The 55301-nt window shown below is 73.0% G+C and carries 57 protein-coding genes and 1 pseudogene (2 of these 58 only partly in view); 23 read left to right on the plus strand and 35 right to left on the minus strand.

All coding sequences use genetic code 11. The features are described from left to right. On the plus strand, positions 1-1171 hold the 3' portion of the coding sequence (locus tag DFQ13_RS12160) for a PP2C family protein-serine/threonine phosphatase (RefSeq protein WP_233438373.1). The gene continues 98 nt to the left of window position 1, outside the view; only the last 1171 of its 1269 coding nucleotides appear in the window; its start codon lies beyond the left edge, outside the window; it ends in the stop codon at positions 1169-1171. Positions 1172-1467: 296 nt separating this feature from the next. Here the strand turns inward: DFQ13_RS12160 and DFQ13_RS33785 are convergent, their stop codons facing one another. Further along, positions 1468-1881, minus strand: a complete 414-nt coding sequence (locus DFQ13_RS33785; RefSeq protein ID WP_161784490.1) for a hypothetical protein — start codon at positions 1879-1881, stop codon at positions 1468-1470. Positions 1882-2257: 376 nt separating this feature from the next. On the opposite strand from DFQ13_RS33785, the gene DFQ13_RS12170 reads away from it, so the two are divergent. Both DFQ13_RS12170 and DFQ13_RS12175 read left to right on the plus strand, forming a co-directional pair. Next, positions 2258-3451 carry a PP2C family protein-serine/threonine phosphatase gene (locus DFQ13_RS12170; protein WP_110079863.1) on the plus strand — a complete coding sequence of 398 codons (1194 nt, stop codon included), beginning with the start codon at positions 2258-2260 and terminating at the stop codon, positions 3449-3451. A gap of 102 nt (positions 3452-3553) precedes the next feature. After that, complete coding sequence (locus DFQ13_RS12175; protein WP_110079864.1) at positions 3554-3937, plus strand: ATP-binding protein; 384 nt, start codon at positions 3554-3556, stop codon at positions 3935-3937. A gap of 18 nt (positions 3938-3955) precedes the next feature. Here DFQ13_RS12175 and DFQ13_RS12180 read toward each other — a convergent pair whose 3' ends face one another. After that, a complete protein-coding gene (locus DFQ13_RS12180; protein ID WP_110079865.1) occupies positions 3956-4840 on the minus strand; it encodes an SPFH domain-containing protein in 885 nt (294 codons plus the stop codon). A 260-nt stretch (positions 4841-5100) separates the two neighbouring features. On the opposite strand from DFQ13_RS12180, the gene DFQ13_RS12185 reads away from it, so the two are divergent. Both DFQ13_RS12185 and mmuM read left to right on the plus strand, forming a co-directional pair. Then, positions 5101-6036: an aminoglycoside phosphotransferase/kinase family protein gene (locus DFQ13_RS12185; protein ID WP_110080145.1), complete on the plus strand. Its 936-nt coding sequence runs from the start codon at positions 5101-5103 to the stop codon at positions 6034-6036. Beyond that, positions 6033-6944, plus strand: a complete 912-nt coding sequence (mmuM, locus tag DFQ13_RS12190; RefSeq protein WP_233438374.1) for a homocysteine S-methyltransferase — start codon at positions 6033-6035, stop codon at positions 6942-6944. The genes DFQ13_RS12185 and mmuM overlap by 4 nt, the downstream gene beginning before the upstream one ends. A gap of 79 nt (positions 6945-7023) precedes the next feature. Here the strand turns inward: mmuM and DFQ13_RS33790 are convergent, their stop codons facing one another. Continuing rightward, positions 7024-7176 carry a hypothetical protein gene (locus DFQ13_RS33790; RefSeq protein WP_181399938.1) on the minus strand — a complete coding sequence of 51 codons (153 nt, stop codon included), beginning with the start codon at positions 7174-7176 and terminating at the stop codon, positions 7024-7026. 158 nt (positions 7177-7334) lie between these two features. On the opposite strand from DFQ13_RS33790, the gene DFQ13_RS12195 reads away from it, so the two are divergent. Further along, a complete protein-coding gene (locus DFQ13_RS12195) occupies positions 7335-7778 on the plus strand; it encodes an SRPBCC family protein (protein ID WP_035284808.1) in 444 nt (147 codons plus the stop codon). Between the two features lie 80 nt (positions 7779-7858). Here the strand turns inward: DFQ13_RS12195 and DFQ13_RS12200 are convergent, their stop codons facing one another. The 3 genes from DFQ13_RS12200 to DFQ13_RS12210 are packed head-to-tail and all read right to left on the minus strand — an operon-like array spanning position 7859 to position 10674. Further along, the gene (locus DFQ13_RS12200; protein ID WP_035284807.1) at positions 7859-9439 is read right to left on the minus strand and encodes a phytoene desaturase family protein; all 1581 of its coding nucleotides are present in this window, start codon (positions 9437-9439) and stop codon (positions 7859-7861) included. A gap of 24 nt (positions 9440-9463) precedes the next feature. After that, complete coding sequence (locus DFQ13_RS12205) at positions 9464-9661, minus strand: CDGSH iron-sulfur domain-containing protein (RefSeq protein WP_035284805.1); 198 nt, start codon at positions 9659-9661, stop codon at positions 9464-9466. 23 nt (positions 9662-9684) lie between these two features. Beyond that, positions 9685-10674, minus strand: a complete 990-nt coding sequence (locus DFQ13_RS12210) for an iron-containing redox enzyme family protein (protein WP_110079866.1) — start codon at positions 10672-10674, stop codon at positions 9685-9687. Positions 10675-10906: 232 nt separating this feature from the next. Between DFQ13_RS12210 and ppk2 the strand changes: the two genes are divergently transcribed. After that, complete coding sequence (gene ppk2 / locus DFQ13_RS12215; protein ID WP_181399939.1) at positions 10907-11899, plus strand: polyphosphate kinase 2; 993 nt, start codon at positions 10907-10909, stop codon at positions 11897-11899. A gap of 142 nt (positions 11900-12041) precedes the next feature. Here the strand turns inward: ppk2 and DFQ13_RS35945 are convergent, their stop codons facing one another. Then, positions 12042-12281 (minus strand): RICIN domain-containing protein, encoded by a 240-nt coding sequence (locus DFQ13_RS35945; protein ID WP_407643163.1) that lies wholly within the window; start codon positions 12279-12281, stop codon positions 12042-12044. On the opposite strand from DFQ13_RS35945, the gene DFQ13_RS33800 reads away from it, so the two are divergent. After that, positions 12195-13004 (plus strand): tetratricopeptide repeat protein, encoded by an 810-nt coding sequence (locus DFQ13_RS33800; protein WP_181399941.1) that lies wholly within the window; start codon positions 12195-12197, stop codon positions 13002-13004. The genes DFQ13_RS35945 and DFQ13_RS33800 overlap by 87 nt on opposite strands. 3 nt (positions 13005-13007) lie before the next feature. On the opposite strand, the gene DFQ13_RS12230 is transcribed toward DFQ13_RS33800, so the two are convergent. The 4 genes from DFQ13_RS12230 to DFQ13_RS12245 form a co-directional block, all read right to left on the minus strand. Beyond that, positions 13008-14036, minus strand: coding sequence for a zinc-dependent alcohol dehydrogenase (locus DFQ13_RS12230; RefSeq protein ID WP_110079869.1), 1029 nt, complete (start codon positions 14034-14036; stop codon positions 13008-13010). Between the two features lie 10 nt (positions 14037-14046). Further along, entirely contained in the window at positions 14047-14685 is a 639-nt protein-coding gene (locus DFQ13_RS12235; protein WP_181399942.1) for an SMI1/KNR4 family protein, read from the minus strand. Positions 14686-14716: 31 nt separating this feature from the next. Continuing rightward, on the minus strand, positions 14717-15355 hold the full coding sequence (locus tag DFQ13_RS12240) for a hypothetical protein (RefSeq protein ID WP_110079871.1): 639 nt from the start codon (positions 15353-15355) through the stop codon (positions 14717-14719). A 145-nt stretch (positions 15356-15500) separates the two neighbouring features. Then, positions 15501-16301: an SGNH/GDSL hydrolase family protein gene (locus tag DFQ13_RS12245; protein WP_035288285.1), complete on the minus strand. Its 801-nt coding sequence runs from the start codon at positions 16299-16301 to the stop codon at positions 15501-15503. A gap of 170 nt (positions 16302-16471) precedes the next feature. Here DFQ13_RS12245 and DFQ13_RS12250 point away from each other — a divergent pair, with 170 nt between their 5' ends. After that, complete coding sequence (locus tag DFQ13_RS12250; RefSeq protein ID WP_110079872.1) at positions 16472-18844, plus strand: ATP-binding protein; 2373 nt, start codon at positions 16472-16474, stop codon at positions 18842-18844. 87 nt (positions 18845-18931) lie between these two features. Next, a complete protein-coding gene (locus DFQ13_RS12255; RefSeq protein WP_110079873.1) occupies positions 18932-19420 on the plus strand; it encodes a GNAT family N-acetyltransferase in 489 nt (162 codons plus the stop codon). A gap of 93 nt (positions 19421-19513) precedes the next feature. Here DFQ13_RS12255 and DFQ13_RS12260 read toward each other — a convergent pair whose 3' ends face one another. The 3 genes from DFQ13_RS12260 to DFQ13_RS12270 form a co-directional block, all read right to left on the minus strand. Further along, positions 19514-20056, minus strand: coding sequence for a hypothetical protein (locus tag DFQ13_RS12260; RefSeq protein WP_181399943.1), 543 nt, complete (start codon positions 20054-20056; stop codon positions 19514-19516). A 486-nt stretch (positions 20057-20542) separates the two neighbouring features. Continuing rightward, on the minus strand, positions 20543-20764 hold the full coding sequence (locus DFQ13_RS12265) for a putative signal transducing protein (RefSeq protein WP_035288308.1): 222 nt from the start codon (positions 20762-20764) through the stop codon (positions 20543-20545). 110 nt (positions 20765-20874) lie between these two features. Then, on the minus strand, positions 20875-22500 hold the full coding sequence (locus tag DFQ13_RS12270; protein ID WP_233438375.1) for an acyltransferase family protein: 1626 nt from the start codon (positions 22498-22500) through the stop codon (positions 20875-20877). Between the two features lie 377 nt (positions 22501-22877). On the opposite strand from DFQ13_RS12270, the gene DFQ13_RS35790 reads away from it, so the two are divergent. Next, complete coding sequence (locus DFQ13_RS35790; protein ID WP_110079874.1) at positions 22878-23825, plus strand: cold-shock protein; 948 nt, start codon at positions 22878-22880, stop codon at positions 23823-23825. 5 nt (positions 23826-23830) lie between these two features. On the opposite strand, the pseudogene DFQ13_RS34955 reads toward DFQ13_RS35790, so the two are convergent. From DFQ13_RS34955 to DFQ13_RS12295, 4 genes and pseudogenes are all read right to left on the minus strand, one after another. Further along, a pseudogene (locus DFQ13_RS34955) lies at positions 23831-24074 on the minus strand (transposase); the annotation flags it as partial. A 116-nt stretch (positions 24075-24190) separates the two neighbouring features. Continuing rightward, the gene (locus tag DFQ13_RS12285) at positions 24191-24913 is read right to left on the minus strand and encodes a VOC family protein (protein ID WP_110079875.1); all 723 of its coding nucleotides are present in this window, start codon (positions 24911-24913) and stop codon (positions 24191-24193) included. Between the two features lie 107 nt (positions 24914-25020). Continuing rightward, positions 25021-26151, minus strand: a complete 1131-nt coding sequence (locus DFQ13_RS12290) for a GTP-binding protein (protein ID WP_035288277.1) — start codon at positions 26149-26151, stop codon at positions 25021-25023. 242 nt (positions 26152-26393) lie between these two features. Next, entirely contained in the window at positions 26394-26687 is a 294-nt protein-coding gene (locus tag DFQ13_RS12295; protein WP_407643164.1) for a hypothetical protein, read from the minus strand. Positions 26688-26827: 140 nt separating this feature from the next. Here DFQ13_RS12295 and DFQ13_RS12300 point away from each other — a divergent pair, with 140 nt between their 5' ends. Further along, on the plus strand, positions 26828-27667 hold the full coding sequence (locus tag DFQ13_RS12300; RefSeq protein WP_110079876.1) for an alpha/beta fold hydrolase: 840 nt from the start codon (positions 26828-26830) through the stop codon (positions 27665-27667). 209 nt (positions 27668-27876) lie between these two features. Here the strand turns inward: DFQ13_RS12300 and DFQ13_RS12305 are convergent, their stop codons facing one another. Together DFQ13_RS12305 and DFQ13_RS12310 are read right to left on the minus strand one after the other, a co-directional pair. Continuing rightward, the gene (locus DFQ13_RS12305) at positions 27877-28440 is read right to left on the minus strand and encodes a dihydrofolate reductase family protein (protein ID WP_035288272.1); all 564 of its coding nucleotides are present in this window, start codon (positions 28438-28440) and stop codon (positions 27877-27879) included. A 53-nt stretch (positions 28441-28493) separates the two neighbouring features. Continuing rightward, complete coding sequence (locus DFQ13_RS12310; RefSeq protein WP_110079877.1) at positions 28494-29321, minus strand: class I SAM-dependent methyltransferase; 828 nt, start codon at positions 29319-29321, stop codon at positions 28494-28496. Between the two features lie 71 nt (positions 29322-29392). Between DFQ13_RS12310 and DFQ13_RS12315 the strand changes: the two genes are divergently transcribed. After that, entirely contained in the window at positions 29393-29812 is a 420-nt protein-coding gene (locus tag DFQ13_RS12315; protein ID WP_035288268.1) for a helix-turn-helix domain-containing protein, read from the plus strand. Positions 29813-29821: 9 nt separating this feature from the next. Here DFQ13_RS12315 and DFQ13_RS12320 read toward each other — a convergent pair whose 3' ends face one another. From DFQ13_RS12320 to DFQ13_RS12335, 4 genes are all read right to left on the minus strand, one after another. Continuing rightward, positions 29822-30568, minus strand: a complete 747-nt coding sequence (locus DFQ13_RS12320; RefSeq protein ID WP_035288302.1) for a hypothetical protein — start codon at positions 30566-30568, stop codon at positions 29822-29824. Then, positions 30558-32036, minus strand: a complete 1479-nt coding sequence (locus DFQ13_RS12325) for a vWA domain-containing protein (protein ID WP_110079878.1) — start codon at positions 32034-32036, stop codon at positions 30558-30560. Before DFQ13_RS12325 ends, DFQ13_RS12320 begins: the two co-directional genes overlap by 11 nt. Beyond that, positions 32030-33208, minus strand: a complete 1179-nt coding sequence (locus DFQ13_RS12330) for a hypothetical protein (protein WP_035288264.1) — start codon at positions 33206-33208, stop codon at positions 32030-32032. Before DFQ13_RS12330 ends, DFQ13_RS12325 begins: the two co-directional genes overlap by 7 nt. Before the next feature lie 112 nt (positions 33209-33320). Further along, the gene (locus tag DFQ13_RS12335; RefSeq protein ID WP_181399944.1) at positions 33321-33929 is read right to left on the minus strand and encodes a DUF4232 domain-containing protein; all 609 of its coding nucleotides are present in this window, start codon (positions 33927-33929) and stop codon (positions 33321-33323) included. A 121-nt stretch (positions 33930-34050) separates the two neighbouring features. Between DFQ13_RS12335 and DFQ13_RS12340 the strand changes: the two genes are divergently transcribed. Then, entirely contained in the window at positions 34051-35076 is a 1026-nt protein-coding gene (locus DFQ13_RS12340) for a GTP-binding protein (RefSeq protein ID WP_181399945.1), read from the plus strand. A gap of 221 nt (positions 35077-35297) precedes the next feature. Here the strand turns inward: DFQ13_RS12340 and DFQ13_RS12345 are convergent, their stop codons facing one another. The 3 genes from DFQ13_RS12345 to DFQ13_RS33805 form a co-directional block, all read right to left on the minus strand. After that, positions 35298-36113, minus strand: coding sequence for a pentapeptide repeat-containing protein (locus DFQ13_RS12345; RefSeq protein WP_110079880.1), 816 nt, complete (start codon positions 36111-36113; stop codon positions 35298-35300). Then, positions 36110-36343, minus strand: a complete 234-nt coding sequence (locus tag DFQ13_RS12350; RefSeq protein WP_110079881.1) for a hypothetical protein — start codon at positions 36341-36343, stop codon at positions 36110-36112. The genes DFQ13_RS12345 and DFQ13_RS12350 overlap by 4 nt, the downstream gene beginning before the upstream one ends. Positions 36344-36478: 135 nt before the next feature. Then, positions 36479-36640 carry a hypothetical protein gene (locus DFQ13_RS33805; RefSeq protein WP_181399946.1) on the minus strand — a complete coding sequence of 54 codons (162 nt, stop codon included), beginning with the start codon at positions 36638-36640 and terminating at the stop codon, positions 36479-36481. Between the two features lie 395 nt (positions 36641-37035). Here DFQ13_RS33805 and DFQ13_RS12355 point away from each other — a divergent pair, with 395 nt between their 5' ends. Further along, positions 37036-37689: a TetR/AcrR family transcriptional regulator gene (locus DFQ13_RS12355; RefSeq protein WP_035288257.1), complete on the plus strand. Its 654-nt coding sequence runs from the start codon at positions 37036-37038 to the stop codon at positions 37687-37689. 126 nt (positions 37690-37815) lie between these two features. Here DFQ13_RS12355 and DFQ13_RS12360 read toward each other — a convergent pair whose 3' ends face one another. The 3 genes from DFQ13_RS12360 to DFQ13_RS12370 all read right to left on the minus strand — a co-directional run bounded on the left by DFQ13_RS12360 (position 37816) and on the right by DFQ13_RS12370 (position 40471). Further along, positions 37816-38286: an SRPBCC domain-containing protein gene (locus DFQ13_RS12360; protein WP_110079882.1), complete on the minus strand. Its 471-nt coding sequence runs from the start codon at positions 38284-38286 to the stop codon at positions 37816-37818. After that, entirely contained in the window at positions 38283-38624 is a 342-nt protein-coding gene (locus tag DFQ13_RS12365) for an ArsR/SmtB family transcription factor (RefSeq protein WP_110079883.1), read from the minus strand. The genes DFQ13_RS12360 and DFQ13_RS12365 overlap by 4 nt, the downstream gene beginning before the upstream one ends. A gap of 140 nt (positions 38625-38764) precedes the next feature. Next, complete coding sequence (locus DFQ13_RS12370; protein ID WP_233438376.1) at positions 38765-40471, minus strand: hypothetical protein; 1707 nt, start codon at positions 40469-40471, stop codon at positions 38765-38767. A 390-nt stretch (positions 40472-40861) separates the two neighbouring features. Here DFQ13_RS12370 and DFQ13_RS12375 point away from each other — a divergent pair, with 390 nt between their 5' ends. From DFQ13_RS12375 to DFQ13_RS12385, 3 genes are all read left to right on the plus strand, one after another. Beyond that, entirely contained in the window at positions 40862-42241 is a 1380-nt protein-coding gene (locus tag DFQ13_RS12375; RefSeq protein WP_146241200.1) for a fibronectin type III domain-containing protein, read from the plus strand. A 218-nt stretch (positions 42242-42459) separates the two neighbouring features. After that, positions 42460-42816, plus strand: a complete 357-nt coding sequence (locus DFQ13_RS12380; protein WP_110079885.1) for a hypothetical protein — start codon at positions 42460-42462, stop codon at positions 42814-42816. Positions 42817-42934: 118 nt separating this feature from the next. After that, positions 42935-43357, plus strand: coding sequence for a hypothetical protein (locus tag DFQ13_RS12385; RefSeq protein ID WP_110079886.1), 423 nt, complete (start codon positions 42935-42937; stop codon positions 43355-43357). Between the two features lie 134 nt (positions 43358-43491). Here the strand turns inward: DFQ13_RS12385 and DFQ13_RS12390 are convergent, their stop codons facing one another. After that, entirely contained in the window at positions 43492-43905 is a 414-nt protein-coding gene (locus DFQ13_RS12390) for a nuclear transport factor 2 family protein (protein ID WP_063936027.1), read from the minus strand. Positions 43906-44351: 446 nt separating this feature from the next. On the opposite strand from DFQ13_RS12390, the gene DFQ13_RS12395 reads away from it, so the two are divergent. After that, the gene (locus tag DFQ13_RS12395; RefSeq protein ID WP_110079887.1) at positions 44352-46919 is read left to right on the plus strand and encodes an ABC transporter substrate-binding protein; all 2568 of its coding nucleotides are present in this window, start codon (positions 44352-44354) and stop codon (positions 46917-46919) included. A gap of 110 nt (positions 46920-47029) precedes the next feature. Then, the gene (locus DFQ13_RS12400) at positions 47030-49336 is read left to right on the plus strand and encodes a hypothetical protein (RefSeq protein WP_146241201.1); all 2307 of its coding nucleotides are present in this window, start codon (positions 47030-47032) and stop codon (positions 49334-49336) included. A 121-nt stretch (positions 49337-49457) separates the two neighbouring features. On the opposite strand, the gene DFQ13_RS12405 is transcribed toward DFQ13_RS12400, so the two are convergent. Together DFQ13_RS12405 and DFQ13_RS12410 are read right to left on the minus strand one after the other, a co-directional pair. Further along, complete coding sequence (locus DFQ13_RS12405) at positions 49458-50651, minus strand: fatty acid desaturase family protein (RefSeq protein ID WP_110079889.1); 1194 nt, start codon at positions 50649-50651, stop codon at positions 49458-49460. Positions 50652-50679: 28 nt separating this feature from the next. Continuing rightward, positions 50680-51768 carry a ferredoxin reductase gene (locus DFQ13_RS12410; protein ID WP_110079890.1) on the minus strand — a complete coding sequence of 363 codons (1089 nt, stop codon included), beginning with the start codon at positions 51766-51768 and terminating at the stop codon, positions 50680-50682. A gap of 66 nt (positions 51769-51834) precedes the next feature. Here DFQ13_RS12410 and DFQ13_RS12415 point away from each other — a divergent pair, with 66 nt between their 5' ends. From DFQ13_RS12415 to surE, 3 genes are all read left to right on the plus strand, one after another. Further along, positions 51835-53034, plus strand: coding sequence for a PucR family transcriptional regulator (locus DFQ13_RS12415; protein WP_219994395.1), 1200 nt, complete (start codon positions 51835-51837; stop codon positions 53032-53034). Positions 53035-53111: 77 nt separating this feature from the next. Beyond that, positions 53112-54041, plus strand: a complete 930-nt coding sequence (locus tag DFQ13_RS12420) for a PfkB family carbohydrate kinase (protein ID WP_181399947.1) — start codon at positions 53112-53114, stop codon at positions 54039-54041. Positions 54042-54051: 10 nt separating this feature from the next. Further along, positions 54052-54819: a 5'/3'-nucleotidase SurE gene (gene surE, locus DFQ13_RS12425; RefSeq protein WP_035288237.1), complete on the plus strand. Its 768-nt coding sequence runs from the start codon at positions 54052-54054 to the stop codon at positions 54817-54819. 66 nt (positions 54820-54885) lie between these two features. Here surE and DFQ13_RS12430 read toward each other — a convergent pair whose 3' ends face one another. Continuing rightward, on the minus strand, positions 54886-55107 hold the full coding sequence (locus DFQ13_RS12430) for a three-helix bundle dimerization domain-containing protein (RefSeq protein WP_035288235.1): 222 nt from the start codon (positions 55105-55107) through the stop codon (positions 54886-54888). A 91-nt stretch (positions 55108-55198) separates the two neighbouring features. Further along, a protein-coding gene (locus DFQ13_RS12435; protein WP_035288233.1) for a FadR/GntR family transcriptional regulator crosses the window boundary here: on the minus strand, positions 55199-55301 show its end. Its footprint extends 587 nt past the window's final position; the window shows 103 of its 690 coding nt (coding positions 588-690); its start codon lies off the right edge, out of view; its stop codon occupies positions 55199-55201.

Below are 55301 nucleotides of genomic sequence, written 5' to 3' on the forward strand. Positions count from 1 at the left end.
GCTGTTCGAGGTGATGGTGTGGCGGGTGCGCGAGCTGTTCGCCGTCGACACCGCGACCATCCTCCTGCTCGACGTCCGCGGTGAGCAGTTGGTGGCCAGGGCGACCTCGGGCCTGGAGGAGGAGGTCTTCCAGGGCGTCCGCATCCCGGTGGGGACGGGGTTCGCCGGGCGGGTCGCCCGGGAGCGCGAGCCGGTGGCGCTCGACCACGTCGACGAGTCCACGGTGGTCAACCCGCTGCTGTGGGAGCGGGGCCTGCGGGCGCTGCTGGGCGTGCCCATGGTGACCCAGGGCGAGGTGGTCGGGGTGCTGCACGTCGGCAGCACCACACCCCGCCGGTTCACCGACGAGGAGGTCGACCTGCTGCAACTCGTCGCGGACCGGCTGGCGATGGCCGCGCACACGCACCGGTCGCGGTCGGAGCGGGCCGCGGCGGCCATGTTGCAGGACAGCCTGCTGCCCGGCCTCCTGCCGACCTCCCCGGACTGGGACCTGGCCGCCCGCTACGTCACCGGGGCCGAGAGCGGCGTCGGCGGCGACTGGTACGACGTGTTCGACCTCCCCGGCGGGCGCATCGGCCTGGTCGTCGGTGACGTGGCGGGCAACGGGCTGGCCGCGGCCATCGTCATGGGGCGCCTGCGCAGCGCCCTGCGCGCCTACGCCCTGGAGTTCACCGACCCCGCGGAGGTGCTGGGCAAGCTCGACCGCAAGGCCACCCACTTCGCGGGCCACGGCATGGCCACGGTCGCCTACGCGGTCGTCGAGACGGCGACCGGCCGCATGGACCTGGCCCTGGCGGGCCACCTCCCGCCCCTGATCGCCGTGCCGGGGCGGGAGACCGCGTTCGTCGACGCCCCCCTCGGCCCGCCGGTCGGCTACGGCTTGGCCATCACCGGGCGCCGCAGCGCCCGCGCCGACATCCCGTTCGGCGCCCTGATCGCCTTCTACACCGACGGCCTGGTCGAGCGCCGCGAGCTGGACCTGGACAGCCGCCTGGAAACCCTCCGGCGGGTGGTGACCCCGGTGTCGCCGGAGCGGGCCTGCGTCCGCATCATGGCCGCCCTCGTCGGCGACCGGCCCGCCACCGACGACATCACGCTGCTCGCGATCCGGCACAAGCACGCGTCCGAGCCCGACCGGGCCGCCGCGCCCTGGATCACGTCCACGCCCTGAGCCCCGTCGGCGGCGTGGGCACCGGCCGCCGTGGGCGGTTCCCGCACCGCGAGGTGGGGCCGGAATGACCTCGGCTCCCTTTCCCCGGAGATCTGGGCGTGCCCCTCGCTCCCGGCTTTCCGCGCCTCCGCCGACGGCGGGGCGGAGAAGTGTCGGAAGAATCAGGAGGTGCGAATGGTATCCCTGTGGGTGACGACGAAAAATAACTCCGGGCGAGCCGTTCGGCTCGCCCGGAGTTCTAACGCTTTTCGCGATCCCGCTCAGTGCGGATCACGGCGACACAGACCCGGTGTGGGTCAGTTGTCCCAGTCGCCCGCGCTGGAGGCGATCTCCGCCGACGAGGCGCCGTTGGGGCCCGCCACGTTCGAGGACCACAGGAAGGCGGCGCCCTGGTCGTCGCCGTCGTAGTCCTCGTCGTCGTCGTTGTTGTAGTTGCCGTGGTGGTTGTGGTGGTGGGGGTGGTCGTCGCCCGCGTAGGCCGCGACCGTGTTGCTGCTGGCGCCACCCGGACCGGTGGCGACCTGCTGGCGCAGGTAGAAGGCGTTGCCCTCGTCGTCGACGGCGCTGACGACGCGGTCGGCGTACGTGCCGTTGGGGCCCGCCGTGGCCGAGCTGGCGCTGTAGTCATCCGCGAGGGCCATTCCGGCCGCACCGACCGTCAGCGGGATCGCGATGAGGCTGCCGACGACCATCCGCGTGATGCTTCGCATTGTTGTCTCCCGATGTTGTAGGTATTCGGTATTAAGTGCCGCCGTTCTCGGCCTGCGCTATTGAAACTACCTGCGCGACTCGGCGGCGCAAGTCCTCTTTCCTGGTCTTCATCCGGACGTGTGAGAATCGGGTGAGGTCCTTGATCGACGTTTAACCCGCGAAAATGCGTTGTCTTCCGGATTCCCGGCACCCCGCCGGAATGGCGCGGGCGCGGCGGTGCGGCCCGGCCCCGGTGGCGCCGCGGTGCCCGGCGCCGCCGTCGCCCCGACGCGACCGGGCGCGGGCCTGTTACCGTGCGTCCACAGCCGACCGGGTGGCTCCCCGACACCCGCGAGCCGGTGTCCCGGCCCCCGGGACGATCTGTGAGGTTGTGCGGTGGACGTCCCGGAGCCGGTCCTGCCGCCGGAGGACGACGCCGAGGACATCTACGAGCACGCCCCCGTCGGCCACCTGTCCACCCGGCCGGACGGCCTCATCGTCAAGGTCAACGCGACACTGCTGCGCTGGCTGGGTCGCACCCGCGCGGACCTGGTCGGCAGCCGCCGCTTCGCTGACCTGCTCCCGGTCGGCGACCGGATCTACCACGAGACGCACCTGTCCCCGCTGCTGCTGGTGCACGGCGAGGTCAACGGCATCGCCGTGCAGGTCAGGACCGCCGACGGCGCCCGGTTGCCGGTGCTGCTGACCGCCACCGTCAAGGCAGGCGCCGACGGGAAGCCGCTGCTCATCCGCATCACCCTGTTCGACGCGCGCGAGCGGCGGGCCTACGAGGAGGAGTTGCTGCGCGCCCGCAAGGCCGCCGACTCCGAGCGCGACCGCGTCCAGTGGCTGGCCACGACCCTGCAGAGCACGCTGCTGCCCCCGGTGCTCGCCGCACCGCCGGGCACCGAGGTCGCCGCGCACTACCACCACGCCAGCGCCGACGAGGTCGGCGGCGACTTCTACGACCTGTTCCCGCTCACCGAGCACCGGTGGGGGCTGTTCCTCGGCGACGTGTGCGGCAAGGGCGCGGAGGCGGCGGCGATCACCTCGCTGACCCGCTACACCCTGCGCGCGGCGGCGGTCTACAACACCGACTGCGCCGCCGTGCTGACCAACCTCAACACCGTGCTCAACCAGGAGAGCGGCAGCCTGGCCCGGTTCTGCACGGTCATCTTCGGCCTGCTCACCCCCGACGGCGACGGCTACGCGGTGACCCTGGCCAGCGGTGGGCACCCGCCCGCGCTGCTGCTGCGCGCCGACGGCACCGTCGACTACCTGCCCACCCCGGGCGGGCAGCTCATCGGCGTCCTGCCGGAGGCCACCATCACCACCGTCACCGTGCACCTGGGCCCCGGCGACACCCTGCTGCTCTACACCGACGGGCTCACCGAGGCCCACACCGGCCGGGACCGGGAGCGCTACGAGGAGGCCGCCCTGCTGACCTTCGCGGCGGGACTGGCCCCCAGCACGGCGCCCGCCGTCGTCCACGCGGCGCGCCGCCTGCTGGCCGGCTTCGGCGCGGGCCTGGAGGACGACGCCGCGGTCCTCGCGATCAGCGTCCCGGCCGCCCCCGCGCCGCCGGGGTGAGGCCGCGCGGGCGATAAGTGTGCACCCGGGCCGCCTGGGTACCCGATCGAGGTCACCGTCCTCCTCGCGTCGCGTCGAGTGGCGATCACAGAGAGGAGAACCATGTCGACCCCGACATACGAAATGCAGCTCGACTCGCCCGACCCGCCCTCGCTGGGCACTGTCCGCGACTGGTCCCGCCGGGTGCTGGAAGGTCTGGACCCGACAACCCTCAGTGACGTCGAACTGGTCATCACCGAACTCGCCACGAACGCCCGCGAGCACGCCACCGGCCCGCGCAGCGTCCGCTTGGCCCGCGAGGACCACACGATCCGCGTCGAGGTGGACGACGCCACCCCGGGTTCCGTGCCGGTCGAGCGCGCCCTCTCCACCTCCGCCCACCGCGGCCGGGGCCTGCTGCTCGTGTCGAAGCTCTGCGACTGCTGGGGCATCCACCGCCACCTCGCGAGCAAGACGGTCTGGGCGCGGCTGAACTTCGCAGGCTGAGCGCGGCCCGGCCCCCGGCTACTTCGTGGGGGACACGATCACCGGTGAGCCCTGGGGGACCGGGAGCACCTGCACCTTGCCGTCCTTGATGGCCTGGTTCACCGCCTGCTGCTGCTGGTACTGCTGGTAGGCGACGATCCCGCCCGGGAACGAGGCCGCGGCCTGCTTGTCGACCTCCACCGCCTGCCCGCGCAGCTCGGCGGCCTGCTTCTCGGTGAGCCCCTGCACCAGCGCGGCCTGGATGCCCGGCTTCTGCAGCAGCACGCTGTTGATGGTGATCAGGTCCACGCCCTGGGTCAGCGACCGCAGGATGTCCGGCAACTGCTCCAGGACGTCCTTCTCCCACTGCGCCTTCGCGGCGGTGTCGGTGTAGAGCTTCTGCCACGGGTACTTGAGGGCCTCGTTGTCGGTGGCCCGGTCGAGGGCGGCACCGACGTAGTTGCGCAGCAGTTCCGACCAGCCCTCCTCCATCTGCTCGCCGCCGTCGGTGGGGGCGGCCTCGTACTTGTAGGCGATCAGCTCGTGGAACATCTGCAGCTTCCCGCCCGGCCACACCTTGCCGGTGGGGTCGGTGAACTGGGCGCAGTCGGTGTTGAGGGTGAACTTCACCGTGCCCGTCACCTTGATCTCCTGGGAGTCCTGGGTGGTGGACGTGAGCGCCGCGGCGTCGAGCCCCTCGCCGTCGCCGAAGGTGAAGTCCCGCTGGCCGGAGGGGTAGTAGTAGTGGTCGTCGTTGACGTCGGAGACGTCGCGGGCGGTCTCGCACTCGACGAACTTGCGGGAGTCGAACGGGCCCGCGCCGTATTGCAGGGACACCTCGCTGGAGGTCGGGTTGGCGATGGAGCAGCCCGCCAGCAGGAGGGCCGGGATCAGCAGCGACGGGGCTAAGGCGCGGGTTCTCACTTGGCGGGTTCCGTTCGTCCGGCGTTCGGGTCGCGAGGGTGGCCCGCACACCGGCGGAGGACGGGGACGACCACGATCACCCCGATGGCGGCCTGCGCGGCGGCTTTCGGGTCCACCTGTAACCCCGGGTGCGGACGCGGGCCAGTGTGGCACAGGGCGTGTCCGGCCCGGGGTGGATTCCGCGCACCGCCGCCCACTCGGACCACCGGCCGCCGGTCGCGTTCGGGACGACCCCGGACGGGCCCGGCTACGGTGGTGGGGTGTTCACCGAAGGGGACCGCGCCGCCCGATCCGGCCGGGCCCGCGACGCCGCCGTGGCCGCCGCGCGCGGGCTGGGCCTCACGGTGCGCGACGCGCGGGTGCTGCACGACGTGTTCTCCGTGGTCGTGCGGCTCGACCCGGCGCCGGTGGTGGCCAGGGTGCCGGTGGTCGTCCCGAGGGCGGTCACCCCCGCGGTGCGGGCGGGTTGCCAGCGGGCGGAACTCGCGGTGACGGCGTGGCTGGCCGGGCGCGGCGCGCCCACCGTCGTCCCGAGCCCGCTCGTGCCCGCCGAACCGGTTCGCCACGGCGGGTTCGCGATGACGTTCTGGGAACGGGTCGACGGCGTCACCGAGTCCACACTGGACCTGCCCGAGCAGGTCGCGCTGACCGCCCGGCTGCACTCGGTGCTGCGCGACTACCCGGGTGAGCCGCGCCTGTTCGCGGCGCTGGAGCACGGCGTGGAGGACGGGTTCCACCAGTTGGCCGACCGCCCGGACCTGCTGGCCCCCGAGGACGTCGACCGCGCCCGGCGGGAGTGGGCGGTCCTGGGCCCGCTCACCACCTCCGCGGACGCGTTCCGGGCCGAGTTCCCCGACGCCACCCTCCAACCGGTCCACGGCGACGCGCCCTACCACAACCTGATCGAGACCCCGGACCGCGTGTACCACTGCGACTTCGAGCACGTGATGCTCGGCCCGGTCGAGTGGGACCTGACCCACGTCGGCGCGCGGGCGCTGGCCGCCTACGACGCCGCCGCTGCCCCGCTCGGCCTGCGGCCTGCCGACCCCCGACTGCTGCGGGCCATGGTGGCGCTGCGCGACCTGCAGATGCTCAGCTTCCTGGCCCTGGCGCCGGAAATGCCGCTCCTGGTCGAGGGCTTGCAGCCGATGGTCGCCGAGTGGCGCGGGAGCGAGTTCGCGGGGGGCCTCGGTTGATCCCCCGAACCCACCCCGTGCTGTCGGGCCCGGGGATCGTCGTCGCGGACGGTGGGCTGGCCACCGAGTTGGAGCGGCGGGGCAACGACCTGTCCGACCCGCTGTGGTCGGCCCGGCTGCTGGTCGACTCCCCGGCGGAGGTCGTGGCCGCCCACGCGGCGTACTTCCGGGCGGGCGCGCGGATCGCCACCACCGCCAGCTACCAGGCGAGCTTCACCGGTTTCGCCGCCCGGGGTCTGGGCTTCGACGACACCGCGGCCCTGCTCCGCCGCGGCGTCGAACTCGCCGACGCGGCCCGGCAGGAGGTCGCGGGCGACGGGGGGCAGCGCTGGATCGCGGCATCGGTCGGGCCGTACGGCGCTGTGCTCGCCGACGGTTCGGAGTACCGGGGCCGCTACGGCAAGACGGTCGCGGAGTTGCGGGCCTGGCACCGCCCGCGGCTGGAAGTCCTGGCCGGATCGGGCGCGGACCTGCTGGCGGTGGAGACCGTGCCGGACGTCGACGAGGCCGAGGCCCTGGTCGATCTGGTGCGGGAACTCGGCGTGCCCGCCTGGGTGAGCTACACCGTCGACGGCGACCGCACCCGCGCCGGGCAACCGCTCGACGAGGCGTTCGCGGTGGTCGACGGCGTGGACGAGGTGATCGCGGTCGGCGTCAACTGCTGCCGCCCGCAGGACGTGCCCGGCGCGATCCGCACCGCCCGGCGGGTCGTGGACAAGCCGGTCGTGGTCTACCCCAACAGCGGCGAGGACTGGACCGGCACCTGGACCGGTGCGGCGCGCTTCGACGCGGCGGCGGCGCGGGGGTGGGCGGCCGATGGGGCGTCGGTGATCGGCGGGTGCTGCCGGGTGGGCCCGGAACTCATCGCCGGGGTGGCCGACCTGCTCCGAGCCGAGCGGCCCGGCTGAACGCGCGATCCCCCGACGCGGGGCGTCGGGGGATCGGCTCGCGCGAGGTCCGCGAGGTCGCCGGGAACCACGCGCGCGGTCAGAAGATGAGTACCGCCAACAGGATCAGCCCGAGGACCACGGCGATGACCGTGGGGATCAAGGCGGGCGAGCGGCGGTAGTGGCTCTGCACCGTGGTGGTGCGGAACCAGCTCCCCGGCAGGCGGCGGCGGTGCTGTTGAACCCGAGGCATGTCTGCTCCAACCCTGGTGCGTCCGGTACGCGATCACAGTTCACGTACCCCCTGTCGGTGGCGATGACACGTGTGGGTGACCCGTGGGTGCGATCAACGGCACCGGGCGGTGCTCCTCCGGCAGGGTTGACCTGCCCACGGCGGGGTATTTCTGTGGCATGGCCGAAGTGACGAGAGACGTCGATGCCCCGGTGTCCCAGGTGTGGGGCGTCATCGCCGACGGGTGGAGCTACGCCGGGTGGGTGGTCGGCGCCTCGCACATCCGCAAGGTCGACGCGGGCTGGCCCGCCCTGGGTACGCGCATCCACCACAGCGTGGGCGCGTGGCCGGTGACCATCGACGACACCACCGAGGTGGTGCGGGTCGACCCGGGCCGCATGATCGAGCTGACCGCCCGCGCCTGGCCGACCGGTGAGGCCCTGGTCCGATTGGAACTGGAGCCCCAGGGCCCGGCGCGCACGCGGATGCGGATGGTCGAGCAGGCCCGCAGCGGCCCCGCGCGGCTGCTGCCCAAGCCGGTGCAGGACGCGCTGCTGAAACCGCGCAACGTCGAGGCGCTGAGCAGGCTCTCCGACCTCGCCCTGCGCCGCAGCGGGGACTGACCGCAACACCGTCCACAGCGAACTCGGCGCTCGTCCCGATCCACCGGGACGAGCGCCGAATCGCGTTGCGGGCAGGAGGATCAGGCGTGCAGCGCGCGTTGGACCCCGCGCATCCCCGCCCGGTACAGCGGGCCGTACCAGGAGCGGGACGCGAGGGCGGCGCGGGCGGCGTTCGCCCCGGCGGAACCGTGCACCCCACCGCCCGGGTGAGCGGAGGCGCCCGCGAGGAACAGGTTCTCCACCACGGTGTCCGGCCGGGACAGCCCCGGGGTCGGGCGGAAGATCAACTGCTGGTGGATGCCCGAGGTGCCCTGGTTGATGGCGCCCTCGACCAGGCTGGGGTTGGCCCGCTCCAGGTCCGCCGGGCCCGCCACCGACCGGCCGATAATCAGGTCGCGGAACCCGGGGGCGTGCCGCTCGATGAGCGCCTCGAACTCCTCCGCCTTCGCCGCCAAGCGCTGCGCGGACCACTGGTCGTCGCGCGGCACGTGGGTGTAGGCCCAGGCCGTCTCGGTGCCCGCGGGGGAGCGGGTGGGGTCGGCGGTCGTCATCTGCCCGAGCAGCAGGAACGGGTGCTCCGGAACCCGGCCGCGGTCCAGGTCGTTGTTCGCCGCGGCCAAGCCGTCCAGGTCGACCCCCAGGTGCACGGTGCCCGCCCCGGCCGCGTCCCGGGAGCGCCAGGGGATCGGCTCCGACAGCGCCCAGTCGACCTTGATCGTGGCGTCGTCCCAGTCGAACCGGCGCAGGTCGCGCACCAGGCTGGCGGGCAGCAGGTCCGCGCCCACCAGGTCCAGCAGCAGCGCCGGGGCGGGCACGTCGGCCACGACCGCCCGGGTGGCCCGGACGTCCTCGCCGTCAGCGGTGCGCACGCCGAGCGCGCGACCGCCCGCCACGTGCACCTTCGTCACCGGTCGACCGCACTCGACCCGCCCGCCCTTGGCCCGCAACCGGGCCACCAAGGCGTCGATCAACCCGCCCGCCCCACCCCGGGGAACGGGGAAGCCGACGTCCTGGGCCAACATGCTCAGCAACCAGCCGAACACCGCGCTGCCCGCCTGGTCCGGCCCGAGGTCGGTGTGCTGGGCGTTGCCCGCCAGCAGCACCCGGGCGCCCTCACCGCCGAACACCTCCTGCCCGAACCGCCGCGACGGCATGGTCAGCACCCGCGCGTCGCGCAGCGCGCCACCCAGGCCGAGGGTGCGCAGCAGACCCAGACCCGCCCGCACCGGGGGGAACGGGCGCAGCACGGCTGCCAGCAGGTCCTCGCGGATGTCGAGGTAGTGCCGGAACAACCCGCGCCACGCCTTGCCGTCACCCGCGCTGAACGCGTCGACCGAGGCCGCCGTCCGCTCCACGTCGCGCGACAGCACCGCCACCCGGTCGTCCGGGAAGAGGTGGGCGAGCACGTCGGGCGCGTGCTCCCAGCGCAGGCCGTGGGCCTCCAGGTCCAGCTCGCGCAGCACCGGGGACGCCGCGCCCAGCGGGTAGAACGCGCTGAACAGGTCGTGCCGGAAACCGGGCACGGTGAGTTCGGCCGTCTTGACGGCGCCGCCCGGCTCGGCCGCCGCCTCCAGTACCAGCACGTCCCAACCCGCGTCCGCGAGCAGGTTCGCGGCGACCAGCCCGTTGGGGCCCGCACCGATCACGACCGCGTCGACCACGGTTCTCCCTTCACAGGTGTCCGCTCACTGGTCGTCGCGGACCTTCCGCCGGTGGCTGGTGTCGCAGAGCGGGAAGGTCTTGCTGCGCTTGCAGGTGCAGACGGCGACCATGAAGCGGTCGGAGTGCACGACCTTACCGTCCGGGGTGCGCAGGTCGACCGGTCCTTCCACCAGCACCGGACCGTCGAGCTCCAGGGACACCTGTCGCGTCGGCTTCGCCATGGGCTTCCTCTCCCGGGAGCGGGTCACAGGGGCAGCAGGAGCGAGGTCCCGCCGGAGTTCCAGGCGCCGAGGACGTGATCGGCGAAGTCCTGTTCCAGCAGGTCGGTCGCCTGGATGCCGAAGACGACGTCGGCGGCGAGTTCCGGTTCGGCCTCGACCAGGCCGCCGACCACGTCGTGGCGGAGCACCTGCTCGTGCACGGCGTCGGCCTCGACGTGCTCGGTGTAGAAGAAGCGGCACGCGGCGGGGGCGTCGAAGCGGGCGAGGGCCTTGTCCATCCGCTGCGCGCTGGGGCCGGTGGTGATCTCGGCGGCGGCGAAGTGCCCGACGAGCGCCCCCCGCAGGCGCCGGTGCAGGCCGAACATCGACATCATGTTGACCGTGGCCAGCGTGGCGGCGGGCACGTGGTCGACGTAGTGCAGGTAGCCCGCGTCCAGACCGGCGGCGGTGAGCAGGTCGGCGTACAGCCGCGAGTGCATCCGGTCGGCCCGACCGCCGCCGAACTCGTCGAACTCCACCGCCACCAGCGCGGCCTTGGCGACCCCGGAGAGCCGGGGGATGACCCAGGCGTGCGGGTCGGCTTCCTTGAGGTGGTAGATCGAACGGTGCGCGAACAACTCCCGCATCTGCTCCCAGGTGCCGTCGGCGACCAGGTGGTGGCTCAGACCGCTGCCCGGCAGGTGCTCGACCAGCAGGTCGTCGAACTCGCCCGCGATGTCCGCGCCACCGCTCACCCGGTCGCGCAGCGCACCCTCGAACTGGGCTTCCAGCCGCGCCCGGAAGCCCAGCAGCTCCGGGTCCCACTCCCACCGGGGGTCGACACCGGGGAAGCCCTGGTAGTGCAATTCGTAGCAGAGGGCCAAGGCGAGTTGCAGGTCCGCGCCCAGCGGGTCGGCGTCCCCCGGCGTCGGGAGCGCGGTGCCTGCGGGCTCCCGCAACACCTCGGCGACGGCCTCGGACAGGGGTCCGCGCGCCGCGGGCAGTCCCGAGGTGCGCACGTCAAGGATTGTCACGGTCTCTCCAGCCCCGTCGGTGTACTCCGTCCGCAGTGGATACCCCGCGCCCGCGGGCGGCAATCGCCGAACGCGTCATGGTTTGCCCCGGGGGCATCACGGGAACAGGTGGCGCCGCGACACCCGTCGGTGGGCGATCGGTGCCTGCCTGTGCTCGGGGTGTCGGTGTGGGGAACCGGGCGGTCCGATCGGGGTGTGGGTTCCGGCGCGGTCGGGTATGTCTGGTTTCGTGATGAACGACGGGGTCGACGCGGCCGAGGTGTTCCCGGAGCTGCGCACGAAGCTGCGCGTGGAGTTCTCCGACGACGACGATCCGGTGCTCATCCGCGAGGACGGGAGCGCCGTCGAGACCTGGCGGGAGAACTACCCGCTCGACGAGCGCATGACGCGGGCGGAGTACAACCACACCAAGCGCCTGCTGCAAATCGAACTGCTGAAGTTGCAGTACTGGGTCAAGGACACCGGCGGGCGCATGGTCATCGTGTTCGAGGGGCGCGACGCGGCGGGCAAGGGCGGGACCATCAAGCGGTTCACCGAGCACCTCAACCCCCGTGGCGCCCGGGTCGTGGCGCTGGGCAAGCCGACCGACCGCGAGCAGGGGGAGTGGTACTTCCAGCGCTACGTCACCCACCTGCCCACCGCCGGTGAGATCGTCATGTTCGACCGGTCCTGGTACAACCGCGCGGGCGTGGAGCGGGTGATGGGCTACTGCGACCAGGAGCAGTACGACCGGTTCATCCGCCAGGCGCCCGCCTTCGAGCGGATGCTCGTCGACGACGGGGTGCTGCTGGTCAAGCTGTGGTTCTCGGTGTCGCGGGCGGAGCAGCGCACCCGGTTCATCATCCGCCAGGTCGACCCGGTCCGGCAGTGGAAGCTCAGCGCCAACGACATCGAGTCCCTGGACCGGTGGGACGCCTACACCAAGGCGAAGGTGGAGATGTTCCGCGCCACCGACACCGAGCAGGCGCCGTGGACCGTGGTCAAGAGCAACGACAAGAAGCGCGCCCGCGTCGAGGCGATGCGCAGCGTCCTGGCCCGCTTCGACTACAGCGACCGGAACCCGGAGACCATCGGCAGCCCGGACCCGCGCATCGTCGGCCCGGCCGCCACCCTGCTGGAGGCGGGGGAGGACGACACCGACCTGACCCCGACCCCGCTGGCGGCGGGCCTGGCGGCCGACCACGGTCCCGGCGAGCACCCCGGACGGCGGGTCCACGCGGGTTGATCGGCGGTGCGGATCGCCGTCCCGGCGATTGTCCACATGGTTTTCACCCGGTCAGCGAATCGCACACGACGAAGGCCCGACGCCGGGGCGTCGGGCCTTCGTCGGAGTTCGCTCAGGGTGGAGCCGGACCTCCGGGGGCCGGTCAGTACCAGAGCTGGTTGCCGTCGATGTAGCAGTCCCATATGCCCACCGGGGCACCGTTGTTGTTGTAGTAGTTCAGGATTTCCAGGCACCGGCTGTTGTACAGCGACCGGATGTCCGCACCCAGGGAGTACCACTTCTGGTTGGGGCCGCCGTGGCAGTCCCACACGCCCGCGGGAGCACCGTCGGCGCCTGGTACCTGGCCTGGTACCTCAGCACCTACCACCGCCAGCGCGGCCACCTGCTCGAGGACGTCGCCGTCTGGCGGCTCGGCCTCGGCGCCGCCACCCGCCTCGGCGACCCGGCCCGGGAACTCGTCGCCCACCGCGGCCTCGGCTCCGCGTGCGCCAGGGTCGGCGCGCACGCCGAGGCTCTGGAACACCTCAACCGCGCCCTCGCCCTGGCCAGGGACACCGGCGACACCACCCAGCAGGCCCACACCGACCGGGCCCTGGCCCAGGTGTGGCACCAGCGCGGCGAGAACGAACGGGCTCTCGACCACAGCACCCGGGCACTGCGCCGGTACACGGCGGAGGGCAACCCGGCCCGCGAGGCCGAGGCGCTCAGCGACACCGGCTGGTACCTCGCCCTGCTCGGCCGCTACTCCGAGGGGAGGGTGGCCCGCGAGGCGGCCCTGTCCTGGTTCCGCCGCCACGGCCACCGCAGCCGCGAAGCCGCCGTCCGCGACACCCTGGGCGTCATCGCCCGGTGCACCGGCAGGCACGGCGAAGCCCTCGACCACCACCGCCACGCCCTCGACCACCACCGCCACGCCCTCGACCTGCACCGCCTGCTGGGCGACAGCCACGCCGAGGCCGACACCCTCGACCACCTCGGCCACGCCCACGCCGCCCTGGGCGGGCGGGCGCAGGCGGGGGAGAGCTGGCAGCGGGCACTGGAGCTGCACCGCTCCCAACACCGCGAACGGGAAGCCGAGCGCGTCGCGGACCAACTCGGCGCGTGACCCTCAGACCGCCGACGGGCCGCGGTGGGGATCGACGTGGACCTTCGGCCCGGGACCGGCCCCCACCGGGCGCCACCCGGACAACACCCGACCCACCTGGTCGAGCCCGACCGTGGCCGCGACGAGGTCACGCGGGTCCACCGCCCCGGAGGCGTAGGCGTCGATCGTGGCCGCCAGCGCGGGGGATGCGCCCAGGACGCCCACCGCGGTCACGTCCTTGAGCGCCAACACCCGGGTGTCGACCGCGCTGGGCGAACCCGCGAGGCCGATGTAGACCACCCGCTTGCCCGGCTCCACCAACTCCACCGCCAGAGCGGGCAGCGCCGGGGAGTTCGAGGCGTCGACCACGGCGTCGAACGGCACCGGGGGCAGCGCGTCGGCGGTCCACACCCCGGCCAACCCCATGCCGCGCGCGAAGGTCTGATCGCCGCCCGCCGGACCCACCAGGTGCACCTCGACCCCGCGCGCCCGCGCGAACCGGGCGACGAGCAGCCCGATCGTCCCGGGGCCGAGCACCAGGAGCCGGTCACCCGGCCGCAGGTCGGCGGCCAGCACGGCGCGCAGCGCGTTGCCCCCCGGCTCCACCAGGGCGCCGAGGGCGGCGTCGACGGAGTCCGGCAGCCGGTGCAGCGCGGTCACCGGGACGGCGAGCCGCTCGGCGAGGGCACCGGGGAACCCACCCCGCACCCCGATCTCGAAGCGGTCCGCGCACACGTGGTGGCGCCCGTCGAGGCACCGGTGGCAGCGCCCGCACCCGAGCATGGTGTCCCCGGTGACCCGGCGCCCCAGCCACACCGGGTCCACCCCGCCGCCGACGGCCGTGACGGCGCCGCACCACTCGTGGCCCAACCGCATCGGGTAGGCGGCGTCCCCGGTGTGCAGGTAGCTCATCTCCCCGGTGAAGAACTCCACATCGGTCCCGCAGACCCCCACCCGCTCGACGTCCACGACCACCTGCCCCACCCCGGCGACGGGATCGGGCACGTCCAGCACCTCGGCGCGTCGCGGACCGGTGACGACCAACGCCCTCATCGCGCGCCGCTCACCCGTCGCCCGCCGGGATGGTGGACATGCTCCACCAGTCGTCCTCGGATACCGGCTGGAAGAGGTGTCGAGCCGCCATCGGAGGAGCGACCAGGTTTTCCGGATCTCCGGCCAACACCTTGCTGACAATGGTTCCGCGGACCAGGCCCGCGAGGAATTCCACCGCCCCGCAGTCGAACTCCTCGACGACCGGGAAGAGCTCATCGCACCGCCAGATGCCTCCGTTGGACACGGCGACGGTCCACTTATCGGGGGACTGGCCGGGTTTGCGGACCCACAACAGGACCTCGCGGGCTGTCCGAGCCCAAGGAATCATCCCCCCGGGTTCAGGGTGGATCGGGTGCGGGACGTCCTCGGGGTGCTCGTCCCGCCAGTCGCGCAACTCACGCATCTCGGTGCTGAACTGGTACAGGTAATCCAGTTTGCCCGCAACGGTGTGCGGTGGCATCACGATGGCCTCGCCGAGGTGCAGGTTGGCGGCGTTGAAGGTGCCGGGTGCGAAGGTGGCGAGCAGTTCCTTGTAGTCGGCGGGCAGCTCCACCCCCAGGTCCGCCTCGACCGCGTCCCAGGCCACCGGCCCGTAGGCCGACCCCCGCCACCCGGTGAGGTCCACCAGTTCCCGCACGAATTCATCCACTGCGCCACTCCGTGTCCTCATCGCGCGCCGCTCACCCGTCGTCCGCCGGGATGGTGGACATGCTCCACCAGTCGTCCTCGGATACCGGCCGGAAGGGGAACCGGGCTGCCAGTGGCGGCGAGGTCAGGTTCTCCGGATCGCCCGTCAGCACCGTGCTGACAATGCTCCCGCGAACCAGGCCCGCGAGGAATTCCACCGCCCCGCAGTCGAACTCCTCGACGACCGGGACGATTTCGTCGCACCGCCAGATGCCCCCGTTGGACACGGCGACGGTCCACTCGTCGGGGGACTGGCCGGGTTCGCGGACCCACAGCAGGACCTCGCGCGCCGCCCGCGCCCAGGGGATCATGCCCCCGGGCTCGGGGTGGATCGGGTGCGGAACGTCCTCGGGATGTTCCTCCTGCCACTCGCGCAGCTCGCGCATCTCGGTCCTGAATTGGTGGAGGTGATCCGGCTTCCCCGCAGCGGTGTAAGGCGGCATCACGATGGCTTTGCCCAGGTTCAGGTTGGCGGCGTTGAAGGTGCCGGGTGCGAAGGTGGCGAGCAGTTCTTTGTAGTCGGCGGGCAGTTCCACCCCCAGGCCCGCCTCGACCGCGTCCCAGGCCACCGGCCCGTAGGCCGACCCCCGCCACCCGGTGAGGTCCACCAGTTCCCGCACGAACTCGTCCACCGCGCCACTCCCGGTCCGCCTGCCTGCCGACGGCACCGGGAGTCGGCCGTGCCCGGCGGACACCACCGCGCCGGGCACGGCCGCACCGGAGCCGTGTCGGGGTCATGCCAGCCGACCGCGTTCCCGTTGTCAAGACCGGCGGGGCCTACCCGATCGCGTTGGTGAGGGCGGCGTGGTAGCCGTTCTTCTGGCCCGCCAGGGTGGGGTGGTAGGACTCGGCGACCGCCAGCGGGCGGATGCCGTGAATCCACGGGTTGGACGTGCACACGCCGTGCCCGGCGAACTCGTCGCGCACGTCCTCGTAGGTGAACCCGGCGCTGCGGGCGCGGTCGGCGATGATCTCGGCGAGGCTGTCGGCGGCCTTGTTGAGCGCGGTGCGCTTGGTCTGGCTGATCGCGCAGAACGCGGGCCCCGAGGCGAACAGGCGCGGGTAGCCCAGGACGACGACCTGGGCCCGGGGCGAGCGGGTCTTGATCTCGGCGTAGGTCGTGTCCAGCTTGCCGGGCAGCGCGGTGGTGGCGGTGGCCGTCGACTTGGCGATCCGGTCGGTGCACGCGGCGTCGGAGCCGAAGGTGCAGGTGGTGACCACCGAGGCGAAGCCGACGTCGTTGCCGCCGATCGAGATGGTGACCAGGCCGGTGTCGGCGGTCAGCGCCTGCACCTGCTTGCCGAGCACGTCCTCCACCTTCGCGCCCGCGCACGCGACGAACGACAGCGCCGTCCCCGGGTGCGCCTTGGCGTACAGCTCCGGGTAGGCGTTGGCGCTGCGCAGGCACGCCCCGCTGGACCCGTACGAGCCCGCGCCGTCGCCGGAGGAGTAGGAGTCGCCCAGTGCGACGTACTTCTGCGTCGCGGCGTTGGCGGGCGAGAGGCTGCCCGCGGCGACGACAGCGCCTGCCGCGACGGTGAGCGCCAGGGCCGCGGCGCTGCGGCGGATCTTGGTCATCTGCTGTTCTCCTCGGCGGTAGGCCACGCCCGTCCGGTGTGATCCGGTGCACAGGATAGGCACGGGTGTCGGCGGCCCGGCATCGGCAGAACTACGTAAAGCGCTCGGTCCCGGGTTGACGGTGACGTGGTCCACTGCGACTATGCCTAACGACTGTTAGGGAGTGTGCGATGGTTCCGGACAGCCCCACCCCGGCCACCGGTGCCCCGGACGGGGAGCTGCGCGGGACGGGTCGGACGCGGCTCGGCGTCGAGCTGACGAGGTGTGTCGGCAGGCGCCGGGAGGTGGCCGAGGCCCGGCGACTGCTGGGCTCCGGGCGGCTGGTGACGCTGGCGGGCCCCGGCGGGGTCGGCAAGACCCGGCTCGCGGCCCTCGTGGCCCAGGAGGCGGCGCCCGACCACCGCGACGGGGTCCTGCTCGTGGAGCTGGCGGAGTTGCGCGACGGCGCGTCGCAGGCCGACCTGGTGGCGCAACTGCTGGGGCTGCGCGCCCAGTCGGGGCGCTCGGCCACCGGGAGGGTGCTCGACCACCTGCGGGAGCGCGCGGTGCTGCTGGTGCTGGACAACTGCGAGCACCTGGTGGACGACTGCGCCACCTTCGTCCACCGGGTCCTGACCGCGTGCCCCCGGGTGGCGGTGCTGGCCACCAGCAGGCAATCCCTCGGTGTGCCGGGCGAACAGGTGCTGCGAGTGCCGCCGCTGTCGGTCCCGGGTCCCGGGGACACCCCGCCGCTGGAGCTGTTGGCCCGGTACGACGGCGTGCGGCTCTTCGTGGACCGGGCCACCGCCGTGCACCCGGGGTTCCGGATCACCGAGGGCAACCGCGCGGACGTGGCGCGGCTGTGCGGGCGGCTCGACGGCCTGCCGCTGGCGATCGAGCTGGCCGCGGCGCGCATCCAGGGCCTGTCGCCGCGGCAGATCTCGGAGCGGCTTGGCAACAGCCTGGCGCTGCTGACCAACGGCAGCCGCACCGCGCCGGAGCGGCAGCAGACCCTGCGGACGACCGTCGACTGGAGCCACGGGCTGTGCTCGGAGGTCGAGCGGCTGGTGTGGGCGCGGCTGTCGGTCTTCGCGGGCTCGTTCGACCTGGCGGCGGCCGAGCACGTGTGCGCGGGTTCCGGGGTGGACGCGGCCGCCGTGTGCGGTGTCGTCGACGCCCTGGTGGACAAGTCCGTGCTCCAGCGCGTGGAGGTCGACGACGGCGACGCCCGGTACCGGATGCTGCAAGCCCTGCGGGAGTACGGCCACGAGCGGCTGGAGCGCTCCGGCGCCCTCGGCGGGGTGCTGCGCGGGCACCGGGACTGGTTCGACCGGCTCACCCACCTGGCCGACGCGCGGTGGGCGGGCCCGGAGCAGTCGCGGTGGGCGCGGCGGCTGCGGTGGGAGCAGGCGAACCTGCGGGCCGCGCTGGGCTGGTCGGTCGCCGAACCCGGGCAGGCGGGGGTGGCGCTGCGCATGGCGGCCCGGGTCGACGAGCACTGGACGCTGCTGGGCCTCGACGCCGAAGCCCAGCGGTGGCTCGACCGCGCGCTGGCCGCCGCCCCCGCCGACCACCCCGATCGCCCGTTCGCGCTGGCCACCGCCGCGTTGCACGCCCTGTGGTGCTGCGACCTGGAAGCCGCGTCCGCGTCGCTGACCGAGGCGGAACGGCTCGCCGCCGCGATCGGCGACGACCTGCTCACCGCGCAGATCACCAGCGTCCGCGTCCTGGAGGTGATGCTGCGCCGCGACCCCCGGGCGGCGGACCTGGCCGAGGAGTGCGTGCCCGTGCTGCGCGCCCACGGCGACCTGCGCCGCGAACTGCGGACCCTGGCGCTGCACGGCATCATCGCCGCCTACAACGGCGACCTGGGCACCGGCCGGGAGAAGCTGCGCCGCGTGATCGCACTCGGCGAAGCGGGCGGCGGGAGCCACTACCGCGACATGGCCCTGTTCGGCCTCGCCCTCATCGAGGTGAAGTTCGGCGACGTGGGCGCCGCGGCCGCCGCGGCCCGCACCGCCCTCGCGTCCAGCACGCTGGACAGCCCGTTCGGCGACGCCTTCCACCTCGAAACCCTCGCCTGGGCCGCCTGCAAGCGCGATCAGCACGAGCGGGCCGCGACCCTGTTCGGCGCCGCGGCCACCGCCTGGGAACTCCTCGCGTCCCCCATCGCGCACCTCGTGGCCCGCCCGCACCGGGAGTTCACCGAGATCACCAGGCAAGCACTGGGCGACCGGCGGTTCGACAGCGCCCACAGCCGGGGACGGGCACTGCCGCCGGAACGGGCGCGGCGCCACGCACTCGACGACACCCCGGCTCCCGGCCCGGAGCGCAACCCCCTGTCCAAGCGGGAACGGGAGGTCGCCGGCCTGGTGGCCCGGGGACTGTCCAACCGCGACATCGCCGCCCGGCTCCTCATCTCACCGCGCACGGCCGAGACCCACGTCCAGCACATCCTCGTCAAGCTCGACTTCACCAAGCGCTCCCAGATCGCGGTGTGGGTCACCCTCCGACAGGACGAGACCGCGGGAACCACCGGGGGTGACGCTCCCCCCGCGGCGTGAGCCCCCGGTCACCGACACCCCGGCGCGGGCAATTCCGTTGCCGGGGTCCGCGGTCGCCGACATCCTGATCGGCAGGAGGTGGTACGGATGCCCGGTGTCCTGGTGGACCTGTCGGTGCGCGACCTGCGCCCGAGCGATCTGGAGTGGTGTTCGTGGTCCGGCACGGCGCTGCACCTGACCCGGGTCGCGCACGAGGTGGAGCGCGCTCGGACCGGCGCGGTGGATTACCTGGCGGTGTGCCCGCCGTCCGACCTGCCCGTGGCGATCGGCGGGGTCGACTACGAGGTGTGCCCGGGGGCGGGAACCCTGTGGCAACTGACCGTGCACCCGGCGCTGCGGTCCTGCGGGATCGGCAGCCTCCTGATTCGCGCGGCCGAACAGCGCATCATCGCCCGGGGCCTGGATCGCGCGGAGTTGAAGGTGGAGGAGAACAACCCCCGCGCCCGGGCGCTGTACGAGCGGCTCGGTTACACCGCCTACGGCCGCGAGCCCGACGCCTGGGATGAGGAAACCCCCGACGGCGTGATCCAGCGGTACGAGACGGTGTGCGCGGTGATGCGGAAACCGCTGCCGTGATCGGCCCGTTCATCGCGCCGGGCGGGATGCCACTGCCCACCGCACGCGGACACGCCCCGGCCCACGCGGTGGCGGGCCGGGGCGTGCGGCGGGTCAGGGCTTGAAGAGCAGGTACTCGTAGGTGAAGCCGGAGCCGCAGTTGGAACCCTGGCGGGTGGCGGTGTAGGACCAGCCGGTGGGCGGGTAGCAGGCCCAGACCCCGTTCACCGGGATGACGATCTTGTACTCGTAGGTCAGGCCCGAGCCGCAGTTGGTGCCCTGGCGGACGCCGTAGTAGGTGTGGCCGGACAGGACCGTGCACATCCAGGTGCCGGTGCTGGGGGTGGAGAGGTTGTACTCCCACGACAGGCTGGAGGTGTTGCAGTTGCTGCCCTGGCGGGCGCCGGTGTAGGACCAGCCGGACGGGACGGTGCAGGCCCAGAGGCCGTTCGAGGGTGCGGTGACGTTGTACTCGTAGGAGAAGCCACCGCAGTTGCTGCTCAGGCGCACGCCGGTGTGGGTGCTGCCCGCCGGGACCGAGCACGCCCACACCCCGCTGATCCCGGCGGGTGCCGCCGACGCCGTCGCGGGCGCCAGGCCCAGCGCCAGCAGCACGACACCGAACGCGAACCCGAGCAACCGCCTGCAACTCGACACGAGGAATCCTTCCGTCAGCGGAACGCTTGCCGGTCGAGCAAACCAGGCGCCGCACCGGTGATCATCCGCCACCGGGGTGGTACGGGCAGCCATTGGGGTGATCACACCGGAACCCCTGTGGCAGAACAGGTTGCGCCGATCTGGCCGCTGTCGGACACCCCGGCGGGTCACGTCGCGCCGGGGGACACCCCGCGCGTTCAGCGCCCGGTGAGCGGCGGTTGTCCGGAGGGTCAGCGGGGTGCGGCAGGCGAGCACGCACAGCCAGCGCCCACCCGCGGGTGCTGCCCCGGTCCGGTGGCCGTTGGGCAGGGGTGGCGGGTGCGCAGCAGCGCGGTGCCCCTGCCGGTGCGCCAAGGGCCGCGGGCCACCCGGCGGGTCTGGGCGCCCCGCCCTGCCGTCGGCGTCGCGCGGACCGGTCCTGTGCTCGCGTCCGCCCACGGCAGGCACCAGGTCGGGCGTGTGCCCGCCGCGGGGGTCGTGCCGGGCCTACGCGGGCGGCGCGTCGAGCGCCTCCGCGTCCACGAGCAGTCGGTGGGCCTCGTCGTAGCGGTCCGGTGCCACCAGCAGCCGCTGCTCCACCACGCCGATCGAACCCTCGAGCGACGCGTCGTGCGCGTGGGCGAGGTGGTGGTGGATGCCCGCCTCGGCCAGCACCGAGGCCGCGAACGACAGCAGCACGGGGTTGTTGGACCTGATGATCTCTCGCACGTCCACCTCACTGGTCACCGGTCGTGCCCGGGAGCGCCGGGCACGCGTCGACCCCAGGGTAGCCGGACCTCGGCCGGTGGCGGCGCCAGCCGGGTGGGCATCCGCCCTGATCAGGGCACGCGGCTCCCGGCGGGGACCTGGCCCGCGCCGGTCGGTTCGGGCGCGAACGCGGGCACCGGCGGCACCGTGACCGTCTCGGGCTCCGCGCCGCCGGTGGTGTCCGAACGGGCGCGCAACCAGCCGATGACCCGCCTGCCGCAGTCGATCATCGGCAGCTCGACCCACCGGTAGAGCACCTCGGCCATGGCCAGCGACACGAACAGGATCGCCACCGCCGTCCTGGTGCGCCCGTCCTGCAGCGTCGGCACCGAGGACAGCACCACGATGGCGGCGATGTGCTGCACCAGGTAGAGCGAGTACGACCGCTGCCCCAGCCACACCATCGGCCGCAGCGACAGCAACCACGCCGCCAGCCCGCGACCGGGGGCGATGGCGGCGATCAGCGCGACGACCGGCAGGGCGTAGATCGCGATCGCCGTGACCTCGCCCACCTGCCGGATGCCCCACGGCAGGGCCAGGTGCGCGCAGACGAACACCAGCGCCGCCGCCGTGGCGGCCACCGGGTGGGTCACCCAGCGCAGCGCGGCCCAACCGCGCGGGTCGTGCAGCACGATCGCCAGCACGCAGCCCGCCAGGATGACCTCGTAGTGCACCGTCAACCCGCCCATGGTCGACGTCATGCCCAGCGCCAGCGCGATCGCGGCCAGCGCCAAGCCGAGCCTGCGGCTGAAGCGCATGGCGGGCACGGCGAACACCAGCAGCGGCCACACCAGGTAGAACTTCTGCTCCACCCCCAACGTCCACGACTGCCCGTAGAGGTGCACCGGCCCCACCCAGTGCAACGGCCCCGGCGCGACCAGGTCGTTGTTGAACGTCAGGTAGAGCGGCAACTGGTCGGGCAGCAGCGCGAACGCCGGTTCCCGCCGCAACCACAGCAGCACCACGACGAACGCGAGCACGACGAAGTACACCGGCATGATCCGGAACGCCCGCCGCAGGTAGAACTCCCGCAGCGACACCCGACCCGTGCGCGATTCCTCGCGCAGCGCCAGCGTGGTGATCAGGAAACCGGTGAGCACGAAGAACAACTGCACCCCGGCCCAGCCGGACAGCCAACCCCAGGACGGCCCACCGAAGTGCACGAGGATGACCATCGCCGCCGCGACGGCCCGCAGCCCGTCCAGGGCGGGGAACCGTCGCAGTGCCAAGTACTCGGCATGGCTCATCATCCGCACGCGCGCACTCCTCATCCCCCTGTGACGAGAGGGCACCTTATACCACGGGCAGGCCCCGGTTTCGCCTGGCCCACGCGGTGAAGAACCCCCTGATCGCCAGACCACCCCGCCGGCTCGTGGCCACCCGACGAACGTTCTCCGCCGAACGACAACGCTCCGAACACCGGCCAGCCGCCACCCCGAGTCGGCCACCCGCACCAGAACCGCGCCGACGAGCAGCACCGCCGCCCCGACCAGTTGCGCCGGTCCGAGGCCCTGCCCGAGCAGCAGCCAGGCCAGCGCGGCGGCAACCAGCGGCTCCACCAGGGCCAGCACGCTCGCCAGGGCCGGGGACAGGTAACGCAGCGCACACAACCCGGCCAGGTAGGGCAGCACGGTGCCGACCACGGCCAGCACCACCAGCACCGACCACACCGGCACCCACAGACCCACAAGTCCCACCGGAGCGCCCCAGGACGGGCCGCACAGCCGGACGCTCACCGCGAGAACCGCTGCCCGCCCCCCGAACCCACCGGCACAGCCGCATCCACCCCGCAACCGCCAGCCCACCCACCCAGGCACGACATCGGCGCAGCCGCCAACCACCCCGGTCCGGGTGCCAACCGCCCGAACCCGCCAGCGCATCGCCATCCACCCACCCGGGCACCCCCACCAAAACCCCGGCCCTTGGACCTGGTCTCAAAACTCGGCGTGTCGCCAGGTGGACCAACGGCCTGCCGCTGGCTCCGCACCGCCCGCCTGTGGGCCCGGTCCGACGGACCGGAAGCCCGTCAGGGAGAATGGGGGCCAGTGCCCGCCCTCTCGACCTGGAGCATTTGATGCCGCAAGGGACCGTCCGTTGGTTCGACGCCGAACGGGGTTTCGGCTTCCTCGCGCCCGAGGACGGCTCGCCGGACGTGTTCGTGCACGCCTCCGAGATCGTCGAGGACGGCGGCGCGAAAATGCTCCGCGAGGGTCAGGCCGTCGTGTTCGAGGTCGGCGAGAACGACCGCGGGCCCCAGGCGCTGCGCGTTCGCGTCACCGCCGATGCGGCCACCGGCAGCGCCGTGGGCCTGCTCGGCACCGTCAACTGGTACGAGCCGGGCAAGGGGTACGGCTTCGCGTCGCCGGACGGCGGCGGCGCCGACATCTTCGTGCACAGCTCCGCCATCGTGACCGGCGGCGTGGTCACCGAGGGGCAGCGGGTGGCCTTCCTGATCGTCGAAGGCGAGCGCGGCCCGCAGGCCGGGCACGTGATCCCGCTGGGACCAGGGACAGGCTCACCCGCTGCGGCCGGTGTCGCGGACGGTGCCGACGGCACGGTGGCCTGGTACGACGAGGACAAGGGCTTCGGCTTCATCAACCCCGACTCCGGCGCCGGGGACATCTTCGTTCACGCCCGGGCCCTGGCCGAGGGGCTGACGTGGCTCGCGGAGGGCGACCGCGTCGCCTACGAGGTGGCCAGTGGGGACAAGGGCCCGCAGGCCCGCGACGTGCACCTGGTCCGGGGCGCCGAGCCCCAGGCGGCGCCGCAGCGGTCGGCACCTGCCGCGGCCGCAGGGCCTGCCGCGCGGGACGTGCCCGCACGAGGCGGCGAGGGCGTCGTCGCGCGCTACGACGGCGACCGCGGCTTCGGCTTCATCACCCCGGACGCAGGCGGCGACGATCTCTTCGCCCACGTGTCCGTGATCATGGGGTCGGAGCCGCTGCAGAAGGGTGACCGGGTCCGGTACGCGGTGCGTCACAGCGACCGGGGCCCGCAGGCCGACCGCGTCGAACGCCTCTGAAGAGGCAGCTTGTCCGGTCGGCATCGTGGCCTGCCCGCCCGGCCGTGGTGGCCGCGCACGGTCGGGTTCGTGTCCAGCAGCGGCTCGAACAGCATGCTGTCGTGGGTGTTTGCCGCCGACAACACGATGTGCGGCGGTAGCCCGTTCGCGTCGCACAGAACGTGGTACTTCGAGCCGGCTCCACCCCGGTCAGTGGGGCTGCGGCCGGTCAGCTCGCCCCCTTTTCGACCGCACCGACACCGCGTCGATGCAGCCGGTGTCGAGCACGGTAAGCGGAACCGCTCGCATCACCACACCAGAAATCCCGACCTCAACAACACGGCAAGCCGGCCCGGCCGGGCATGCCGCGAGCCAAAGCACGCGAGCTACCGAGAGGGAAGCACGCAGAACTCGTTGCCGTCAGGATCAGCCATGACCACCCACTCGACCCCACCCTGACCGATGTCCAACCGCCGCGCCCCAAGGGAGACCAGCCGGTCGACCTCCGCCTGCTGATCACCACCGGCACCCGGAACGAGGTCGAAGTGCAACCGGTTCTTCCTGGTCTTCGCCGCCACCGGCGGCCCGCCCCAGGTGAGCTTCGGACCGCCCAGGGGTGAGCGGATCGCGGTCTCCCGGTCCTGGTCCCAGACCAGCGGCCACCCCAGCGCCGCGCTCCAGAAGTAGCCGACCTCCTGCGACCCGTCGCAGGCGAGCGCCCCGACGAAACCGCATTCGGCGAGGAAGTCGTTGCCCGGTGCGATGACGCAGAACTCGTTGCCCTCGGGGTCCGCGAGCACGACGTGCCCCTCCTCGGGCCGCTGGCCGACGTCGATGTGCCGGGCGCCGAGGTCGAGCGCCTTGGCCACCGTCCCGCGCTGGTCGTCCGGCGAGGTGCTGGTCAGGTCGAAGTGCGCCTGGTTCTGCCCGGTCTTGCGCTCCTGGCTCGGCAGGAACCGGACCCGGAACCCGGTGTCGTCGCCCGGCAGGAGCGCGACGCCGTCCCGGGGGTCGTCGACGTGTTCCCAGCCCAGGACGCCCGCCCAGAAGCGGGCGAGGCCGCGGGGGTCGTTCGCGTCGAAGCAGAGCGCGTGGAGGTGGCAGGTCATCGGCTCCGCACCTCCGATCTGTAGGCGGACCGGGTGCTGTGCCCGTGGGGGCGCAACGCTAGGCGTTCGGAGATCCCCGCGCACGGCAATAAGCCGACCCGGTGCCGTCAGTGCCGGTGGTGCTCGTGGGCGTCGAGGTCCTCCCACGGTGGCAGCGGGTCGTCGTACTGCCGCCAGGCGGTGGGGCCCTCGGCGAGTTCGGCGTCGGTGAGCAGGGCCGGGTCGAGGCGACGGCGTGGTTCTGCCCGGTCGAGGTCGATGCCGATGAACACCAGTTCCTGGCGGGCGGTGTGGTCGTCGAGGAGTTCGCCGGGTTCGATGGTGAGGGTGGGTCCTGCCTGCGACCAGACCGCGAGGGTGTCGGGGCGGGTGGCGAGGTGGCAGAAGCCCTTGCTGCGCACCACTCCCTCCCAGTCGGCCAGGGCGGCGGCGAGGCGGGCGGGGTGGAAGGGGCGGTCGGCGCGGTAGGTGACCGAGCGGATGCCGTACTCCTCGGTCTCGGGGGTGTGCGAGCCCGCCAGCTCCTCGGCCCAGCCCGCTGAGGTCGCGGCGGTGACCGGGTCGTAGCGGCCGGTGTCGAGGACCTCGGCGAGGTCGATCGTGCCGCGGTGGGAGTGCAGGAGCCTGGCGTTCGGGTTGAGCTTGCGGAGCAGGCCCTCGGTGGTGGCGAGCTGTTCGGCGGTGACGAGGTCGGTCTTGTTGAGGACCAGGACGTCGGCGAACTCGACTTGGTCGACCAGCAGGTCGGAGATGCCGCGTTCGTCGCCGTCGGCGGCGGCGAGGTCGCGTTCGTCGAGCCGGTCGCCGCGCTGGACCTCGGCGAGGAAGCCCGCGGCGTCGACGACGGTGACCATGGTGTCCAGGCGGGCGTGGTCGGACAGGCTGGTGCCGTCGTCGAAGGTCCACTCGAAGGTCGCCGCGACCGGCATCGGCTCGGAGATCCCGGTGGACTCGATCAGGATGGTGTCGAAGCGGCCCTCGCGGGCCAGCGCCCCGACGCTGTCGAGCAGGTCTTCGCGCAGGGTGCAGCAGATGCAGCCGTTGGTCAGCTCGACCAGCCGCTCCCCGCCGCGGCCGGAGACGAGCGCGGCGTCGATGTTGACCTCGCTCATGTCGTTGACCACCACGGCCACCCGGCGGCCCTCCCGGTTGGCCAGGACGTGGTTGAGCAGGGTGGTCTTGCCCGCGCCGAGGAAGCCGGACAGGACGGTGACGGGAACGCGCGCATCTGCGGTCATGTGAACCTGGTGATCCTCGTGGCGGGCACGGGGCCGGGGACGCGGTACGTCAGCCCGGACCTCTACGGAAACGACAATCGTTTCCGTTAGAGTAGCCCATGCGCCCGACTCCGAGGAGCGGCCGTGCCTCGCCGGGGTGCTTGACCAGGTGTCGCGAGCACTGTGTTCGGGGCCGCGGAACAGGCGGTGGAAAGTTCCCCGGCACCGGGCCGAGCCCCCTCGCCGATGCCGGGGAAGAGGTCTCAGTGGTCGTCGTAGTGGTCGCCGTGTTCGGCGTGCCGGTGACCGTCGTGCAGGTAGTCGATGTGGTCGCCGTGGGGGACCGTCTGGTGGCCGCAGTCCGCGCTGTGGTGGTGGTCGTGGCCCTCGTGCACAGTGTGGCCCGCGGGTTCGCACTCGTCCCAATGACCGTCGTGCCTGCGGTGCAGGTGGCCGTCGTGGGCGTACTCGACGTGGTCGCCGTGGTTGACGGCCTGGTGGCCGCAGTCGTCGCCGTGCACGTGGTCGTGGCCGGTGTGCTCCAAGTGGGTGGTCATGATCTGCCTCCTGTTACCCGTGTGTAGCAAGGTTGTTGACGCAGAGTAGCAACGTATTCCAGATCATGCATGTTTGCGCGCCCTCTCGATCCGGTGAACCGGACCGGCCCGACCGCGCGCGCTGGTAATGTGAAGTCGTCATGGGGGATGACTCGGGGACGTTCGCAGCCCACCGCCGCACCGCGGGCGGCATCAGCTTCACCGACGTGGGGGAAGGCCCGGTCACGCTGTTCGTGCACGGGGTCTTCACCAACGGCAGGCTCTGGCGCAATTGCGTGCGGCTGCTGTCGGACCACCGCCGCTGCGTCACCGTCGACCTCCCCGGCCACGGTCACACACCACCGGTGGGGGAGCCGTCGGTGTGGGGCCTGGCCGACGCTGTCGGCGCGGTCATCCGGGAGCTGGACCTGCGCGGGGTCCACCTCGTCGGCAACGACACCGGGGGCGCCGTGGCCCAGGTCGTGCTCACCCGGGAACCGGAGCGGTTCGCGTCGTTCGCCCTCACCAACTGCGACACCGAGGGCAACTTCCCGCCACCGGCGTTCCGCCCGGCCGTCTGGGCGGCCAGGGCGGGCCTGCTGCGCGCGGGCGCCCCGCTGGCCAGGCTGCCCAAGCTCGCCAAGCAGCTCTACCGCACCGGCTACCAGAACGTCTCCGCCGTCCCCGACGACGTGATCACCGACTACCTGACCCCCATCCTGGGCAACCCGGGAGGCGCCCGCTTCATGGCGGCCCTGCTGTCGTCGATGACCCCCGGGCAACTCGCGCCGATCCGCCCCCTCCTCGGCGCGTGCGAGGTGCCCACCGCCATCGTGTGGGGCACCGGCGACATCTTCTTCCACCGCTCCTGGGCCGACTGGCTCGTCGACCTCATCCCCGGCGCCACCGGCGTCGTCGAGGTCCCCGGAGCCCGGCTGTTCTTCCCGGACGAACGCGCGCGGGAACTCGTCGACGCCCTGGAGGACCACTGGAAGCGCTGACCGACGAACCGCCGGAACGCAATCGTTGAGCAGGAAGGCGAACCCGGTGCTGGTGACCCCGCTCCGACCCGCCACCCGCGTGGAGCGCCCCCACCCGGCCCCAGAGGATCGGGAGCAACCCCCGGGCGGATGAGCGGCACTGCGCTCCGGAGTCGCAGCGCAGGCCGGATCACCATCGGCCGCGGTGCCCGCTCACCCGATCCCGTGGGTCAGTGCTTGCTCGCGTAGCGCAGGACCACCACGCCCCCGGCGAAGCGGCGTTCGTCGATCAGGTCGAGGTCGACGTGGACGCCTTCGGGGAAGAAGCGCTTGCCGCCGCCCACCAGCACCGGGCACACGATCTGGTGGTACTCGTCGACGAGGCCCGCGCGGATGGCCTGCGCGGCGAGGTCCGGTCCGTCGACGGTGAGGTCGTGGTCGGTTTCGGCCTTGAGGCGGCGGACGGCGTCGGGGTCGAACTCCCGGACGAGGCGGGTGCGGGCGCTGGACACGTCGGTCAGGGTGCGGGAGTGGACGACCTTGTCCGTCGCCTGCCACTGCCGTGCCCACTCCAGCACCACCGGTGGCTGGTCGGGCACGTCGTACGCCGTTTCCCAGTACAGCATCGTCTCGTACATCCGGCGCCCGTAGAGGAACGTGCCCACCGATGCGGCGAGTTCGTTGATGTGGCCGTGCAGTTCCTCGTCGTCGGGGGCGCCCCACGCGAACTCGCCGTTCGCGTCCTCGACGTACCCGTCCAGCGACGTGATCATCGAGTAGACCAGCTTGCCCATCGCGGCTCCCATCCGAAGGTCGTGGGCAGATCATCCACGACACCGGTCGCCGGTCAGCCCGCGGTGGCGGCGACCGACCAGCAGGCGGCGGTGAAGCGGACCTCCGCGCCGTGCACGAACGGGTCGAAGGCGCCGCGGATCGCCTCCACCACCCGGACCCGGGTCTGCTCGTCCTCCTTCTGCAGGGCCAGGCCGACGGGGCCGAGCAGGCTCAGGTAGCGGTCCAGCTCCGGTTCCGGGAAGGCGCAGACCACGTCGAGCGGCCGGACGTCGACGCCGGTCCACCCGCTCCCGTCGAGGACGCGGCGCACCCGGTCCGCGTCCCCGAAGGCGAACTGGCCGGGCCCGTCCGGGTTCCGGGCGGGCAGGTTCGGCAGGAGCGGCGCCGCGGCCCGCTCCGCCGTCGTCATGAACGGGTTGTCCGCCGCGCCGCGCCACACGACCGCGCGGAGCTGCCCGCCACCGCTCACCGCGCGGCGCAGGTTCTCGAAGGCCCGGACCGGGTCCTGGAAGAACATCACGCCGAACCGGGAGACCACCAGGTCGAAGGACGCGGGCTCGAACGGGTGCACCTGCGCGTCGGCCTGGACGAAGGTCGCCCCCGGCTCGGTCCGCGCCCGGGCCACGGCGATCACCGGTTCGGAGATGTCGACGCCGACGCACGGCTTCCCCAGGGCCCGGGCGATGGCCGCGGTCACCCCGCCCGTCCCGCAGCCCACGTCGAGCACGCGGCCGGGGGAGGCGTCCCGCGCGGCGTCGACCAGCAGGTCCTGCAGCGGCTGGAACATCGACTCCAGCAGTCCCTGCGCCCGCACCCAGGACTGCCCGGCCGACCCGCCCCACAGCGCGGCCTGCTCGCCGTTGGTCTCACGCACGTCCATCCCCACTCCTTGTCCTCGTCCACCCGACAGCCTTACCCTGTCACTTCAAGCTGACTTGAGGTCAAGGTGCGATGGCGGAACTGGACATCACGGCGGTGGCCCGCAGCTCCGGCCTGCCCGCCTCGACGCTGCGGTACTACGAGGAACGGGGGCTGATCGCCTCGACCGGCCGCAACGGCCTCAAGCGCGTCTTCGACGAGGGGGTCCTGGAACGCCTGGCCCTGATCGCGGTCGGCCGGGCCGCGGGCTTCACCCTCGACGACATCGCCCGCATGTTCGGCCCGGACGGCCGACCCGCCCCCGACCGGGCGGTGCTCACCGCCAAGGCCGACGAACTCGACGCGACCATCGCCGACCTCACCGCCGTGCGCGACGGCCTCCGCCACGCCGCGGCGTGCCCGGCCCCCAGCCACCTGGAGTGCCCCACCTTCCGCGGCATCCTCGCCGCCGCGGGCACCCTCCGGGCACCCGGGAAGCGGGTCCGGCGGTAGCCCTGCGGCTCACTGGAACAGGGCGATGGGGCGCACCAGGAGTTCGCCGCGCTCGGCGTTCCACGACTGCACCCGGCCCAGCGCCTGGGCCTTGAACGCGTCGGGCGGGATGTCCTCGCGGCGCAGGCTCTCGGTGCGGCAGTCCAGGCGCACGTGGGCGCCCGCCGTCCCGTACGGGGCGACGAGGGTGGTGCGGCCGTCCTCGGTGCCCACCAGGCGGAAGCGGCCCTTGAGCAGGACGTAGGTGTCGACGTCCTGCAGGCGCACCCGGTGCGGGTGGTCCGGGCCCAGCGCCTGCGCCAGCGCGTCGCTGCGGGTGATCGTGCCCGTGGTGAGGTCCACCCGGACCATCCCGTTGCCGGTGGTGAGGCTGCGCAGCACGACGCCGATCAGCTCGACCGGGTCGGCGGACTTGATGTAGATCTCGGTGCGCTCCCGGCTGCGGGTGTGGCCGCCCGAGGCGCCGAACCTGATCGCCTCCATCGACATCCGGCCCTCCGAGGCGCTGCCGACAATATCCTGAACTTCTTTCTCGACCGCCTCGCTGAAACCGTTGGCGCGCGCGATCTCCAGCACCGACTCGTCGCGCAGGTAGAGCATGATGCCCGGGCTGTTGGACGACTCGGCGTAGCGGTGGCGGGCCCGCCACATCAACCAGGCGGTCACCAGCGCCACCACCAGGGCCAGCGCGGTCACCCCCCACACCAGCACCCGGAACAGCCAGATGGACCACCACAGCGACCAGTCAACAGCCACGGACACCCCTCACCGCGTCGACCAGCGACCCGCCGGTGGCGTCCACCAGCGCGCCACCGGTGGCCTCGGCGACCCGGCGCAGCTCCACCGGGTCCGCCGCGCCGATCCGCACCGCGAACAGCGGCGGCGCCGGTCGGGGCAGCCCGGCCAGCAGGTCGTCGGCGCTGATGCCAGCGTTGTTCTCCCCGTCGGTCACCAGCACCACCGAGGTGGGGTTGCGGGCGTAGGCCTGCCGCACCGCCGACCAGATCGCCGTGTTCCGCCCGAAGTCGTCCGGGGCGACGGCGGCGGCGAGCCGGTCGAGGTCCGGCTGCCCGTGCACGGTCACGGTCCGCTCGTCGAGCGGCTGACCGGCGAAGCGCACCACGGTCAGCGTCTCGCCGGGGTGGAACCGGGCGAAGCCGCCGGTGCCGGTGCCGCTCAGCGCGCCGAACACCGACCGCAGACCGGCCGCGCGCTCGCCCGCCATCGACAGGGAGAAGTCCAGCACGAACACCACGTGCGCGGTGGTGGGCTCGTCCCAGGCCGCCAGCAACCGGTCCAGCACGTCCGCGCTCTCCGGCAGGAACATGCCCGTGCCGATGTCGGTGCTCAACCGCTGCTCGCGCGGCACCGCCGGGTCCACCGGTCTGCGCGCGGTGGTGGCCATGATCCGCTGCTGGTGCGCCGGGTCGAGCAGCCACGCCACCACCCGGTCGTAGGCGGCGCGCTCGCCCGGGTCGAGCAGCAGCAGCGGGAAGTCCGACAGCACCACGCCGTCGCGCGGGTAGACCAGCTCCAGCGGTTCGTCCAGCGAACCCGATGCGTTGAGCGTGAGCAGCGCCGACTCGTGGTCGACCACCCCGTCGAGCCGGTCCGCCCTCGCGGCGAACTCCGCGGCCGGGTCGGGGCCGGTCGGCTCCTGCCCGGACCGCAGACCGGCCAGGCGGTCGCAGGTCACGTCCTCGGCGCGCAGCGCCTGCCCGGTGCCCGCCGCGGCCGTCGCCAGGCCGAGCAGGGCGGTCAACCCGACGTCGGACCGGTGCGGGTCCGGCACCGCCAGCCGCAGCTCCCCCGCCGCGACCCGGTCGGCGACGTCGGCCCAGCTCGGGCGCGCGGACACCGCCCGCAGCCGCCGCGCCGCCGCCGGGCGCAGCCCGACGACCACGGGGGAGACCATCGTGCTGGTGGACAGCGGAACCGGCCCGCCGCGGCCCGCCCGCAGCCTGAACAGCGCCTCCGACCCCACCCAGGCCAGGTCGTGCCCCGACGCGCCGGGAGCCGGGCCGGTGCCGACGTCCCGGCTGTCGCGCAGGTCGAGCACGAGGTCCACCCCGGTGTCGCGGCGCAGGTCGGCCAGCAGCGGACCCAGGTCGCCCAGCTCCCGGTCGGCGAGCACGGTCAGCCGCACCGGGTCACCGGTGTCCGCCGTGCACCCGACCAGGGTCGAGGCCACGAGCAGCGCGCACAGCGCCCACCGGGTCAGCACCGCCCCACCGTCTTGATCATCTTCTCCAGCAGGTCCAGCGGGGGCAGGAAGGTCTCGGTGTCGCCGATCCCGGAGACCGGCATCGGCAGTCGCTTCTCCCGCAGGAACGCGCCGAACTCGCCGCTGGTGCTGACGTCGTCGGTCTCGAACACCCGGAACCCCAGCTCCAGCGCTCGACGGCGCAGCCGAGGGTCGTTGGTGACCAGCTCGCCGACCCGCTCCCCGTTCGGCGTCAGCGCGATCAGCTCCGGCACCGCCTGCACCTGGTCCTCCGGGTAGAGCAGCACCCGGTCGGAGTCCGGCCCACCGTGCAGGTCCTTGGTGCGCACCTGGTGGGCGAGGAACTGGTGCTCGTAGAACACCGACACCGGGGCCAGCCCCCGGCCCTCCGGCGCCAGGTACGCCTGGGCCATGTCGTCGCCGGGGAAGCCCTGCGCGGTCAGCAGCGGCCGGATCTCCTCGGCCAGCGCGACCGCCTCGGCCTCGTCGGCGGGCGGCCTGCGGTCGTTCACGGCGAAGGCCGCCATGCCCATGTAGGTGCCCGCGGAGTTGGAATAGCAGACGTCCGACGTCTGGGCGAGCACCCGGTTGCCGTTGCCCAGGGGCGCGTCCCCGCCCAGGCCCTGCCAGGTCTTGCCCGCCCTGGTCAGGCCGAGGAACCCGGCGAGGTTCACGTTGTAGTACATCGGCGGCTCGACGCCCGGCTGGGGCGTCGCCACCCCGGCCTCGACCAGCGCGTCGGCGTAGGCGCGGTAGGTGCCCAGCACCACGGGGGAGAAGAACGGCTTGTGCGGCTTGACGAACCTGCGCTCGGCCTTGCGCTGCTGCTTGATCAGCAGCGCCGCGGGCTGGCCGGACGGGAAGACGAAGTCGTAGCCGCCGAGGTCACCGGTGGCGACCTCGCGCGAACCCGTCGCGGTCAGGTGCACCTGGATGCCGTTCTCCATCAGCACCCTGCGCACCACGGCGTCGTTGAAGAAGTCCTCCTTGGAAGCCATCTTCGCCTCCACCACGACGACGTCGGGGATCGGCGCGGTGACGCCCCCGTTCGTCGACAGCGTGATCGCCCCGACCACGGCGACCAGCACCGCGGGCACGAGCACCCAGGTGAACCGCTTGCGGCGCAGCACCGATCGCGGGCGCACCACCAGCAGCGTCGGTTCCTCGGCCACGACCTCCCCTTCCCCCTCGGCAGCCGTGCCGTCCCCCGGGGTGACCTTATCGACGGAACCTCGGTTTGTGGAAGTGTCCGCGCCGGTCACCGCGAACCGCCGGGGCGCGCGGTCAGGGGCGGGCGGCCCAGGGGTTCACGGCCAGCCGCCCGGTGTTCCCGAGGTCGATCCCGCCGTTCGGGGCGACGAGTTGGGCGGGTTCCCCGGGGCCCGGGGTGATCTCCAGGTAGTGGCCTTCGGTGGCGGTCACCGTGGAGTCGGTCACCGTGTTGCGCCACAGGACTCGCGCCGTCACCCGCTGACCGGGGCGCACCGTCACCGGCCGGGGTGGGGCGTCGTAGGCGTCCGGTGCGCTGACCGGGGCTGATCCGTTGCCGACGGTGATGTCGAGCGGGGTCCGGTTCTCGTCCAGGACCCGGACCGCCGGGTGGCCGTTCGCGGTGTAGTCGCGGGTGCCGCAGTTGGTCAGGATGATGCCGAGCGCTCGCAGGCCCGAGGCGCTGTCCACCTCGCCCGCCGTGATCGCGACCCCCGATGCCGGGCACGCGGCCGTCGCGCTGGTCGGGGGTGGGGCTGGTGGGAGGGGGATCGGCTCGGGGCCACCGCAGGCGGCGAGCAGCGCGGCGGCGCTGAGCAGTGGACCGAGGCGGCGGATCGCCGTCACCCGCACCGGGAACTCGTCACTGATCCCCAGCGACTCGGAGTGCTTGAAGCGGGCCATGTGCGTGATCGTAGTGATGTCCCACGGCGAGCAGTGCCGCATCTCGGCAACCAGGAGACGGGTGGCGGGCGGTCTTCGGGGGCCGAATTGAAATGAAAATCGTTTCCGTTAATCTGGTGGCATGCGAACCGAGGTGCTGCTGGTGGCCGGTCCGGACGACTGCGGTGTGGCCGAGGAGGTGTGGCGGGCGTGGCACGGGTCGGTCCTGGTGCGCCACGACCTGCGCGGGCTGGCCGACGGTGTGGTCCGCCGCTGGGTCGACGCGGAGGTGGAGACGGTCGAGCTGGCCCACGGCTGCGTGTCGTGCACCCTGCGGCTGGACCTGGTCCCGCTGCTCGAACGGATCGGCGGTCGGGCCGTGGTCGCCCTGGACCCGGCCCTGGACCTCGAACACGTCTGCCTCGCCCTGGACGAGGCGGGCATCGCGGTGGCGGGCGTGGTCGCGGTGGTCGACGCGCGGACGTGGCTGGCGGACGCCACCGGCGACGAGACCATGGCCGAACGCGGCCTGGCCGCCGCGGACACCGACGAGCGCACGGTGGCCCAGGTCGTGGTCGGGCAGGCCGAGTTCGCCGACGCGGTCGTGGTGGACGGGACCGCCGACCCGGTGCTGGACGCGGTGCTCGACCGCCTCAACCCGCTCGCGCCCCGACGGGCCCGGAGCGGGCTGGACGTCGCCGAGCTGCTGGCCGCCGTGCCCGCGGACGCGCGCCGCGGTCGGGTCGACGACGGGTTCGACCCCCTGGTGTGCGGTCGACCACCGCTGGGGTCCGCCCACGGGGTGTGCGTCGTCCGCGTCGCCGAGAGCAGGCCCTTCCACCCGATGCGGCTGCACCTCGCGTTCGACTGCCTGCTGGAGGACGTCGTGCGGGTCAAGGGGCGGGTGTGGGTGGTGAGCAGGCCGGAGGCGGCGCTGTGGGTGGAATCGGCGGGCGGCGGGCTGGTCGTGCACGACCTGGGTCCGTGGCCCGCCCCGGGCGACCGCGCGCAGGAGGTCTTCGCCATCACGACCACCCCCGCCGCCGCCGAGCGCGTCGCGGGTGCCCTGCGCGCCGCCCTCGTCACCGACGAGGAGTTGGCCCTCGCGGACGAACTGGAGTTCGTCGACCCGTTCGCCGAGTGGTGCGACGAAGCGGAGAGCTGCTAGCCGGACGTCGCGGTGCGGGCGGTGACCCCGGCTCTCCGGGGTGGGTTCCGGGCGGTCGGACGAGCCCGGCCACGGCCGCCGCCCGGACCTGTTCGGGGGACTGGACCTGGCCGCGGTGGACTTCGCGACCAACTTCGTGGTGAGCGGCCCGGCTGACCGCGCTGCGCGCCGAACTGGCCACCCTCGGCGTCCTGGTGCGCAGCCGGTATGGCGGCTGTCGCTCAGGTCCAGTGCGGCGGGCGGCCCACCGAGGACGGGATGCGGGTGGCCGCGTCACCGCGGGCGGCGTTAACCTGCGACTGGGTCAGGAAGACGCAGTCGGTCAGGTCCGCTCCGCGCAGGTCGGCGTCGCGCAGGTCGGCGCCGATCAGGTCGCTGTTGCGCAGGTCGGCCCCGCGCAGGTCGGCGGCGATGAGCAGGGCGCCGCGCAGGTGCGCGCCGCGCAGGTCGGCGCCGCGCAGCTTCGCGCCCATCAGGTTCGCCCCGCGGTGGTTCCTGGTCGGGCCCTTCACCCCGCCGCGCACCAGCTCGCTCGTGCGCGTCAGCAGTGCGTCGACCTCGCCGCGGACCGCGTCCACGTCCACCGCGGCGACCGCCTCCGCGCTGCCCTCGGTGAGCCTGCGCACCTTGCCCAGCGCCCGCCGCAGGTCCTCGTGCAGCGGGCGGGTGCGCGGCAGCGAAACCGCCTCGGTCAGGTACCACAGCAGCTCGTGCAGGTGCCGCATCACGCCGAACACCTCGAACATGCCCCCGGCGGTGTCCGGCGCCGCCCGCCAGTCCACACCGCCGAAGGTGACCTGGGCGACCTGCTGCCCCGCGCCGAAGCAGTCGAACACCGTGCAGCCGCGGAAACCCTCCTGCGGCAGCCGGGTGTGGACGCCGCAGCGGAAGTCCGCGAGCAGGTTCACGCACGGCAGGCCCGCGCGCTTGGTGATGGCGAAGTCCGTGGACTTCTGGAACGGCAGCGCCACGCAGCACAGCGCGAAGCACGAGCCGCAGTCGGCGCGCAGCCGGTTCAGGTCCTCGGGCGCGGTCACCGGCCCACCTCCAGCCGTCGAAGGGTTCCCGGGAGCACGTCCCGCACCGCCTCCTGCCGCGCCACCGGGTGGAAGTGGTCGCCGGGCAGGACCGCGCGGCGCAGGGCGGGCTCGTCGAGCAGCCCCGCCGTGGTGCCGAGGTGGGGGAAGCAGGCCACGCGGGCGGGGGCCTCGGGGGCGAGGTGGAAGCACCGGACCCGGGGGTCGACGGCGCTGGGTGGTCCAGTCATGCGGTGCTCGGGAGACGCCTCTCGCATCGGTGGGCCGCCGGGGGCTGCCCCGTTGACATGGGCGCCACCGGGGCGGTTGTCCGCCGTCGAGGGTAGACCCCAGGGCGCGGTCGGGTGACCGCACCCCGGGCTCGGTCACGAGCGGGTCGCGGGCGGTACCGGTCCGCTGACCCCGTCCGCCTGGCCACCGACGGTGACCCGCTCGTCCACCGCACCGCCCGGGGCGGGGACCCGGCCGTCGGGGCCCATCCCCGGCGGCGGACCTGCCACCGTGGCCGGGCGGTTGGCAGCAGCCACAGCCATCCCTCCACCCGATGATCGCGCCGGACACCACCGACCGCCCGGCGAGGGTGGAACCGCCCCCGTGGGACAGGACACCCCTGTTCGGAGCGGTGTCGAATCCACAGGGGACGGAACCGGGTGCCCGGTCGGAGCCCGTGTCGGTGTGGTGCGCCGATCGGTGGCCCGGTGGGCGGATCAGCCGCGCGGCGGCTCCTGCGGCGGGAACCAGCCACTCGGCGGCTGCGGGCCGTGACCCGGGGCGGGGTGGCCGGGACGCGGCTGACCCGGGTGGGGCTGCGCGGGGTACTGCGCCCCCGGGTGCTGCAGACCCGGGTGGGGGCCGCCGGGGGATCGGTCGGAGCGATCTTCGCTCACGGGCTGGGCGGCGGGGGATCGTAGAGTTCCCCACCATGAGCGAGCCCGCAGGCCAGGACCGGTCGACTCGTCGTCGGCGCAGCCCCGGTACCCGGCCCACCGACGACGAGTTGCTCGACGCCGCCCGCGCGGTGTTCGCCGAGCGCGGGTTCAGGCAGGCCACGATGGACGCCGTCGCCGAGCGGGCGAACTCCACCAAACCCACCCTGTACGCGCACTTCGGCGACAAGCTGGCGCTGTACCAGGCCGCGTTCGCCCGCGAGTCCGAGGCGCTGCGGCGGTGGGTGGTGGAGGCGTACCGGTCCGCCCCCGGCCTGGACGTCGCGGGCCGGGTGCGCGTCTACGTGATGGCCCTGTTCGACTACGCCGCCGCCAACCCGCAGAGCTTCCGGATGCTCTTCGACGCCACCACGACCGACGAGACGACCACGGCGCGCCAGGCCGTGGTGGACGTCATCACCGGCCGGGTCGCCGAGGAGATCGATCAGGCCCTCGCCGACCTCGGCCGGGAACCCGGCCCCAGCCCGGCCCTGCTGGCCGCGATGATGGTCGGCCTGTGCGGCGCCGCGGCCCGCCACGCCCTGCACCACGACCTCGACCCGGGGGCGGCGGGCGAACTGGCCGCGGGCTTCATCACCGCCGCCCTCACCAGCCTGGACCCGACCGTCCTGGACGCCGTCGACCGCTGACCGACTGCCGTCTGCTCGTCCGCGCGGGGGCCTACCGCAGGTCGGCGGCACCTCCGTGGTCACCGGTGCGGGAACCGGGCCCCTGGCCCACCCCGTCGAGGGTGGGGGACCGCACCGGGGCGACCTTCACCGCGTGCTCTCGACGAACCGGGCCAGTTGGTCGGTGACGCCGCCCCACCCGTCGGCGAACCCCAGTTCGGCGTGCAGGTCCCTGGCCGCCGGGTCCCCGTGGCGCACGACGACCCGGTAGTCGGTGCCGTCCGCGTGGTCGGCGAACACGACCTCGGCGGTCATCGCGACCGGTTCGGGGTTCGCCGGTCGCCAGCGGCTGTCCACGGCGGTGGTGAACACGAGCCGCTCGAACTCCTCCACCACCAGGAAGCACGCGTCGACGTGCGGTGCGAACGCGACACCGTCGTCGCTCATCCGCGTGACGAACCCGCCGCCGGGTCGGACCTCCAACCGGTCGACGCGGCACACGGTCGGGGCGGGAATCCACCACCGCGCCAGGCTGTCCGGGTCGGTCCACGCGTCCCACACGACCTTGCGGGGCGCGCGGATGACCCGGTCGATGCCGAGGTCGAGTTCGGGGTTCACGGGGTGTTCTCCTCCTTGGGATCGGTGACGAACTGCTCCAGCCGGTCGGTGCGCTCGTCCCAGAGGCGCCGCTGCCGCGCCAACCAGTCCTCCACCACCGCGAACCGCTCCCGGTTGAGCAGGCAGGTGCGCACGCGGCCGGATTTCACCGTGTGGATCAGGCCGTTCGACTCGAGCACCCGCACGTGCTTCATGAACGAGGGCAGCGTCATCGTGGCCGCACCGGCCAGGTCGCTGACGCTCGCGGGCCCGCGCCCGAGCCGGTGGATCACCGCCCGCCGGGTCGGGTCCGCGAGAGCGAGGAAGACCCCGTCGAGTTCAGCCGGACACTGTGCCATGAGGCTAAGTATCCATCGCCGCGACACTTAGCGCAAGGGCAAAGTGTTGAGGGGGCGACGACCTGCCAGGACATCACACCCGCGCCCGTCCGTGTCGGGTCGCCAGTACCTGACCGGCACCGCGTGAGCGGCGCCGCGGGTCAGTTCCCCAGGACGAACTGCGCGAGGTTGACCGAGACCACCTCTTGGCGGCCACCGTTCTGCCTGGCGGCGGCGGTCAGGACGTCGAGGTGGTGGTAGCCGGGGGCCACGACCGCAGGGGGCTGGCTCGGGTCCATCGCGCCGAAGTTCACCCCGGAACCCGCCCGGACGGTCAGGATCGGGCGGGCGTTGATGCCCCCGGGGTGCAGGGAGTGGGCGGTCATCTCCGCGTCCGGCTTGCCGCTGTCGCCGGAGAGCTTGGCCGGGAAGTACCACTCGGTGAAGTCCAGCGGCGCCTCGCCCAGGCTGCGGGCGAGCTGCTGGACGTCGGTGACCTCCTGGGCGGCGGTGGTGAACGGCTTGCCGTCGCGGGACTTGTGCACCGGGGCACCGGGCGCGTCGATCTGGTCGTAGTTGCGCCAGGTGTAGGTCGGCCCGGTGCCCAGGGGGAACCCGGCGTCGGTGGGGATGGCCTTGCGGTCCGGGCCGAGCAGGCCCTTGAGGTCGGCCAGGAACGGCAGGTCGGCGACCTCACCGGCGATCGGGAACTCCTTGTCGGCGATCCGGCCGCCGTCGAAGAAGCCGACGCCTGCCTGGAGGAAGCCCAGGGGCATGGAGTTGTTGTCCATCAGCGCGGCCATGGCGGTCTGGTTGGTGAAGGCGAAGTTGTCCACCACGGGGATGCCGGTGAGCAGGTTGACCAGGTCCTTGGCGAACAGGATCTTCAGCGTGGTCTTGATGTTGTCGGATTGCGGCAGGTACTTGAGCAGGTCGGACTTGCCGGTCGGGTCGTTGACCGCGGCCAGGCCCGCCAGGCCGAGCATGCTCATCGTCTCCGGGTTGATCAGCGCGGGCAGCGCCAGGATCGGCGAGGTAGCCGGGTCACCGGAGGGGATCAGCGACGTCATCCCGCCGCCGGGCAGGCCGGGGCGGACCTGCGAGTCCAGCGCGAACCACCCGGCGCACTGGTTGAACCCCGCGTCGTCGGTGGTCGCCGGGTCGCCGTCGAAGTCCCAGGTGGCGAAGTAGCCGGTGATGATGCCGCCGAGGGAGTGCCCGCCGCAGAACAGCTTCTGCTTGCGCACCGCCGGGTCGGGCAGTTCGTGGCGCATCAGGTCGTACTGGTCGCGCAGGGTCTGCGCCATGCCGACGTGCCCGAGCCAGCCGACCTGGTCGTTGGTCTGGAACCCGGCGAAGGTCTTCCCGTCGACCTGCTTGTCCCGGTAGTAGTAGTCCACCGCCACGTGCACGTCGCGGGCGGCGAGCCCGGCCATCCGCCCGGTGTTGTCCTCCAGGCAGTTCGACCGCCGGTCCAGCGCCCAGAACTCGACGTGCGCGCCCTGCCCGGCGGCCTGGGTGATCGTGTTGCGGGCCAGGCTGTCGAACGCGCCCGCGCCCTCGAAGATGCCCGGCTGGGCGATGAGCACCCGGTCGGCCGCGGCCGAGTCCGCCGGACCGGCCGCGCTGCGCCACCGCAGGTACGACACCCAGTCGCAGGCCTCCGGGTGCGGACCGACCTCCGCTGGCAGCGGCACGCGGACCTTCACCACGCTCTCCACGACGCCCGGCACCGGTGAGGAGGAGACCACCGGCGTCTCCACCCGGTCCCCGTCCGCCGACGTCTTGCCCATGGCGGCGGGCACCAGCACGCCGCCGACCACCACGACAGCCGCCGCCGAGGCGACCGCCCAGCGCGAACGCTTCATCGAGTCCTCTTCCGTCGAGCGCCTCTTTACCGTGGAGTAAAGCAGGGTCCTCCCGGGGAGTCACCCTTGTGGGCGAAGGGACGATCCCGGGTTGATACGGGTGCCATATCCGAGCCCGCCGCGTCGACAAAACCCGCACAAGACGCGCATTCCGGAGTTGCAGGGGGCGGGCGTCTGAAAGCGCCGTGCGGCGACGCCGGGGCGTGCCCGCGTGCTCGGCCGGTGGCGCCGATTGGCGCACGGTGACAACGCCTCGGGATTTCGCTGTGTGGAACGCGCGGTTCCCGGATTCCGTCGGTTGGTGTGCGAAAACTGTTGTGGCACTTGGGAAAACCTCCCTACGATCGAGCGCTGCGATCATCTCGCCACTGGTATCGGAGAGGTTGGGACATGCGATTAAGAACGAGGTTCGGGGCCGGGGCCGCCGCGGTGGCGGTCGCCGCCGGGGTGGCCGTCGCGGTGCAGGGGCAGGCGTCGGCGGCGGAGACCGCCGTCTCCGCGGACCGGGCCTGCGGGTCGCCGGTGGTCGGGAGCGTGCACGCCGACCTGACGGGGTCGTTGTGGAACATGGTGTGGATCTACCCGCAGACGGGGTGGCTGCCCGTGCGCGGTGGCATCGCGCTGCCGTCGGCGGGCCTGGCCGCTGCCGGGGCCGCCACCGTCGACGCCGCGGTGGACGTCGGTGTCACCATCACCAACGGGTCGACCGTGTCGCACGGCGTGGTGTCGCTGCTCGCGCGGAACCTGCCGGTGACCGCGGGGCAGGACATCACCGCCACCGACCTGCTCGCCTACACCCCCGACATGCCCGACACCCTGACCGCCGCCAGCCCGTTGACCTTCGACGTGGCCGACATCGCGGTGCGCGTCGACGCCAAGCGCGCCGACGGCAGCGCGCTGCCCCGGACGGAGGTGAACTGCACCGGCGGCACCGACCGCTGGGCGCAGTGGGACAGGCTCCAGGGCGGGTCGTCCGACACGTGGGTCGGCTCCGCGGTCACCGACGCCAAGGTCACCAGCGACAGCATCGCCCTGACCTGGACCGAGTCCGGCTCCATCTGGGGCGACACCACCGGCTACCGGGTCACCGTCGACGAGGGCGCCACCCCCGCGCTGGTCACCACCGGCCCGCAGTTGACCGGAACGGTCACCGGCCTCCAGCCCGATACCGATCACTGGATCACCATCCAGGGCCTCCACAACAACTACCCGATCACCGGCCGCGGCAAGCCGGTGCGCATCCGCACCGCCCCCGCCCCCTCCGCCGACACTGAACTGCACTACACCGCGACCGGCACCGCCAAGGTCAAGAAGATCGGTGCGAACGTCGCCCTCTCCGGCACGGCCGACAGCCTGCTGACGGCGGGCACCGGGGCCCACACCACCACCCTCGCGCTCGACCCCACCACCGTGAAGGCCACGATCGCGGGCATCATCCCGATCACCGCGGACGTCACCCTGACCCCCACCGGCCCGGTCACCGGCACCCTCGCCGACGGTGCCCTCACCGCCTCCGCCACGGTCGACATCGGCCTGTCGAAGGTCACCTTCGCTGGCTTCCCCCTCACCACCGGCAACACCTGCCACACCCACCGCCCCGCCGAGGTCAACCTGACCGCGGCGGGCTTCACCCCGTCCGCGGGCGGCACCCTCACCGGCACCTTCGCCATCCCCGAGCTGACCGGCTGCGGCTCCGCCACACCGCTGCTCAGCGCCTTCGTGGCGGGCTCCGGCAACACCGCCAGCCTGACCCTGGCCCCGCGCGCCTGACCCACCCGGCGGCGTCGCCCCGCCCGCACGGGCCGGGCGACGCCGCCGGACACAGCGGTTCGGGCGACCGACCCGCGGCCGTCGGTTCCCAAGCCCCTGGAATCGCCGGGAAAACGGCGGACAGTCACATCGCATTGCGTTCCTGCTCCCGAAACGCCGCCGGTTATGCTGGCGCCGCCCGCCCGTTCCGGGGGCTACTGGGGCTCTCGGAGGAACGCATGTCGCGCAGGCGCGTCGTGGTGTCGGCTGCCGTCGTGGCGGCCGGGTTGATCACCGGTCCGGTGGCGCAGGCCGCCCCCGCGGTGCTGTACGTCCACCCGGGCACCTCGTCCTGCTCGGACACCGGACCTGGGTCGCAGGCGGTGCCCTTCTGCACCCCGCAGCGCGCGGCCGACGTCGTCGAACCCGGGCAGCGGGTCGTCATCGACTCGATCACCCGGGCCTGGATGACCGAGAACATCCGCAACGGCATCGCGGTCGAGGGCGGGTCCGACAACGTCGTCGCGGGCAACGTCCTGCACGCCCCGGTGAGCGAGGGTGTCCGCGTCGCCGGGTCTTCGCCACCGCCCGGTTGAAGGTCGGCGGCAGCGCGGGCGTCCCGGTGGGCGCCACCGCGGTGGTGCTCAACCTGACCGTCACCAACCCCACCCTGGGCGGGTACCCGACGGCACCGCCCGGCCTCCCGTGTCCAACGTGAACTTCGCCCCGGGCCAGACCGTGTCGAACGCGGTCATCGCACCGGTGGGCGCGGACGGGAAGGTCTCCCTGTTCGCCAACGCCACCACCGACGTCGTGGTCGACGTCACCGGCTACTTCACCGCCGCCACCGCCGACGCGGGCCGCTACGTTCCGTGGACCCCGACCCGCCGGGTCGACACCCGCACCGGCCTGGGTCAAGGCGGGACCCCGCAGGCGATCCCGGCCCGCGGCGACCGCGCCTTCGCCACCGTCGAGTACTCCGGGCCCACCCTCCCGTTCGCCGTCGTGGCGAACTCGACGGTCACCAACCCGCAGGCGGGCGGTTACCTGACGGTCCACCCTGCCCCGCCCGCTGTCCTCGACGGTCAACTTCGGACCCGGGCAGACGGTGCCCAACCTGACCCTCGTCGGCGGTGACCGGCAGACGTTCCACGACGGCAGCGGCGGCTCGCTCGACCTCGTCGTCGACGTGTTCGGCTACTTCATCAACTGACGCGCGGCACGGCGCCCGGGAGCTCCGGCGGTGACCCGAGCCCCCGGGCGCCGTGCTCTCACCGGCCCACGCCCGCCGGGACGGTGACGAACACGGCCGAGTCGTAGTAGGTCCGCAGGCGCGCGATCCGCTCACCGTCGAGGTCGAGGACGGTGACGCCGCGGTACTCCACCGGGCGCCCGTCCGGCATCGTCGCCTTGCTCGTCCACTCCAGAGCGCACTGGTCGGGGCCTTCGACGGCGTTGACGAACGTCGTCGACAGGTCCTGGAACTGCTCCCGGTACTCCCGCCAGAAGGCCTCCACATCGGTGCGGTCACCACGGGAGTCGAGCCGGGTGGCGGTCGCGCCGTCGGCGAAAAGGTCGACCAGGTCCGCCGGTTCGGAGTTCTGCTCGAACCGGCGCAGCGCGGCGACGAACGACCGGACCAGGGGGGTGTCGATGTGGTTGTCCTCGAACTGGTTGTCCTCCATGGTCACGGGCTACCCGCGGGAGGGCGGCTCACGCATGATTCCGCGGCGGTCAGGAGTGCGAGGTGGTCAGGCCGCGCACGACGACCTCCCCGTGGTCGCTGTCCGAGCAGGGGTAGACCCACACCCCGTCACCCTCTTCTGAACTCCTGGGGCGGGTCCTCGAAGCACGGAACCCCGGCAACCACCCCGCATCAGTCCCACCGCCGCCGAGTCACCGACGGTGGCGGTTCCCGGACGGGGGTCACTCGCGGAGGGGCTGATGGCGTCAGGAGGGGTGGTGCCCGCCCCGATTGTGGATCAGTCGCCGGGGATGCGTTAAGCAGGGGGAGAGCGCGAGAACTGCCTCGAAAACCAATGCCGCGAAATGAGGTGTCTCGTGATCCCGGACCGGCCGCAGCGCGGGCGCGGGACCCCCGGCGCCGTGGACGACCTCCGAGGAGGTCGGCGTGGCAGGCGGTGAGGCGTTGCGGGCGGCCGAGGCCACCCGCAGGGCGATCGGGTTGGCGGAGTCGGGTGATGCCGCCGGCGCGCGTGGTGTGCTGCGGGAGGCGCTGTTGCAGGACGCGGGCTACGAGCCCGCCTGGGTGTGGTTGGCCGCTCTGGTCGAGCGGGACGGTGAGCGCAGGTTCTGCCTGGAGAAGGCGTTGGCCGCCCGGCCGAGCACGCGGACCCGGCGGTCCCTGCGGCGGTTGCGCGGTGTGGAGGCTGTTGCGCCGGTGGAGGTGGAGTGGGCGGTCGAACCGCCCCTGCCGCCCGAACCGGAACCCGAGGTGGCGGTGGGGAAGCGGCGGCGGTGGCGGTGGGTGGCGGTGGCGGGCGTGCTCGTGGTGCTGGCGGGGGCGGGGTGGGGGATCGAGCGGGCGGGCCACCCGGACCCGGTGCACCTGGCGCTGGTCGCCGGGCTCACCGGCCCGGAACCCGAGGTGGCGCGCGGCGTGGTGGACGCGGTGCGGATGGCCTTGGGCGAGGCCAACCAGGTGGGTGGGGTCAACGGCCACCCGGTGGAGCTGCTGGTCTTCGACGACGGTGACGACGTCGGCCGGGCGCGGGTGCGGGCCGAGGAGGTCGTGGAGGACGGGCGCGCGCTGGCGGTGGTCGGGCACGTGCTCAGCGACACCTCACTGGCCGCGGCCCCGGTCTACGCCGGGGCGGAGCTGGCCGCGATCACGCCGAGCGCCACGGCCGACCGGCTCACCACCGAGAACCCGTGGTACTTCCGGACGGTGTTCGGCAACCACGCGCAGAGCGGGTTCGCCGCGGTCTACCTGGCCGAGGTCCTGGGCGCGTCCCGGGTGTCGGTCCTGAGCGAGGACACCGAGTACGGCCGGGGCATCCACGAGGGCTTCGTCGCCGCGTTCGGTGCCCGGGGCACCGTCGCGCACGACCTGACCATCGCCCCCGCCCGGGCCGAGGACGCCCGGGCCGGGGACGCGCTGGCGGAAGCGGTGGCGACCCTGCGCGCCGACCCGGACCCCGGTCCCATCCTGCTGGCGGCCCAGGCCGAGCAGGGCCTGCGGGCGGTCACCGCCCTGCGCGCCGCCGGGATCACCGCCCCGCTGTTCGCCGCCGACGCGCTCGCCGACGAGTACTTCCACGACGCCGTCTCGGCGAAGCTGGCCCAGCACCGACCAGCGCCACCGCTGGGGGAGGTCTACGCCGTCGCACCGATGTCCCGCGACGCCCTCACCGGCTCCGCGTTGCAGTGGGCCACCTCGTTCCGGGCGGTCCACGGCTACACCCCGAGCTGGCACGCCGCCACCGCCTACGAGAGCGCCATCGCCGCGCTGCACGCCCTGCGCACCCCCGACCTGGAGGCCACCGAGGACGGCCGCGCGGGCGACCGGCGCCGGGTCCGCGCCGCGCTGGCCGCCATGACCAGCGCGGAGACCGCGCCCGAGGGGGTGCTGGGCCCGATCCGGTTCGACCCGGGCGGGTCGGCCGGGCGGGAGATCGCGGTGGTCAGGAGCAACGGGTCCCGGTTCGTCTCCGCCCCCGTGCAGCTCGCCCCCTACGCCCCGCGACCCGGGGTCGGCGCCGCCGAGGACGTCGCGGCGGGGCGTGCGGTGGAGCTCGACGGGCAGCTACTGACCGCGCGCCGGGTCGTCACCGCGGGCGTCAACCTCAACGAGGTCGGCGAGCTGGACACCGAGGACGGCACCTTCTTCGCCGACTTCTTCCTGTGGTTGCGCTACACCGGCGACGACACCGCCGCCGACCTGACCTTCGTCAACGCCGTCGACCCCGACCTGGCCCTCGGCGCGCCCCTGCGCACCTCGACCACCGACGGTCAGCACTACCGGCTCTACCGGGTGGCCGAGGAGTTCAAAGCCGCCTTCGACTTCCGCGACTTCCCCTTCGACCACCAGCACGTCACCCTGGTCCTGCAGAACCGGCTGCTGCCCGAGACCCAACTGGTCTACGTCACCGACCCCGCGGTGCTGACCCGGTCCCAGTCCGAGCGGCTGCGCGGGGGCGCCAACGCCTCCGCCAGCATCGATGGCATCCCGAACTGGACGGCCGAGGAGGTCCAGTTCTACCGCGAGACGGTCGGCAGCACCGCCGAACTCGGCGACCCCGCCTTCGACACGGGCACCGGCACCTACTACAGCCAGTACGTCGCCGACGTCCGCGTGCAGCGCGACATCGGCGGGTTCCTGGTCAAGAACCTGCTGCCGCTGGCGCTGCTCGTCGCCCTGACCTACCTGTCGCTGTACTTCCCCCCGGGTTTCGCCGCCGGGTACAGCATCGGCATCACCGCCATCCTCACCAGCGCGGTCCTGCTGGCGGCGGTGACCTCCCCGCTGCCCGAGGTCAGCTACACCGTGGCCATCGAATGGGCCTACTACGCCTTCATCCTGATGGCCACCTGCTGCCTGCTGACCCACCTCGTGCGCCAGCGGCTGACCTCCACCGGCCGCGACGACATCGCCGCCCGCATCACCGTCGGGGCGCGCGTCGTCTACCCGGTCGCGGTCACCGCGGTCGCCCTCACCTACGCCGTCGTCTTCGCCTGAGCCGAAAGCCCCATTTCCGTCGGACCCGAGCGCTACTGTCCACCCAGGGGTTTCGGGGGAAGGGGACTGCTGTGCGTGGACTGAAACCGATCGTGTGGGGTATGGCGGTGATGGCGGCTGCGTCGTGCACCTCCTCTCCGCCAACGCCTCCCGCGAAGACCGAGCGCGTCGCGCCGCAGCAGGTCGCCGTCCCACCTGTCGTGGCCTACGCGACGCCTGACGCTGTGCGGGTGCTGCGCGGCGCCGCGGCCGTCGCCGACATCGCCTTGGCGGAGAACGAGAACGTCGTCGACGCCGAGTGGGTTCCGGGCGGTTCCCGGGTGGTCGTGGCCACCTCGACCCGACTGGTGTCGATCGACACCGCCACCGGTGCCACGGCGACCGCGCCCTGCGAGTGCTCGCACCTCGCTGTCGCCGACGGCAAGGTCTACTCCATCGACGGGTACAGCCCGAAGGAGATGGCCGTCCACGACGTCACCACGTTGCGCGCGGAGGAGGCGGTGCGACCGGACCTCGCGGGGGGCAAGGGGCTGCTGGGCATCGACGGCGCGGGCGACCGCCTGGTCATGTTCCGGATCAGCGAGGACGGCGCGAGGCCGCTCACCGACGTCGTCGTCTTCCAACCCGCCACCGGCACGAGCACCACGGTCGGGAACACCGGCCACCTCGGCACACCGTCGGGCGGCGCGTACACGCCGCGCGGGTGGCGCGACACCCCCGGGTACGCCTACCTCGCCAGTGGGTCGACCGGCGCGCAGACCGGGACCGCGTCGGTCGTCTGGTTCGACCCGACCAGTCCGGCGCCGCAGGTGGTGACCACCGACCGGCGGCTGCGCGAGCAGACGCCGGACGTGCCCGACGAGTCGTGGAACAGTGCGCGCGAGCACCTGTGGTGGGCGTCCGACGGCACGATCCGCACCACCGCGTGGACCTGGAAGTGCGAGCAGGCGGACCCGCTGGAGCAGCCCCGGTGCACCGACCTGGTCCCGCACCAGCAGTGGCGGCACGACGGCGTCGACTGGACCCGCACCGACGACCGCGACCTGGCCTCGGTGCGCGAACTGGGCGACGGCACGTCGGTGGAGCTGTCCCGCGACAAGGACCTCTCCCTCGTCAACGGCGGCACCCGCACCCCGGTGGTAAGCGACGTGGACCAGGTGTGGACCCCGGCGTTGCCCGCGGTGCCGGTGGAGCAGGGCGACCAGGCCCTGGCCGAGCGGTTCGCGCCGGAGGTGTGGCTGCACCAGGACGAGAAGAACTTCCCCGTCGACGCGGGGGAGTTCGTGCGCCGCTCCACCCTGCGGTTCGACCACGGCCCGCCCTGCGGTGACCCGAGGCTCGTCGCCGAGCGCGCCGACCCGGTCAAGCTCGGCCGCGGCGAGCACACCAGCCCGGCGCTGCGCCGCAACCAGCGCGACTGCTCCCCGAGCGACGAACCGGTGGTGTTCCGCTCCGACCTGGCGGCCGAGGACGGCAGCGGCAAGGGGTTCCTCCTCGACCTCGACGACGACGCCCGGGACGGCGCCAAACCCGTCGACGGGACGGTCACCGCACCCGTGTACTGGGAGTACCTGCCGGGTCAGCGCCCGGGGGTCGGCGCGTACGTCTACTGGTTCTTGTACGCCTACAACGACTTCCTCAACAACCACGAGGCCGACTGGGAGCGGGTCGCCGTGCAGGTCGACGGCGACCGGCCGGTCGCGGTGGCGTTCTCGAAGCACGAGGTGCCCCCCTGCCAGGTCACCTGGGAACGCCTCGACACCGAGGGCGACCACCCCGTGACCTTCTCGGCGAGTGGCTCGCACGCCTCCTACGGCTTCGCGGGGGAGTTCTCACGGGCCGACGGGAAGCAGGTGGGCACCGACAAGACCGCCAGGAACACCCGCTGGCCGACCTGGGCCGACGTGCGAGCCCTGCGCGACCAACCCTGGTACGGGTACCGGGGCCTGTGGGGGGACACGGCGCTGATCGACGTCAACAGCGGCATCGTCGGCCCCTACCCGAAGCGCGACATGTCCACCCTGCTGACCACCTCGCAGTGCACCGAACAGGTGGGGCGCGTGCCGACCGACTGGCTCGGGGCTTGGAAGGCGGGCCGCGTGCAGGACCCGATGGCGGCGCAGGACCCGCGCGCGAAGGACTACACCGCTGAGATCTCGCTGGAACAAGGCCAGTTCGGGGAGCAGGTGGGTACGGCGACCTACGGTGGGCTCGGCTGCGTTGGCGTCCTGACGCTGGAACGGGGCACGCAGGAGGCGATCGTGCTGCGCGAGGCGCGGGAACCCGATCCCGCTTCACCCAACCAGCAGTGCCGCACCGCGGGGCACACCACGATCAAGCAGACCGCGACGGGGTTGAGCTACAGCTTCGTCCCCGACCGGCGTCCGGGGCCGATCACGGCTGACCTGACCCGGTGACGGCTTCGGGTCGTCGGGGTTTCGCGGGTGTACTCGGCCGGGTGGACGTTGCTGCGCCGGTTGGGTTCGGGGCGGCCGGTTGCCGTGCCGGTGTGGAACGGGTTTCGGCCTGCCCCGTGCCTCACCGGGAGGAGGTGGACACCAGTTCCGCCTCGGGGGTGTTCGGCACCCGCATGACGACGGGGGCCGGTGCGGCCCCGCGCGGCCGGACGGGTTCGGAGTGGCCGAAGAAGTTGTTGGGCAGGGACAGGCGGATGACCTTCTTCCAGGCGGAGGCGACCTGGCGGGGGAGGCTGCCGGTGGTGTAGCTGAGCCCGTACCGCTGGAACAGGTCGCGCACCTTCGGGGCGATCTCCTGGTACCGGTTGCTGGGCAGGTCCGGGAACAGGTGGTGCTCGATCTGGTAGGACAGGTTGCCGGTCATGACGTGCATGAGCCTGCTGCCGCTGATGTTGGCCGAGCCGAGCATCTGCCGCAGGTACCACTCGCCGCGGGTCTCGCCCTCGATGGAGGTGCGTTCGAACGTTTCGACGCCCTCGGGGAAGTGGCCGCACATGATCACCGAGTGCGACCACAGGTTGCGGATGAAGTTCGCGGTGAGGTTGGCCGTGATCGTCGTGGCGGCCGACGGGCCCGACAGCAGCGGGTGCACGACGTAGTCCTTGGTGACCTGCTGCCCGATCTTGCGCAGGGTCTGCTTCACGCGGGCGCGGAACTCCGGGGCGCCGCGCCGGGACTTCGCCAGGTTCTTGCCCAGCTCCAGGTCGTAGGCGGCGATCCCGTACTGGAAGATGCAGGCGTTGACGAAGTTCCACAGCGGCTGTCCCAGGTGGAACGGGTGCCACCGCTGGCCCTCGTCGACGCGCATGATGCCGTAGCCGAGGTCGTTGTCCTTGCCCAGGACGTTGGTGTAGGTGTGGTGCAGTTGGTTGTGCGAGTGCTTCCACTGCTCCGCGGGGGTGGCGTGGTCCCACTCCCAGGTGGTGGAGTGGATCTTCGGGTCGCGCATCCAGTCCCACTGCCCGTGCAGGACGTTGTGGCCGATCTCCATGTTCTCCAGGATCTTCGCCACCGTCAGCGCGGCGGTGCCGAGGAACCAGGCGGGCGGGAACAGGGAGGCGAGCAGGACGGTGCGGCCGCCCATCTCCAGCACCCGCTGGGTGGTGATCACCCGGCGGATGTAGGCGGCGTCGTCGGCGCCGCGGTCTGCGATCACCTGCTCGCGGATCGCGTCGAGTTCGACGCCGATGCGCTCGATGTCCTCGGCGGACAGGTGGGCGATCTGGTTGTTCGCCTGCTTCTGGATCGTGGTCATGCTGTGGTCCTCGGATCGCTGGTGGGGATCAGATGTCGAGCTGGCAGGGGCCCGCGGCGGCGGACACGCAGGTCTGCACGAGGACGCCGTCGCCGGGGACGGCGCTGGTCACCTGCCCGTCGCGCAGGTCGCGCACCGCGCCCTCGCGCAGCGGCACGACGCAGCCGAAGCAGATGCCCATGCGGCAGCCCGACGGCATCAGCACGCCGCGGGACTCGCCGGTGTCGAGCAGCGAGGTGGCGCCGTCGGCCTCGGCGGTGACCGCCGAGCCGGTGAACGTGACGGTGCCGCCGTCGCCGACGGCGACCAGCGCCGGTCGGAACCGCTCGGTGTGCAGGCGCTGCCCGCTGCCCGCGGCGTCGTAGGCGTCCTGGAGGGCGTCGAGCATCCCGTTGGGACCGCAGGCCCAGGTTTCCCGCTCGGTCATGTCCGGGACGAGCACCGCCAGCTCCGCCGGGTCGAGCACGCCGTCGACGTCGGTGTGCCGCTCGACCAGCCGCAGGCCACCGCGCGCGGCGAGGCCGCGCAGCTCGGCGCCGAAGATGACGTCCTCGGGCCGGGGGGCGGAGTGCACCAGCACCACGTCGTCGAGCCGGTCGGCGCCGTCGCGGAGCATCCCCATGACCGGGGTGATGCCGCTGCCCGCGGTCACGAACAGCGCCTTCGCCGGGCGGGTGGCGGGCAGGGTGAACTCGCCCGCCGCCTGGTCGAGCTGCACGACCGTCCCGGCCTGGAGGTGGTGCACCAGGAACCGGGACACGGTGCCGCCGGGCAGCGCCTTGACCGTGATCGTCACGGTGCCGTCCGGGCGCGGCGGTGAGGTCAGCGAGTACGAGCGCCACTGCCGGACCCCGTCCACGTCGACTCCGATGCGCAGGTACTGCCCCGCCGTGTGGCCCGCCCAGCCGCGGCCGGGCCGGATGACCAGGGTGGCGGCGTCGGCGGTCTCCGGCAGCACCGCCTCCACGCGTCCGCGCAGGTCCGTGCTCGACCCCAGGGGGTCCAGGATCGACCAGTAGTCGCCGGGCACCAGCGGCGTGGTGACCAACCGGGCCAACCGGCGTGCGCGGGCGCGCAGCGTGTCGCGGAGGGGAACCGGGGTCTGCGTCGTCGCCATGGGTTCAGCATGACTGCACCGGCGGTGTAAGTTCCTGTGTCCGGGACGTGAATCGGGGAGCAGCTCTTGTTCGCAGGGAACAGTTCACTCGAATCAGAACAATTCCGCCTGCCCGAGGGCTTGGCGGAGGCGATGCGGTCGGTGCTGCCGTCGGTCGCCGAGCGCACCGTTGCGGCGATCGTGGCCGAGGTGCCCGCCTACACCGAGGTCTTCACCGGCGGCACCGGTCGCAAGCTGGAAACGGCCGTGCGGCTGGCCCTCGGCGGCTTCCTGGAGCTGACCTCGGGCGCAGGGGGAGCGGCGGCCAGCACCCCCATGGTGCCCTCGCTCGACGGTGCCTACGAACTCGGCGTCGGCGAGGCCCGCAGCGGCCGGTCGATGGACGCGTTGCAGGCCGCCTACCGCGTCGGCGCCCGGATCGCCTGGCGCGAGCTGAGCACCATCGCCACCTCCGGCGACCTCTCACCAGGCGGGATGGCCCGGTTCGCCGGACTCCTCTTCGCCTACATCGACCAGCTCTCCGCCATCAGCGTGGCGGGCCACGCCGACGGGTTGGCCACCACGGGCCGCGCCCGGCAGCAGTACCTCGACCGCCTGGCGTACGGCCTGCTCACCGGCAGCGGCCCGGACGAGCTGGCGGTCGCGGCGGACCGGGCGGGTTGGGAGCCGCCGCGCTCGCTGACCGCGGTGATCATCCCCGAGGCCCGCGCCCGCGGGGTGCTGCCCCGCCTCGACCCGCGCACCCTGCAAACCTTCGAGGGCGCCCTGGACCTGCCCGACGGCCGGACGGCGGTGCTCCTGGTGCCCGACGCCGAGGGCCCGTTCCGCGGTCCGCTGGTGGCGGGCCTCGCGGGGCTGGGCGCCGTCCTCGGCCCGGCCCGGCCGTGGACCGGGGTGCGCGCCTCCTACCTGCGGGCCCAGCGGGCCGCCCGGCTCAACCTGCGCCCCACGCCCGAGACCACCGTGGACACCGAGCAATGCCTGGCCGACCTCGTCCTGCGCTCCGACGCCGACGCCCTCGACGACCTGCGCGCCCAGGTCCTCGCCCCGCTCGACGGCCTGCGCGCCCCGCAGCGGGCCAAGCTGGAGGAAACCCTGCGCTCCTGGCTGCTGCACCACGGGCGGCGCGAGGAGATCGCCGCCGAACTGTTCGTGCACCCGCAGACCGTCCGCTACCGCATGGGGCAGCTCCGCGAGCTGTACGGCTCCCGCCTCGACGACCCCAGGACGGTCCTGGAGCTGACCATCGCGCTGGGCTCGGGGTGATCCCCGTGGTCAGCTCGCGATGGCCGGGTCCCCGACGCCGCGACTAGTTTTGGGCGATTCGGGGTATTAGTCCGATCATGGACAACCAGGTGTGCGTGTTCGCGCCGTCGCCGCAGCTCACGGTGACGGTGGAGGACCTCGACGGTGGACCGGACCTGCACCTGCACGCGGGCGGGCAGGGGTACTGGCAGGCGCGGATGATCACCGCGCTGGGGTCGCCGGTGGTGTTCTGCTGCGCGCTGGGCGGGGAGACCGGCTCGGTGCTGGGGCACCTGCTGACCGCCCCCGACCTGGAGGTGCGCTCCCGGCAGGTGGCCGCGCGCAACGGCGCCTACATCCACGACCGGCGCGAGGGCGAGCGCGAGGAATTGGTGGAGCAGTACCCCGGGCGGCTCACCCGGCACGAGGTCGACGACCTGTACGAACTCGCCGTGGTGGCGGGGCTGGCGGCCGGGGTGGCCGTGCTCGGCGGCTCGGTCGACGTCGCCACCGAGGAGGTCGTCCCGGTGTCGGTCTACGAGCGGCTGGCGGCCGACCTCGGGCGCAACGGCTGCCGGGTGGTCGTCGACCTCGCGGGCGCGCGGCTGGCGGCGGCGCTGGAGGGCACGCCCGCGGTGGTGAAGGTCAGCCACGAGGAGCTGATCGAGGACGGCCGGGCCAAGTCCGACGACCTCGCGGACCTGACCGGCGCGGCGCGCGAGCTGGTGGCCTCCGGGGTCGAACTGGTCGTGGTGTCGCGGGCCGCGGAACCCACGCTGGCGGTGACCGCCGACGACGAACTGCTCGTCACCGCCCCCGCGCTGGACCCGGTGGACACCCGCGGCGGCGGCGACTCGATGACGGCGGGGCTGGCCGCCGCCTTCGCCCAGGGCGCGGACCTGGAGGCGGCGCTGCGGCTCGGCGCGGCGGCGGGCGCCCTCAACATCACCCGCCACGGCCTGGGCAGCGGCAGCGGCGACGCGGTCCGGTCGCTGGTCGAACGGGTAGAGATCGCGCGGGTGGGGTAGCACCTACGACATGTCTCCCCGAGTGCTCGTGACCAACGACGACGGCATCGACTCACCCGGTCTCCTGGCGCTGGCGCGTTGCGCGGTGGACCTCGGCTGGACCACCCTCGTGGCCGCGCCCGCCGCGGAGGCCAGCGGCACCAGCGCGGGGCTCACCGCGGCCACGGACGACCGCACCTTCGCGGTCGAGCGCCGGACCCTCGACGGGCTCCCCGGCGCACCCGCGTACGCGGTGGCCGCGCACCCCGGCCTGATCGCCCTCACCGCCTGCCACGGCGGCTTCGGCGACCGGCCGGACCTGGTGCTCTCCGGGATCAACCGGGGCGCCAACATCGGCCGCGCGGTGCTGCACTCCGGCACCGTGGGGGCGGCGCTGACCGGTTCCATCAACGGCGCCCGCGCGCTCGCCGTCTCCCTGGACGTGCCGCTCGACCCGACCGCCCCGCCGAACTGGGGCACCGCGGCGTCGGTCGTGGCCGGTCTGCTGCCGCTGCTGGCTTCGCTGGAGGTGGGGGCCGTGCTGAACGTGAACGTGCCGGACGTGCCCGCCGACCGCCTCCTGCCCGCCCGGTGGGCCCGGCTGGCCTCCTACGGTCGGGTGCGCAGCAAGGTCACGCAGGTCGACGACGGCACGATCGAGGTCGGCAACGTCGTGGTGGACGGCGACCTCGAACCCGGCACCGACGCCGACCTGCTCGGCCGCGGGCACGTGACGGTGACCGCGCTGCGCTCGGTCCACGAGGACGACGCCCTGATGGACGGCGAACTCCCGGGCTGAGACCGGCTCCTGCCGGAACCGGGCTGGGCGCACCCGAGGGCGCGCCCAGCCCGGTTCCGGCTTCGGTCAGGCGGTCCGGCCGAGCCGGGACCGGACGTGGCGCTCGATCAGGATGGGCACGAAGGTGGTCACCTTGGCCTCCCGGAAGCGGTCGTGCTCCTCCTGCACGGCGGCGTGGATGTCGGCTTCGCGGGCCGGGCCGTAGTCGTCGACCAGGCGGGCCTCCATCTGGTGCAGCTGCGTGCTGACCTGCTCGGCAAGGTCGTCCATGGAATGCGATGCGCTCATGTGAACCTCCTGGTGGTGACCTGCCCGCTTCGGCTGTCCATGCGACATCGCGGACGTGAACGGGAGATGAACAGTCCCGAGGGGTGGTCGATCACCGGGCGTGGAGCTGGGCGAGGGTCTGCTCCAGCTCGTCCCGCAGGGCGCGTCCGGCCGCCTCGGCGTCGCCCCTGGCGATGGCGGCCACCAGCTCGGCG

The sequence above is a fragment of the Actinokineospora spheciospongiae genome, from assembly GCF_003182415.1.
GTDB lineage: Bacteria > Actinomycetota > Actinomycetes > Mycobacteriales > Pseudonocardiaceae > Actinokineospora > Actinokineospora spheciospongiae.

Excerpts from the sequence above, each read along its gene's own strand:
- DFQ13_RS33785 (WP_161784490.1), bottom strand. The coding sequence starts at position 1,881 with ATGCGAAGCATCACGCGGATGGTCGTCGGCAGCCTCATCGCGATCCCG.
- DFQ13_RS12175 (WP_110079864.1), top strand. The coding sequence starts at position 3,554 with ATGTCGACCCCGACATACGAAATGCAGCTCGACTCGCCCGACCCGCCC.
- DFQ13_RS33790 (WP_181399938.1), bottom strand. The coding sequence starts at position 7,176 with ATGCCTCGGGTTCAACAGCACCGCCGCCGCCTGCCGGGGAGCTGGTTC.
- DFQ13_RS12195 (WP_035284808.1), top strand. The coding sequence starts at position 7,335 with ATGGCCGAAGTGACGAGAGACGTCGATGCCCCGGTGTCCCAGGTGTGG.
- DFQ13_RS12205 (WP_035284805.1), bottom strand. The coding sequence starts at position 9,661 with ATGGCGAAGCCGACGCGACAGGTGTCCCTGGAGCTCGACGGTCCGGTG.
- ppk2 (WP_181399939.1), top strand. The coding sequence starts at position 10,907 with ATGAACGACGGGGTCGACGCGGCCGAGGTGTTCCCGGAGCTGCGCACG.
- DFQ13_RS12230 (WP_110079869.1), bottom strand. The coding sequence starts at position 14,036 with ATGAGGGCGTTGGTCGTCACCGGTCCGCGACGCGCCGAGGTGCTGGAC.
- DFQ13_RS12245 (WP_035288285.1), bottom strand. The coding sequence starts at position 16,301 with ATGACCAAGATCCGCCGCAGCGCCGCGGCCCTGGCGCTCACCGTCGCG.
- DFQ13_RS12250 (WP_110079872.1), top strand. The coding sequence starts at position 16,472 with ATGGTTCCGGACAGCCCCACCCCGGCCACCGGTGCCCCGGACGGGGAG.
- DFQ13_RS12255 (WP_110079873.1), top strand. The coding sequence starts at position 18,932 with ATGCCCGGTGTCCTGGTGGACCTGTCGGTGCGCGACCTGCGCCCGAGC.
- DFQ13_RS35790 (WP_110079874.1), top strand. The coding sequence starts at position 22,878 with ATGCCGCAAGGGACCGTCCGTTGGTTCGACGCCGAACGGGGTTTCGGC.
- DFQ13_RS12285 (WP_110079875.1), bottom strand. The coding sequence starts at position 24,913 with ATGACCTGCCACCTCCACGCGCTCTGCTTCGACGCGAACGACCCCCGC.
- DFQ13_RS12290 (WP_035288277.1), bottom strand. The coding sequence starts at position 26,151 with ATGACCGCAGATGCGCGCGTTCCCGTCACCGTCCTGTCCGGCTTCCTC.
- DFQ13_RS12295 (WP_407643164.1), bottom strand. The coding sequence starts at position 26,687 with ATGACCACCCACTTGGAGCACACCGGCCACGACCACGTGCACGGCGAC.
- DFQ13_RS12300 (WP_110079876.1), top strand. The coding sequence starts at position 26,828 with ATGGGGGATGACTCGGGGACGTTCGCAGCCCACCGCCGCACCGCGGGC.
- DFQ13_RS12305 (WP_035288272.1), bottom strand. The coding sequence starts at position 28,440 with ATGGGCAAGCTGGTCTACTCGATGATCACGTCGCTGGACGGGTACGTC.
- DFQ13_RS12310 (WP_110079877.1), bottom strand. The coding sequence starts at position 29,321 with ATGGACGTGCGTGAGACCAACGGCGAGCAGGCCGCGCTGTGGGGCGGG.
- DFQ13_RS12315 (WP_035288268.1), top strand. The coding sequence starts at position 29,393 with ATGGCGGAACTGGACATCACGGCGGTGGCCCGCAGCTCCGGCCTGCCC.
- DFQ13_RS12335 (WP_181399944.1), bottom strand. The coding sequence starts at position 33,929 with ATGGCCCGCTTCAAGCACTCCGAGTCGCTGGGGATCAGTGACGAGTTC.
- DFQ13_RS12340 (WP_181399945.1), top strand. The coding sequence starts at position 34,051 with ATGCGAACCGAGGTGCTGCTGGTGGCCGGTCCGGACGACTGCGGTGTG.
- DFQ13_RS12350 (WP_110079881.1), bottom strand. The coding sequence starts at position 36,343 with ATGACTGGACCACCCAGCGCCGTCGACCCCCGGGTCCGGTGCTTCCAC.
- DFQ13_RS12355 (WP_035288257.1), top strand. The coding sequence starts at position 37,036 with ATGAGCGAGCCCGCAGGCCAGGACCGGTCGACTCGTCGTCGGCGCAGC.
- DFQ13_RS12365 (WP_110079883.1), bottom strand. The coding sequence starts at position 38,624 with ATGGCACAGTGTCCGGCTGAACTCGACGGGGTCTTCCTCGCTCTCGCG.
- DFQ13_RS12370 (WP_233438376.1), bottom strand. The coding sequence starts at position 40,471 with ATGAAGCGTTCGCGCTGGGCGGTCGCCTCGGCGGCGGCTGTCGTGGTG.
- DFQ13_RS12375 (WP_146241200.1), top strand. The coding sequence starts at position 40,862 with ATGCGATTAAGAACGAGGTTCGGGGCCGGGGCCGCCGCGGTGGCGGTC.
- DFQ13_RS12380 (WP_110079885.1), top strand. The coding sequence starts at position 42,460 with ATGTCGCGCAGGCGCGTCGTGGTGTCGGCTGCCGTCGTGGCGGCCGGG.
- DFQ13_RS12390 (WP_063936027.1), bottom strand. The coding sequence starts at position 43,905 with ATGGAGGACAACCAGTTCGAGGACAACCACATCGACACCCCCCTGGTC.
- DFQ13_RS12400 (WP_146241201.1), top strand. The coding sequence starts at position 47,030 with ATGGCGGCTGCGTCGTGCACCTCCTCTCCGCCAACGCCTCCCGCGAAG.
- DFQ13_RS12405 (WP_110079889.1), bottom strand. The coding sequence starts at position 50,651 with ATGACCACGATCCAGAAGCAGGCGAACAACCAGATCGCCCACCTGTCC.
- DFQ13_RS12410 (WP_110079890.1), bottom strand. The coding sequence starts at position 51,768 with ATGGCGACGACGCAGACCCCGGTTCCCCTCCGCGACACGCTGCGCGCC.
- DFQ13_RS12420 (WP_181399947.1), top strand. The coding sequence starts at position 53,112 with ATGGACAACCAGGTGTGCGTGTTCGCGCCGTCGCCGCAGCTCACGGTG.
- surE (WP_035288237.1), top strand. The coding sequence starts at position 54,052 with ATGTCTCCCCGAGTGCTCGTGACCAACGACGACGGCATCGACTCACCC.
- DFQ13_RS12430 (WP_035288235.1), bottom strand. The coding sequence starts at position 55,107 with ATGAGCGCATCGCATTCCATGGACGACCTTGCCGAGCAGGTCAGCACG.